This is a genomic window from Streptomyces sp. NPDC020490 (genome assembly GCF_044335305.1).
Lineage (GTDB): Bacteria > Actinomycetota > Actinomycetes > Streptomycetales > Streptomycetaceae > Streptomyces.
Map to the genome: position 1 here is coordinate 92814 of NZ_JBIRUY010000006.1, position 55889 is coordinate 148702.

Consider the following 55889-nt stretch of genomic DNA (forward strand, 5'->3'; position numbering starts at 1 on the left):
CGTCCGGCGCGGGCCCGGCCCGCCCGGCGCCGACCGGCACGGTCGCCTCCGCCGACGACCGCGTCCGCCGACGACCGGCCGTCGTGTGCCGGACAACCCACCGGTCCCGCACGTCACGACAAAGCGCCCCATGCACCCCGATCACGGTGTGGGGCAGGTCTCGTCCGTCCTGTCCCTGATGTGTGCTCCGGCCCCCCGGAGCGCGGGATGATGGGAGCATGAGGCATGCTGGTCCGCACGACGGCGAGGCGAGGGGATAGATGAGCGCGGAGTTGGGCGGCCAATCCGGCCTGCGGGGCAAACTCTCCCACTGGCTGCGCGGACGCGGCCCGAAGGACACCGCCGACGACGGCGGCCGGGAGGCCCTGCTGCTGGCCGCCGCCTCGGCGGGGCTGCCGCTCGCGCCCGCCGCGCACCCGGCGCCCGGCTACGGCTGTTCCTGCGACCGCGTCGGCTGTCCCACCCCGGCCCGGCACCCGGTGTCGTTCGCCTGGCAGACGCAGTCCACCACCGACCGCGCCCAGATCGAGCGCTGGGCCTGCCACCAGCCGCAGGCCAACTTCATCACCGCGACCGGCATGGTGCACGACGTCCTCGACGTGCCGCTGGAAGCCGGACGCGAGGCCCTCCGGCGGCTGCTCGACTCCGGCGTCGAGGTGGGCCCGGTCGCCGAGAGCGACGACGGCCGCATGCTCTTCTTCACCCTCACCCGCGGCACCCCCGAGGACGAGGACGAGTGGTGGCCCTGCGAGCTGGACTGCCACCCCGAGACGATGGACGAGCACCCCGGCCTGCGCTGGCACTGCCGCGGCTCCTACGTCCTCGTGCCGCCCGCCCGGCTCCCCGGCGACGACGGCCAGGCCGTGCACTGGGTACGCGGCCCGGAGCACCCGCTGCCCGAACCGCTGACCCTCCTGGAAACCCTCACCGACGCCTGCGCCCGCCACGCCGGCGAGGAGTCCGACCGGACGGGCGCTCCCTGGCCCCTGCGCCACTGAGCGGCAGACCCCCGGTGCGCTGACCGTCGGCGCTGACCGCCTGACCACCACCCGGACGGATCGTCCGCGTTGCGGCCCTCCCCCCGGCCGGTGACCGTGATCAAGAGGGGGCCGGTCGGCCCCCGTTCACGAGACGGGAGAGGGACATGCTCATAAAAGCGATGGCGCTCGGGACGACCGCGGCCGCCGCCGCGCTGCTGGCCGTGGCACCGCAGGCCAGTGCCGCCCCGGTCAACGGCTGCACGGTGAGCGGCCGCCATGTGACGTGCGTCGACTACGGCGGCATCAACCGGCAGCGCGGCCAGTACTGGTCCGCCTACCAGTACAACCAGAACGGCATCAAACTGAACATCTGCAACGCGTGGAACGGCTGGACCATCACCTGCATCAACTACTGAGCGGGCGCTACGAACCCTGGGCCGAGGTCAGCCCCTCCAGACGGGAGAGCACCGACACCTGCTCGCCGCCCGAGCCCCTCGCCGGGTCCACGGCCACCTCGTTGGAGACGAACTCCATCGTCAGCGACTGCTTGATCTCGCCGGTCGTCAGGGCGCGCACACTCTCGTTCGGGGTGGGGATCGAGGCGCCGGGCGCGGCGGTCTGCTTCTCGAAGCGGCGCGTCGTGAAGAACACCAGCGCGCCGCCGTCCGCGGTGCGCAGCGCCAGCGGGGCGTAGTCGCCCGAGGTCAGCGGCTGGTCGATGTACTGGGTGGCCAGGCCCGGCTTCCTGGCGGCCTTCGCGCGCTGCGCCCGCCACTGACTGGTGTGCGTGCCGGCCGCGAAGGTCTTGCCGCCGCTCTTCAGGTACGTCGCGTAGTCCTTGCTCAGGTCGGCCGGTGCGACGGTGAGTCCGGCGGAGTCCGCGGGCACCGCCTCGGCCCAGCCGTCCGCGTCCTTCTTGATCTCGGGCAGCGAGCCGGGCGCGATCAGCGTCAGGTACGCCGCCTGCCACGGCTCGTCGAGGCCGGCGCGGGTGAACACCAGCAGCCAGTGCAGGTCGCCGCCCTTGTTGCCCTGGGCCTCGGCGACGAACCAGCGTGGCCAGCCCGCCTTCTTGGGGATGGTGAACGTCGCGTCGCTCAGCTTCAGCGGGGTGTGCGCCGGATTGCCGGCGGGGTTGTTCGCATGGCCGGCCTTGAGCCGGGCGGCGTCGATGTCGCCGAGGGCGCCGGTGACATGGCCGGCGTCGAGCGAACTGTCGTACGCCTCGTCCGCCTTGTTGTACGCGGCCGTGAACTGCCGCAGCGCCCGGTCGGCTTCGGCGCGGGTGGTCGCGGGGATCACTTCGCGCTCCCCGTGCACCACCACACACCCGCTCGCCGTCAACGACAAAGCGGTCACCGAGGCCGCTATCAGTGCGCTCCGGTCAAGCCCGCGGAGCCTCGGACGGCTGCGATCCCTGCTCATCGACTGCCTTCACCTTCCCCTTCCCGGAGGCGAACCCTACCGGGGCGAAGAAGAGCGCGAGGGTCGGGACGAGGTACAGCAGCCACACCGTGACCTGGAGGACCGTCGGGTCGGGCTGGAAGTTGAACACGCCCTTGAGCAGCGTGCCGTACCAGCTGTCCGGCGGGATCGTGCCGCTGACGTCGAAGGCCAGGTTCGTCAGGCCCGGCAGCCAGCCGGCCTCCTGAAGGTCGTGGAACCCGTACGCCAGCACGCCCGCCGCCACGACGACCAGCATGCCGCCGGTCCAGGTGAAGAACTTGGCCAGGTTGATCTTCAGGGCGCCGCGGTAGAACAGCCAGCCCAGGAAGACGGCCGTGGCCAGGCCCAGGGCCACGCCGATCAGCGGGCGCGGGGTGCCGTCGCTGGCCGCGTGCACCGACGCCCACACGAACAGGGCGGTCTCCAGGCCCTCACGGCCGACGGCGAGGAAGGCCGTGGCGACCAGCGCGCCCGTGCCCATCGCCAGCGCCGCGTCCAGCCTGCCGTGCAGCTCCGCCTTCAGGTGCCGGGCGGTGCGCCGCATCCAGAACACCATCCACGTCACCAGGCCGACGGCGAGCACCGACAGCGAGCCGCCGAGCGCCTCCTGGGCCTGGAAGGTCAGTTCCTGCGAGCCGAACTCGAGCGCGCAGCCGAAGCCGAGCGCGATCGTCACCGCGACGCCGATGCCGATCCAGATCGGCCGGACGGCGTCCCGGCGGCCGGTCTTCACCAGGTAGGCGATCAGGATGCAGACGACCAGGCTGGCTTCCAGCCCCTCGCGCAGGCCGATCAGGTAGTTGGAGAACACGGCTCAGGCCTCCTTCGTGAACAGCGTGCTGCCCCACCAGTCGTCGCTGTCGCGGACGCCGGGCGGGACGGCGAAGACCGCCGAACTCACGTGCTGGGTGTACTCGTTGAGCGCGTCCGTGGCCAGGTTGCGCTGGATGCGGATGAAGCCCTCGCGGATGTCGCGCTGGTAGGCGATGAAGAACAGGCCCGCGTCCAGACGGCCCAGGCCGTCCGTGCCGTCGGTGAAGGAGTAGCCCCGGCGCAGGATCGTCGCGCCGCCGTTGGAGTCGGGGTGCGCGAGGCGGACGTGCGCGTCGGGCTTCATCGCCTTCAGGAACGGCTCGTCGCGCTCCTTCGCCTTGCCGACCGGGGCGCCCTCGCCCTTGTCGCGGCCGAAGACGTCCTCCTGCTCCTGCAGCGAGGTGCGGTCCCAGGTCTCGATGTTCATGCGGATGCGGCGGGCGACCAGGTACGAGCCGCCGGTCATCCAGCCGGGCCCGTCCTTCTCGCCGACCCAGACGAACTTCGCCAGCCGGTCCCGTTCGGTGCCGGAGATGTTGCGGGTGCCGTCCTTGAAGCCGAACAGGTTGCGCGGGGTCTGCGCGTCGGGCGTCGTCGACGACGTCTTGCCGAAGCCGAGCTGCGACCAGCGGACGGCGACCTTGCCGAAGCCGATGCGGGCCAGGTTGCGGATCGCGTGCACGGCGACCTGCGGGTCGTCGGCGCAGGCCTGGACGCACAGGTCGCCGTCGCTGCGGCTGCGGTCGAGGTTCTCGCCGGGGAACTTCGGCAGGTCGACCAGGGCCTCGGGCCGCTCGTCCGCCAGGCCGAACTTCTCGAACAGCGACGGACCGAAGCCGATCGTCAGCGTCAGCCGTGACGGCTTCAGGCCCAGCGCCTCGCCGGTGTCGTCCGGCGGCGCCTCCGCGAGCCCGCCGTAGGCGCCCTCGCCGACCGCCTGGCCGGCGGTCATCCGGCGCGCGGCCGCCGTCCACTCCTTGAGCATCCGCACGAACTCGGCGCGGTCGTCGGTCTTCACGTCGAACGCGGCGAAGTGCAGCCGGTCCTGCACCGGCGTGGCGATGCCGGCCTGGTGGGCGCCGTGGAAGGCGACGGCGGCGCCGGCCGGGTCGGTGCCGTCGGCGGAGTCGTCGGCGCGGGCCAGCGCGACCGCGCCGCCGGCCGCCGCGGCGCCGAGCGCGAGCCCGGCCCCGCCCCAGCCGATCAGCGAACGCCGGGAGGGTCGCGGGCCGGCGGCCGGCGCGGTGGTGGCTTCCTGGGTGTCCGTCATGGTCGTCCCCTACTTCACGACGGCGGCGGCGAGCGTGGACAGCGGCTCGGCGAGCGCGTTGACCGCGTCCGACAGTTCCTTGCGGTCGGCCTTGCCGACCTTGTCGTACGAGGTGAAGTCGTACGAGTCCTTGTCCGCGCGGTACTTGTCGAGCAGCGTGTTCAGCGCGGCGAACTGCTTGTCCAGCTCGGCGGTCAGCGCCTTGTCGTTGCCCTGCACGACCGGCTTGAGCAGCTCGTAGGACTTCTGGGCCCCCTCGACGTTGGCCTTGAAGTCGACCAGGTCGGTGTGCGAGTAGCGCTCCTCCTCACCGGTGACCTTGCCGGTGGCGACCTCGTCGAGCAGTTCCTTGGCGCCGTTGGCCATGGAGGTCGGGGTGATGTCGGCCTTGCCGACCCGCTCCTGCCAGTCCTTCAGGTCGGTGACCAGCTGGTCGGCGAGGGTCTTCTCCTCGGCGCCGATCTTCTTGTCCTGCCACAGGGCCTTCTCCAGCCGGTGCCAGCCCGTCCACTTCTGGCCGTCCTCCAGGCCGTCGGCGCGGACGTCGACCTTCGGGTCGATGTCGCCGAAGGACTCGGCGACCGGCTCGGTGCGCTCCCAGCCGATGCGGGAGGGGGCGTAGGCCTTCTTCGCGGCCTCGACGTCGCCGTCCTTGACCGCCTTCACGAACGTCTCGACCGCCGGCAGCGTCGCGTCGGCCTGCTCCTGCGCGTACGCGCGGTAGGCGGCGACGGCCTTGTCCAGGCGCGGGTCGCGCTTGGCGGCGGAGCCGCCGGTGACCGTGAGCTTCTGGCGCACGCCGTGGCCCTTCATGCCCGGGCGGCAGGCGATCTCGTACGATCCGGCCTTCACCTCGGCCGTCAGCGTGTACTTCGTGCCCGGCCCGATGTTCTCCTTCTCGGAGACGATCCGGTCGTCCGGGAAGACGATCTCGACTTCGGTGGCCTTGGAACCCTTGTTCTCGATCTTCAGCGTGACCTGGCCGGCCGGGACCGACTTGACGGAGGTGTCGCACTTCGAGTCGGCCGCGGTCACCTCGATCGTCCCGGCGTCGTCCGCTGTGCTCTTCTGGGTGCAGCCGGTGACGGCGGTCAGAGCCGCCGCGGTGGCGACGGCGGTGACGACGGAGAGTCTGGCGGCTCGCATGCAGGCTCCATAAGGCTGGCGGAAAATCGCGGGTCCGTCTCACCCGGGATGGTGAGGCTCACCTAACTTATCTAAGCCTTGCCTGCCTGCTACCCGTCGATGCGGTGATTCAGCTCTCATGGGCGGCCCGCGGACACGGATCCGTCACGGTGGCCAAAAGTAAACCCCAAGGAAAAGTCAAGAGAACGTCAAGGATCGTCCTTCCGGCTGCCCGGCGGCACACCCGCCCCACGGCCGCGGGCCGCGGCGTGCCCGGCGCACCGGATCACGGCCCGGTGCGCGCCGCGTCCCGGACGTGCCCCCGACCGGCGACGTGATGCTTCAATGCCCGCGTGACTGACTACGACGTGCTGCGCGTCTTCTGCGCCCCGGACGGCGGCTACGGCAACGAACTCGGCGTCGTGCGCGACGGATCGGTGCTGCCCGAGCGGGGCGACCGGCAGGACCTCGCCGGAAAGCTCGGCTTCAGCGAGACCGTGTTCGTCGACGACCCCGAGCGCGGCGTCATCGACATCTACACCCCGACCCTGCGCCTGCCCTTCGCCGGGCACCCCTGCGTCGGCGCCGCATGGCTGCTGGACGTGCCCGAACTGGTCACGCCCGCCGGGGTGGTGGGCGCCCGCCAGGACGGGGAGTTCAGCTGGATCGAGGCGCGGGCGGAGTGGGCCCCGCCGCGCACCCTGCGCCAGTACGCCACGGCCGCCGAGGTCGACGCGCTGCCCGTGCCGCCGAAGGGGGAGTGGATCTACGCCTGGGCCTGGCAGGACGAGGCCGCCGGACGGGTCCGGGCGCGCGCCTTCCCCGGCCGGGACGACGGCATCGACGAGGACGAGGCGACCGGCGCGGCGGCCCTGCTGCTGACCGACCGGCTGGGGAGGGCGCTCAACATCACGCAGGGCGCGGGCTCCCAGATCCTCACGGCCCCGCAGCCGCACGGCTGGGTGGAGATCGGCGGGCGGGTGTATCTGGAGCGCTGACGGCGCCCGTACGGGTGGTCCCGCGTGTGCGCGCGGCGGCGAGCGGTTCCCTCTGGGCGTGACCAGCCAGCCGTCGTGAGAGGAAACCCGTGCGTATCCGTTCAGCCCTGGCCGCAGTCGCCCTCGGTGCCGCCCTGACCGCCGCGGGCGCGGCCGGCGCCGCCGCCGGCGAGGAGCCGCAGCACGACCGCGGCGGCGACCACCACGCCGTCTGCAGCCCGTACTTCGGCGTGGTCCACGCCGAGACCGCCGGCATCCTCTACGGCGGCGCCGACTGCCGCGTCGGCCACTTCTGACGGACCGGCTCCGGGCCCCCTCCGCCGTCGCGGAGGGGGCCCGGCCGTTCGCCGCCCGCCCGGGCTCCCGGAAGGCGCTACGGCAGGGTGAGGATCTCCGCGCCGGTCTCGGTCACCACGAGCGTGTGCTCGAACTGCGCAGTCCGCTTGCGGTCCTTGGTGACGACCGTCCAGCCGTCGTCCCACATGTCGTACTCGTGCGTCCCCAGCGTCAGCATCGGCTCGATCGTGAACGTCATGCCCGGCTGCATCACCGTCGTCGCGTGCGGGCTGTCGTAGTGCGGGATGATCAGGCCCGAGTGGAACGACGAGTTGATCCCGTGCCCGGTGAAGTCCCGGACCACGCCGTAGCCGAAGCGCTTGGCGTACGACTCGATCACCCGGCCGATGACGTTGATCTGCCGGCCCGGCTTGACCGCCCGGATCGCGCGGTCGAGGGACTCGCGGGTCCGCTCCACCAGCAGCCGGCTCTCCTCGTCGACGTCCCCGACCAGGTACGTGGCGTTGTTGTCGCCGTGCACCCCGCCGATGTACGCCGTCACGTCGAGGTTGACGATGTCGCCGTCGCGCAGCACCGTCGAGTCCGGGATGCCGTGGCAGATCACCTCGTTGACGCTCGTGCACAGCGACTTGGGGAAGCCGCGGTAGCCCAGCGTCGAGGGGTAGGCGCCGTGGTCGCACATGTACTCGTGCGCCACCCTGTCCAGTTCGTCGGTGGTGACGCCCGGCGCGATCAGCTTCGCCGCCTCCGCCATCGCCCGCGCGGCGATCCGCCCCGCGACGCGCATCGCCTCGATCGTCTCCGGGGTCTGCACCTCCGGTCCGGTGTACGGCGTCGGCGCGGGCTTGCCGACGTACTCGGGGCGGCGGATGTTTCCGGGCACCTGACGGGTGGGAGAAAGCTCCCCTGGTACGAGCAGCGACTGGCCAGACATGCCAGCGAGTCTAACCAGCGGGCATCGGGGAACATGTCGTTGGCGAGAGGAGCGGGTCATGGCCTTGTTCAAGAAGCGGACGGTCGGCAAGCCGGGCGAGTGGTTCTACTGCCTGGAGCACAAGAAGGTCGAGGAGGGCCCGGAGTGCCCGGCCAAGGACCGCTTCGGTCCGTACGCCTCCCGGCAGGAGGCCGAGCACGCGATGGAGACCGCGCGCGAGCGCAACCTCCAGTGGGAGAACGACCCCAAGTGGCACGACGCCCCCACCGGCGGAGGCGCGACCGAGGACTGACGACCGAGCGACTGACGACCGAGCGACTGATGAACCGATGGCCTGATCAGGCCCCGGATGGCCTGATCAGGCCTCGGCCGGTGCGGCTGCCGCGCGCCGTGCGCGCAGCCGCACCGCGTGCTCGTTCGTCCGCACGTCGTACCGCATCAGGTTCGGCAGGCACAGCGCCAGCAGCCCCACCGCGCCGGCGCACAGCAGCCCGCCCGACCACACGGACGCGCGCACGCCCCACCACGCGGCGAAACCGCCCGACCGGACCTGGCCCACGGTCGGCCCGACCGAGTACGACAGCAGCTCGATCCCGGCGAGCCGGCCGCGCAGCTCGTCCGGGATCGTCTGGTTCCACATGGCGCCGCGGAAGATGCCGCTGACCATGTCGCAGGCGCCCGCCACCGCCAGGAACAGCAGCACCAGCCACACGTCGCCGACGACCCCGGCGGCCGCGATCGCCAGGCCCCACAGGGCGGCCGACAGGACCACCATGCGGCCGTGCCGGTGGACGCGCGAGGTCCAGCCGCTGGTCAGGCTCACCACCATCGATCCGGCCGGCAGAGCGGCGTACATCAGCCCCAGCGACCACTCGGCGTCCAGCTCGTCCGCGAGGAACGGCAGCACCGCGAGCGGCATCGCCAGGAACATCGCGGCGAGGTCGACGGCGTAGGTGCCGAGCAGCTCCTTGCGGCCCCACGCGTACCGGGCGCCCTCGAGGATCGCCCGCAGTGACGGCTTCGCCGCCTCGTGGGAAGGGGGCGAGGCGGCTATGCGGACGACCAGCACGACGGAGACGGCGAAGGTGACGAGGTCCGCGCCGTAGGCCCAGCCCAGGCCCGCGTACGCCACCACCACGCCGGCCAGCGCCGGGCCCGCCACCCCGCCGACCGTCCAGCGCAGCGAGTTCAGCGACACCGCGGCCGGCATGTGTTCGTGGGCGACGATCCGCGGCCACAGCGAGTCGAGCGCGGGCCGCTGCACGGCGCCCAGCGCGGACGACAGGGCGGCGACGACGTACAGCGGCCACACGGCCGGGTGCGGCAGCAGCGCGTCGACCAGCAGCACCGCGGACAGCAGGCCCTGCCCGGCCTCCGTCCAGACGATCAGCTTCCGCTTGTCCAGCGCGTCGGCGAGCGCACCGCCGTAGAGCCCGCACACGATCAGCGGCACCAGCTCGACCGCGCCGATCGCCCCCACCGCCGCCGCGGATCCGGTCAGTTCCTTCACCTGCACCGGCAGCGCGACGAACGTCAGGAAGCTCCCGAACCCCGAGATCAGCCCCGACACCCACAGCCGCCGGAAGTCGGCGGAGGCCCGCCAGGGCGCCAGGTCGGGCAGCAGGGAACGCAGGCCGGAGGGGCCCTCGGCGGCGCCGCCGGGCGAGTCGTCGGTCACGAGCGCCCATGCTGGGCCGGGCCGGCGACCGGGGGCAAACGCTTTTTCTGCACGCGGACAACGACCTGGTCATGGGGTCCCGGTGAAGCGGCCGAATCCGATGCCCGCACCCCCCCCGGGCCCACCGTCCCGCCCGGATCACCTGTCCGCGCTCCTGAACGAGGCCGGGGTCCCGACCGCCGCGGCCCGCGGCGCCGCTATCCGGCAGCGACTCCTCGAACTGCCCGCCCCCGTCGTCGCGGACGCCCTCGGCTACCACGACAAGACCACCACCCGGCTCCGCGACGAGGTCGGCGGGGCTTGGAGCCGATACGCCCCCGGCGACCACACACGATCACCCGCAGGCTGGACTCCGCAGGAAACTCAAGGCAGTTCAACCGGGCAACGGAGTGGCAGGCCAGGGTGCGACCCGACCTGCCACTGCCTCACGAAGCCGTCGGTGTCTGCTCGTGGCTGCCATAGGGCCGCGTGATGATCTCCATGCCGTGCCCGGCCGGATCCATGAAGTACAGGCCGCGCCCACCGTGGTGGTGGTTGATCTCGCCAGGCTGCTTCAGATGCGGATCGGCGTAGTACGTGATCCCGGCCTGCTGGATCCGCGCGAAGGCCGCGTCGAACTCCTCGTCGGAGACGAGGAACGCGTAGTGCTGCATGACGATCGACTCCGCCGGAACGGCAGCGAAGTCCAGGGTGACCCCGTTGCCGGTGGCCACGGGAATGAACGGGCCCCACTCGGTCCCGACCTCAAGCCCCAGGACGCGCGCCAGGAACTCGGCCGACTCCCGGTTGTCCCGGGCATGGACGATGGTGTGATTCAACTCGACTGACATGTGTGGAATGCCTCCGTAAGGCACCTCACGGCACCTCCATGTCTCACCCAGCCGGTGACCGACACGCGATGCGTGCGCGTGATCTTAAGCAGCACCGCCCACGCCGTCGAGGCATCTTCCGAGGAGGTAGACCTTTTCGGCCACGGAGCGTCACCCCATCCCCAGGCCAGGTCGAGAACTGGCGACAGTCCAATAGCGAGCCCACCAGTACCAGGGGCCTACCAGGGCGTCGGCGGCGGAGCCGTCAGCTGGTCGGCCAGCCGGGCCAGCCGGTCCCGGAAGCGCCGCCGGCCCCGCGGCGCGGGCAGCGAGTTGTCCCCGGCCGCCGCGCTCACCAGGTGCTGCACGGTGTCCAGGTCCAGCTCCGAGCCCTCCGGCACGGCCAGCGACTCGTGCGCCATCGCCACGAGTTCCCCCTCGCCGGGGCCGAGGGCCAGCACCGTCGCGCCGGCCCGCCGCGCGTCGTGCACCCGTTCCAGCAGCAGGGCACCGGGCCCGCCCGGCGACACCACCAGCAGCGTCTCGCCCCGCCGCACCGCGGCCAGCCGCCCCGGCCCGACCGCCAGGTGCGCGGGGTCGGACGCGCGCGCGTCGTGCCGGACCAGCGTCGGCGCCAGTTCCGGCGTCCCCGACCACGCGGCCTCGTCCACCAGATGGGCGGTCAGGTGCCACGGCTCGTACTCCGGCGTGCCCACCAGCAGCAGCCCGCCCCCGTGCGAGACCACCGACCCGCGCAGCGACCCCGCGAACCGTCTGGTGGCCCCCAGCCACTCGGTCCCGGCGAGCACTTCACGGAGCAAGGCGACACGTACGGCGTCCATGTGACCGCATGGTGCACCAACCGCGCACTCCTGGCCCGCCATTCACCCGCGATTCGCCCGCCCTGGGGACAGCGCCGGGACCGTCCGCGCCTCCGCCGGCAGCGACCGGACCCGGCGCCCCGGCCGCACGGCCGACGGGCCGCCGGCCGCCTGCTCCGACCCGCCCCGCGCCGACGCGCACACCGCCGGACTGTGGTACGAGACCGGTGACTTCGGCGCGTACCGGCACATCGTCCCGCGGCGGGTGCCCGTGACGCGGCTCACCCGACCGCCCCGGGCCGCCCGGCCGGCCGTACAGTCGGCCCATGACCTCTACCGACAGTGCTGCACAGACTCCCGCGAAGGCTCCCGCCAAGGACCCGTGGGACCTGCCCGACGTCTCCGGGCTGGTCGTCGGCGTCCTCGGCGGAACGGGGCCGCAGGGCAAGGGCCTCGCCTACCGGCTCGCCCGAGCGGGCCAGAAGGTGATCATCGGCTCGCGCGCCGCGGAACGCGCCCGCGCCGCCGCCGACGAACTCGGGCACGGCATCGAGGGCGCCGACAACGCCGACTGCGCGCGCCGCAGCGACATCGTGATCGTCGCGGTGCCCTGGGAGGGCCACGGCGCGACGCTGCAGGCCCTGCGCGAGGAACTCGCGGGCAAGCTGGTCGTCGACTGCGTCAACCCGCTGGGCTTCGACAAGAAGGGCGCCTACGCGCTCAAGCCGGAGGAGGGCAGCGCCGCCGAACAGGCCGCCGCGCTGCTGCCCGACTCGCGGGTCACCGCCGCCTTCCACCACCTGTCGGCGGTGCTGCTGCAGGACCCGGAGGTCGACGCGATCGACACCGACGTGATGGTGCTGGGCGAGGAGCGCGCCGACGTGGAGGCGGTCCAGGCGCTGGCGGGCCGCATCCCCGGCATGCGCGGCATCTTCGCGGGCCGGCTGCGCAACGCCCACCAGGTGGAGTCGCTGGTCGCGAACCTGATCTCCGTCAACCGCCGCTACAAGGCGCACGCGGGACTCCGGGTCACGGACGTGTGAGGCATGGGGGACACTGGTGGCACCAGCAGTGCCGCAGTGTCCCCCTCCAGGAGCCCACCGCCATGCCCTCCCCGTCCCCCGCCGGCCCGGCCCGGCGTCTCGCCCTCTTCGCCCTCGCCGTGTGCGTCCTGGCCGTCGCCGCCGCGGTGATGTCCTTCGTGCGCGGCAGCTGGCTGGGGATCGTGTGGATCCTGCTCGCCGGACTGTCGTCCAACATGGGCTGGTACTACCTGCGCCGGAGCAGGATGGCCCAGGCCCAGGCCCAGCAGCGGTAGCGGGGCCGTCACCGGCCGGAGGTCGGCGTGGCAGTTCGGCCGGCTCACGGCCAGAAGTGGTAGAGGTCCCAGCCCTGGCCCGAGTCGAAGTCGCTGACGCCGAGGCCGCGCAGCACGGCGTCGACCAGGTCGAAGAACACCGCGTTGACCGAGGGCACCCACAGCAGCGCGAACACGAACAGCAGCCCGAACGGCGCGAAGGGCTCCACCTGGCGCTTGACCTTGTACGACAGCCAGGGCTCGAGCACCCCGTAGCCGTCCAGGCCCGGCACCGGCAGGAAGTTCAGGATCGCGGCGGTGACCTGGAGCAGGGCCAGGAACGCGAGCGCGAAGCGGAAGTCCCGCGGCACGCCGTCCAGCGCGTCCAGCCAGAACGGGGCCGTGCACACCGCCGCGAACAGCACGTTCGTCAGCGGCCCCGCCGCCGAGACCAGACTGTGCCGCCAGCGCCCCGGGATCCGGCCGCGCTCGATGAACACGGCACCGCCGGGCAGCCCGATCCCGCCCATGATCACGAACAGCACCGGCAGCACCACGCTCAGCAGGGCGTTCGCGTACTTCAACGGGTTCAGCGACAGGTACCCCTTGGCACCGACGGTGATGTCGCCGCCGTGCAGGGCGGTGCGCGCGTGCGCGTACTCGTGCAGGCACAGCGACACCACCCAGGCCGCCGTCACGAACAGGAACACGGCCACGCCCGGCTCCTCGGCGAACCCCGTCCAGGTGGCCCATCCCGCGACCGCGGTGACGGCCAGGATCCCGAGGAAGACGGGACTGATCCTCTGATCGCTGCGGCGGGTGGTGGCGGTGGTCATGGGGCTCCCGACTTTCGTGCGCACGCTGGGACTGCCCGACCGTACCGGGCCTGTGAGGACAACGTCTCACGGGCGGGCCCGGGTTCCGCGGGCGGCCTCGGAGAAGGCGTGCGGGGCGACAGGACGCGGCATCCGCCGACGAGTTGAGTACGGTTTCCGGGTGTGACGGGGAGGGCCGACCGGGCCCGTCCCCCCGCTGCGCCGGTGACCGAACCCGTGACCGGCCCCGACGGCACCGCAGATTCCGGAGACTATGGACCCCGTGCGCTACGGCATCCTCGGCACCACCCAGGCGCTCCGCCCCGACGGCACCGCCGTCCCGGTCGGCGGGACGCGGCTGCGCGCGCTGCTGACCGTGCTGGCCCTCCGGGCCGGCCGTACCGTGCCCGTGGCCGTGCTGGTCGACGAGGTGTGGGACGGCGACCCGCCCGCCGACGCGCCGGGCGCGCTGCAGGCGCTGGTGGGGCGGCTGCGCCGGACCGTCGGCGCGGGCGCGGTCGCCTCGGCGGACGGCGGCTACCGTCTCGTCGCCGCCCCCGACGACGTCGACCTGCACCGTTTCGAGCGGCTGACCGGCGAGGGGGTCCGGGCCCTGGGCGACGGCGACCCCGCGAAGGCGGCCGTCGTCCTCGACGACGCCCTCGCCCTGTGGCGCGGCCCCGTCCTCGCCGACCTGCCCGGCCGCACCGCCGAGACGGCCCGCTGGGAGGCCCGGCGCCTGGACGCGCTGCGCGCCCGGCACACCGCCGCCCTCGCCCTCGGCCACGCGCAGCAGTCCCTGCCCGAGCTGACCGCCCTGTGCGACGGCCACCCCCTGGACGAGCCCCTGCAGGCGCTGCGCCTGCGCGCCCTGCGCGACGCGGGCCGCACCGCGGAGGCACTGGCCGCCTACGAGGACGTACGACACCTCCTGGCGGACCGCCTCGGCGCCGACCCGGGCCCGGAACTACGTTCCCTGCACGCGGAGTTGCTGCGCCCGGACGACGGGTACGGCGACCGCGTGGCGCCTGGCCGGGCGCGTCCCGCGGCGGGCTCCGCGTCGGCCGTCGCCCCCGCCTCTTCGCCCGCGGGCGGCGGCGACGCTGCGTCCGGTGGCCGCCCGCCGTCCGGCAGCCGCCTGCCGGGCGGACCGGCACGCCCCGCGCGGGCCGCCGCCCCCGCGTCTCCGCCGCCGTCCGGCGGCGACATGGCGCCCGGCGGCCGCGCGTCGCGCGGCGACCGGGCGGTGTCCGGCTCGGCGGGTGCTGCGGGTGCTGCGGGGGGCTCCGCGTGGGCTGCTTCCGCAGGCTCTCCGACCCTGGTCGGTGACGACGTGGCGTCCGGTGGCCGTGCGCCGGGTGGTGATGAGACGGTGACCGGCTCGGCGGGTCCTGCGGTGGGTGGCGCGCGTCCCCTGACGGGCCCCGCGTGGGCGGCCGGCCCCGGCTCTCCGACCCCGGGCTGCGACGACGTGGCGTCCGGCGGCCGCGCGCCGGGCGGCGATCGTGCGGCCGTCGGCCCCGCGCGTCCCCCGGCGGGCCCCGCGCGGGCCGCCGTTCCCTCCGCTCCCGCCGGCCCCGCCGACCCCGCCTCCCCGCCCCCCGGCAACCTCCGCGCCCGCCTCACCTCCTTCGTCGGCCGGGAGGCCGACATCGATGCGATCCGGGGGGACCTGTCCGCGGCCCGGCTGGTGACCCTGCTCGGTGCCGGCGGCGCCGGGAAGACGCGCCTGTCGCAGGAGGCCGCCGAGACCGTAGGGGATGTGGCCCCGGACGGGGTGTGGCTGGCCGAACTGGCGCCCGTCGACGACCCCGACGCCGTGCCGGAGGCCGTGCTCACCGCCCTCGGCGCCCGCGAGACCGTGCTGTACGGCGCCGGAGCGGAGGCGATGCGGGCCGGGGCGGAGCGCCACGACGACCCCGTCGAGCGGCTCGTCGAGCACTGCGGCCGGCGGCGCATGCTGATCGTCCTCGACAACTGCGAGCACGTCGTCGACGCCGCCGCCCGGCTCGTCGAGGACCTGCTGGAGCGCTGCCCGGGACTGACGGTGCTGGCCACGAGCCGGGAACCGCTCGGCGTGCCGGGGGAGTTGCTGCGGCCGGTGGAACCGCTGCCGGAGCCGGTCGCGCTGCGGCTGCTCGCCGAGCGCGGGGCCGCCGCCCGGCCCGGCTTCCGCGTCGACGACGACCCCGACGCCTGCGCCGAGATCTGCCGGCGCCTCGACGGACTCCCGCTCGCCATCGAGCTCGCGGCCGCCCGGCTGCGCATGCTGACGCCACGTCAGATCGCCGACCGGCTCGACGACCGCTTCCGGCTGCTGACCTCCGGCAGCCGTACCGTGCTGCCCCGCCAGCAGACCCTGCGCGCCGTCGTCGACTGGTCGTGGGACCTGCTCGACGCGGACGAACGGGACGTGCTCGGCCGCCTGTCGGTGTTCGCGGGCGGCTGCGACCTCACCGCCGCCGAGGCGGTGTGCGGGCCGGCCGCCCTGGAGGCGCTCGGCTCGCTGGTCGACAAGTCCCTCGTCGTGGCCGCCCCTTCGGGCGAGGGCGAGATGCGCTACCGGCTGCTGGAGACCGTCGCCGAGTACGCGGGCGAGCGGCTCCAGGAGTCGGGCCGCCGCGCGGAGACGGAGCGCGCCCACCTGACGTACTACCGCGAACTCGCCCGCCGCACCGACCCGTTGCTGCGCGGCCCCGGCCAGCTCGCCGCCATCGGCCTGCTGGAGCGTGAGTACGAGAACCTGCGCACCGCCCTGCGCCACGCCGTCACCGAGCGCGCCGAGCAGGAGGCCCTGTGCCTGGTCCTGTCGCTGGCCTGGTACTGGCAGATGCGCGACCTGCGCATCGAGGGCCGCAACTGGTCCCGCGAGGTGCAGTCGCTCGGCCCGGACCCGTTCGCCGAGCCGGTCCGCCGGGCCGCCCCCGTGTGGCAGCGCTGCACCGACGCCCCGCCGCCCTGGACCGGCGAGGTCCTCGCGGAGGCCTGGCGCGGGGTGCACCTGATCCACCTCGCCTACATGGACACCGAACTGGACGCCTGGCAGACCCCCGAGGCCCAGGCGAAACTGCGCGCCGTCGCCGGAGCCTACGAGCCCGGACTCCCGCAGACCTGCCGCGCCCCCGGCGCCCTGTGGGTCTTCGCCATCATGCTCTCCGGCGACATGGAACGGCTGCGCGAGGTCATGGACGCCACCGTCCGCACCTGCCGCGCCACGCCCGGCTACGACTGGGAGCTCGCCGTGAGCCTGCAACTGCGCGCCAACCTGCTCGCCAACCGCGTCGACTTCGCGGGCGACGCGGCCCGCGACGCCGACGAGGCGCTGGAGATCTACCGCCGCATCGGAGACCTGTGGGGCACCGCCGAGGCACTGTCCGCGCGGGCCGAGGCCCATGAGCGCAGAGGCGACTGGGACCGGACCGCCGCCGACTACGAGGCCGCGATCGAGCAGGCCGAACGGCTCGGCGCCCGCGCCCAGGTGGCGGTGCTCAACGCCCGTCTCGGCGGCGCGCTGCTGGGCGCGGGCCAGGCCGAGCGCGGCGAGCGGCTGCTGCGGGAGGTGATCGCCCGGCAGGACGGCTCGGGCAACGAGGCGATGCCGGCCGCCCGGCTGTTCCTCGCGGGGCGGCTCGCCATGACCGGCCGGATTCCGGAGGCCCGCGAGCAACTGCGGCTGCTGCGCGAGCAGTTCCGGATCGCCCACTTCATCGTCTTCGACGCGTTCATCCTCGGCACCGAGGCCTGGGTGGACGCCGTCGACGGCCGTTACGAGGACTGTCTGGACAAGGCGCGGGCGGCGCTGGAACGGGCCGCCGACCCGCTGTCGGAGACCATCGCCCCCACTCTCAGGTCGGGCTTCCTGACCGTCGCGGCGGCGGCCCTGGCCCGCGTCGACGGCGGCGGCCGCGCCCGGGACGCCGCCCGCTGCATCGGCGCCGCCGACGCTCTGCTGCCGTCCGCCCACGTGCCGTCGTTCATGGAGCGCGAGGCCCGCGCGCTGGCCGTGGCGCGCACCCGGGACGCGCTCGGCGAGGAGGCGTACGACGCCGCGTACGCGGAGGGCGGCGGCCTCTCCGCTCAGGAGGCCGCCGCCCTGGTGTGACGCGCACCGGCCGGCGCGCGTCAGGCCTTGGTGCGGAACTTGCGGACGGCGACCGGCGCCATCACCGCCGTGATGGCCACCGACCAGCCGAGGGTCACCCACACGTCGTGCGCCACCGGGCCGCCGGTCATCAGCCCGCGCGCCGCGTCGGCGAGCGAGGACAGCGGGTTGTAGTCGGTGAAGGTCTCCAGCCAGCCGGGCATCGACGCGGTCGGCGCGAAGATCGACGAGCCGAACTGCAGCGGGAACAGCACCAGGAAGCCCATCGCCTGCACGGACTGCGCGCTCTTCATGACCACGCCCAGGGTGAGGAACACCCACATGATCGACGAGGCGAACACCGCGGACAGGCCCACGGTCGCCAGCAGGCCCGCCCAGTGGTCGATGTCGAACCCGACGGCGACGGCGACGATCATCAGCACGGTCGTCGCGAACAGCATCCGCGCCAGTTCCACCGAGATCTTCGCGAACAGCACCGAGCCGCGCCCGATGGGCAGGGACCGGAAGCGGTCCATGACACCGCTGTGGAAGTCCTGGTTGAAGCCGGTGCCGACGCCCTGGGCCAGTGTCATGCTCGTCATCGCCAGCATGCCGGGGATGACGTACTGCACGTACCCGTCCTGTCCGCCGCCGAGGGCCTGCCCGATCGAGCCGCCGAAGACGTAGACGAACAGCAGGGTGAAGACGACCGGCATCAGCAGGGCGTCGAACATCGACTCCGGGTCCTGCCGGATCCACAGCAGGTTGCGGCGGATCAGGGCGCCGGTGTGGCGCAGGTGGCCGCGCAGCGGAATGCGGGCGTCGGTCGCGGTGGGGGTGGCGGTCGTGGTCGCGGTGGCGGTTGCGGTGCTCATACGGCGACCTCCTCACGGGTGTCGGCGGGCACGGCGTCCTGCGGGGCACTGGCGCGGTGGCCGGTGAGGGACAGGAACACCTCGTCCAGGCTGGGCAGTTCGGTGGTGATGGAGGAGAGGGTGAGGCCGCGCGCGGTGACGGCCTGGACGACGGCGGTGAGCTGCTCGTCGCTGAGGACCGGCACCAGCACGGCTCCGGCCTCGGTGTCCACGGTCGTCGTGGCGAGCCCGGTGATGCCGAGGCCGTCCAGCGCGTCGGCGAGCGGCCGCAGTTGCCGCGGGTCGGCGGGCGCGACCCGCAGGGCGCGCCCGCCCACCCTGGTCTTCAGCTCGTCGATGCGGCCGCCGGCGATCACCTTGCCGCGGTCCACGACGGTCAGCTCGCCGGCGAGCTGCTCCGCCTCCTCCATGTACTGCGTGGTCAGCAGGACCGTCACGCCGTCCCCGACCATGGCCTTGACCTCGTCCCATACCTCGTTGCGGGTGCGCGGGTCGAGCCCGGTGGTCGGCTCGTCGAGGAACAGCACCTCGGGCCGCCCGATCATCGACGCGGCGAGGTCGAGCCGCCGCCGCATGCCGCCGGAGTAGGTCCGCACCGGCCGCCGGGCGGCGTCGGTGAGCGAGAACCGCTCCAGCAGTTCGTCGGCGCGTGCCCGGGCCTGCCTGCGGGGCAGGTCGAGCAGCCGCCCGATCATGTAGAGGTTCTCCCAGCCGGGGATCTTCTCGTCGACGGAGGCGTACTGCCCGGTCAGCCCTATCACCCGGCGCAGCTGCCGGGGCTGGCGCACCACGTCGTGGCCGGCCACGGTCGCCCGGCCGGCGTCGGGGGCGAGCAGGGTGGACAGGATCCGCACCAGGGTGGTCTTGCCGGCGCCGTTCGGCCCGAGCACGCCCATCACGGTGCCCTCACGCACGTCCAGGTCGACGCCGTCCAGCGCCTTGGTCTCGCCGTAGTGCTTGACCAGCCCCCGCACGGTGACGGCCAGACCGCCGCGGGTTTCCTTGTCGATTCGCGTCATGCCGAGAACGCTCCCAGCCCCGGCCGACACCCCACCGACACGCTCCCACCACCACCGACAGCCCCCCGACACGCCACCGACATCCGGCCGACAGACCGCCCCGCCGCCCGCCCGCCCCGCCGCCAGCCCGCCCGGCCTCGCGCCGGTCGGTAGCCCGCCCCGCCGCCAGCCCGCCCGGCCTCGCGCCGGTCGGTAGCCCGCCCCGCCTCGGCCGCCGGGGCCGCCCGTACACCACTGGGCGACCGTGGGTGGCCCTTCGGCAGGTCGTCCCGGACCGTCTCCGTCGGTAGACCGCCCGGTCACCCGCCGCCAGAACCGCCCGGCCGCCCGCCCGGCGACCGGCCGCCCGCCCGATACCCCAGCGCCCGCCCGACACCCCGGCACCGCTCCCGGCGACAGCCCGAAGGCGTCGGGAACGGCGACAGCCCGCCGACGGGGGAAGATCGGCGGGCTGTCTTGGTGCCGCAATGGCTCAGTGCACGGAGTGCCCCGTGCCGCGGTGGCTCAGTGCACGGAGTGCTCCTCCGCGGGGAACACGCCGCCGGTGACGTCCTCGGCGAAGTGCTTCACGGCGTCGGTCATGACCGTGCGCAGGTCCGCGTACTTCTTGACGAACTTCGGCACCCGGCCGGAGGTCAGCCCCAGCATGTCCGTCCAGACCAGCACCTGCGCGTCGGTGTCCGGACCGGCGCCGATGCCGACCGTCGGAATGTGCAGCACCCGGGTCACCTCGGCCGCCAGCTCCGCCGGCACCAGCTCCAGCACCACCGCGAACGCGCCCGCGTCCTGCACGGCCTTCGCGTCCCGCAGCAGCTGCTGGGCGGCCTCCTCGCCGCGGCCCTGCACCCGGTAGCCCATGGCGTTGACGGACTGCGGGGTCAGGCCGATGTGCGCCATGACCGGGATGCCCGACTCCACCAGCAGGCGGATCTGCTCGTGGGAGCGCTCGCCGCCCTCCAGCTTCACGGCGCCGACGCCCGCCTCCTTCACCATCCGGGTCGCCGAGCGCAGCGCCTGCACCGGGCCCTCCTGGTAGGAGCCGAAGGGCAGGTCGCCCACGATCAGGGAGCGCCGCGTGCCGCGCACCACCGCGGCCGACAGCATGGTCATCTCGTCGAGGGTGACGGGCACGGTCGTGTCGTACCCGAGGTGGCAGTTGCCCGCGGAGTCGCCCACCAGGATCACCGGGATCCCGGCCTCGTCGAAGACGGAGGCGGTCATGGCGTCGTACGCGGTGAGCATCGGCCACTTCTCGCCGCGCTCCTTGGCGAGCGCGATGTCGCGGACGGTGATGCGGCGCGTGCCCTTGCCCCCGTACAGCGCCCTGCTCCCGTCGGAGGGCCCGTTCTGCACGGTCCGGGCAGCCGAAAGCTGCGTCATTGCAACGGCTCCTTCAGTCATCTCGAGGCGCCCTGCCGGCGTCCCCGGATCCCCTCCATGGTGGCACCTCGCGACAGGCAGGACCAGAGGGGGATCCGTCACGTGAGGACCCACGTAAGGACTGGGCAAAACATTTACGATACGGCACGGTCTCGTATCGGAATGCGCCTAGGCTGGACGTCATGACCACTCCACCCGTTGCGGCCGGCCGCATACCGGAAGCGGTGCACCGGCGCCGCTGGGCGATCCTCGGCGTGCTGATGCTGAGCCTGCTGATCGTCGTGCTCGACAACTCGATCCTGAACGTCGCCATCAAGACGATCTCGACGCCGGCCCCCACCGGACTGGGCGCCACGCAGAGCGAGCTGGAGTGGGCGATCAACGCCTACACCCTCGTCTTCGCCGGACTGCTGTTCACCGCCGGGCTCCTCGGCGACCGGCTGGGACGCAAGAAGGTCCTGCTCGGCGGTCTCGCGGTGTTCGGCATCGGCTCCGCCCTGGCCGCCGAGTCCGGCTCGCCGGCGCAGCTGATCCTCTTCCGCGCCCTGATGGGCCTGGGCGCCGCGTTCGTCATGCCGGCCACCCTCGCCGTCCTGATGAACGTCTTCGAGCGGGAGGAGCAGCCCAAGGCCATCGGCATCTGGGCCGGCGGCGTGGGCCTGGCCATCGCCATCGGCCCGATCACCGGCGGTCTGCTCCTGGACCACTTCTGGTGGGGCTCCGTCTTCCTCATCAACGTGCCGATCGTGCTCCTGGCGCTCGCGCTGATGCTGTGGCTGGTACCCGACTCCCGCGACCCGAAGCCCGGCCGCGTCGACCCGGTCGGCGTCGTGCTGTCCGTCGTTGGCCTGGTCCTGCTCGTCTACGGCATCATCAAGGGCGGCCAGCTCGCCGACTTCACCGACCCCGCGGTGCTGGCGACCATCGCCGCCGGCCTGCTCGTACTGGCCGGCTTCGTGTGGTACGAGAAGCGCAGCGACCACCCGTCCCTCGACGTCACGTACTTCAGGAACCGGGTCTTCTCGGCCGCGATCGGCGCCATCGCGCTGGTCTTCTTCGCGCTGATGGGCGTGACCTTCTTCTCGGTGTTCTACATGCAGAGCGTGCGCGGCTACACGCCGCTGAAGTCCGGCGTGCTGATGCTGCCGCTGGCCGCCGCTCAGATGATCTTCGCGCCGCGCGCCCGGCTGCTCGTCGACCGCTTCGGCAACAGGGCCACGACCACCGCCGGCATGATCGTCATCGTGGCGACCCTGGCCGCGTTCGCCTCCTTCCAGGCGGACACCCCGATCTGGGTGCTGGAGGTCGTCTTCTTCCTCATGGGCACCGGCATGGCGCACATCATGACCCCCGTCAGCGTCGTCATCATGCAGGCCCTGCCGCGCGAGAAGGCCGGCTCCGCCTCCGCCCTGAGCAACACCTTCCGCCAGGTCGGCGGCGCGCTCGGCATCGCGGTCCTGGGCTCGGCGCTGTCCACGGCCTACCGCAACGGCATCGAGGACAAGCTGGGCGCGCTCCCCGCCGGCCTGCGGGACACCGCCGGAGAGTCCATCGAGGCCACGCTCGGCGTCGCCGCCAAGCTCGGCCCGCAGGGCAGGGCGCTGGTCACGCCCGCCAACGACGCGTTCCTGCACGCGATGCACGTGACCGCGCTGTGGGGAGCGGGTGTGGCGGCCGTCGGCGTGGTCGTCGTGGCGCTCTTCCTGCCGGGCAGGCAGCCGGCCGGTCAGGAGAACGAGGCGGAGCAGGAGTTGGTGACGGCGACGGAATGACACCTTCCGCCCTTCCGGGTACGACGACATCGCCGCCGGGCATGCTCGACGTACCCGCGCAGGACGACCGGACGACCGGACGACCCGCGACCGGACGCCCAGCCGCCCGGACGGCCGAACGCAGCCGCCCAGCCGCCCGGACGGCCGAACGCCCGGACGGCCGAACGCCCGGACGGCCGGTCCGCGATGACGAGAGGACGCAGTGAAGTGAGCCTGGCCGACAGCCCAGCCGCGCCCGAGGTGCCCGTGCGGGGACGCCCCCGCAGCGAGGCGGTCGAGCGTGCGATCGTCGAGGGCGTGATGAAGCTCCTGGAGGAGGGTGTGCCGCTGGCCGAGCTCTCCATCGAGCGCATCGCCCGCACCGCCGGGGTCGGCAAGGCCACCATCTACCGCCGCTGGAGCGGCAAGGAGGCCCTCTTCGTCGACGTCGTCCGCACCGCCGAGCCCCCGGACCCGCTGCTGCCGGGCACCTCGATGCGCGACGACCTGGTGGCGCTGCTGGAACAGCAGCGCCGGCGCGGCCTGATGACCCGGTCGTCGGTGCTGCTGCACAACGTCTACGCCCAGATGAAGTCCAGCCCGAAGATCTGGGCCGCGTACCACGGTTCGGTCATCGAGCCGCGGCGCAGGCTCCAGGTGGAGATCCTGCGCCGCGGGCAGGCCGGCGGCGAGCTGCGCGCGGACGTCGACGTCGAGCTGCTGAGCGACCTGTTCGTCGGCCCGATGCTGCTGCGCACCGTCATGCGCCCGGACGCCGATCTGCCCGAGGGCCTGTCCGAGCAGATCGTGGACTCGCTCCTGGAAGGGCTACGGCCCGTCAGTTCGCCTGCCGCGTAGGCCGTCTGTGCGCGTTTCGTCACAGAGCGCGCTTTCCCGCGCGGTCCGCGGAACCCCCGCGACCGGTTGCGTCGTCCCAGTGCCCGTACGGCCGCCGAGGGGCGGCGAGAACGGAGCCGATCATCCCCTAGGGTCTTAGGGCACGGGGGGACGTACGGTGTGCACGGCAGGCAGTGAGGCGACGGTATGGCGCAGCAGGCGTACATGACGGAAACGGAGAACGGAGGCCCGGGTCCCGGGCGCCGGGGAGCCACGTTCCGGCGCCTGCTCGGCCGACTGGTCGCCGGCTGGCGCGGGGATCCCAGAATCTGGCGGCGAGGCATCGTCCTCGCCGCGCTCGCGGTGATCCTGGCGCTGGTGATGCTGCTGCACGCGCGGATCCCGAACGCCATCGGCAACACCGGCAGCCTCACCGAGACGTTCCTGCCCTGGCTGGGCCTGTTCGTCCCGGTGCTGCTGCTGCTCGCCCTGGTGCGCAGGTCGGCCACCGCGCTGATCGCGCTGCTGGTGCCGGCGGTCGTCTGGCTGAACGTCTTCGGCGGCCTGCTCACCGACAAGACCGGCGGCGGCGGCGACCTCACCGTCGCCACGCACAACGTCAACGCCGACAACCCCGACCCGTCGGCCACCGCCCACGACGTGGCCGCCTCCGGCGCGGACGTGGTGGCGCTGGAGGAGCTCAGGGCCTCGGCGGTGCCCGTCTACGCGAAGGCGCTGGCCTCGACGTACCCGTACCACTCGGTGCAGGGGACGGTCGGGCTGTGGAGCAAGTACCGGATCGCCGGCGTGAAGCCGGTCGACATCAAGCTGGGCTGGACCCGTGCGATGCGCGCCACGGTCACGACCCCCGAGGGGCCGATCGCGGTGTACGTCGCCCACCTGCCGTCGGTGCGGGTGAAGGTGGAGGCCGGGTTCACCGCGCGGCAGCGGGACAAGAGCGCGGACGCGCTGGGCGAGGCCATCGCCGACGAGAAGCTGCCCCGGAAGATCCTGCTCGGCGACCTCAACGGCACCATGAACGACCGTGCCCTGAAGGCCGTCACCTCCCAGATGCGTTCCACGCAGGGCGCGGCGGGCAGCGGCTTCGGGTTCAGCTGGCCGGCCACGTTCCCGATGGCGAGGATCGACCAGATCATGGTGCAGGGCATCGAGCCGGTGACGTCCTGGACGCTGCCGAGGACCGCGAGCGACCACCTGCCGGTGGCGGCCCGGGTGAGGCTCGACACCGGCTCGTAACCCGCCGGAACAGCGCCCGGGGAGATTTTGTTCCGCCAGTGAACATAAACTGGTCCGGAACCAAGCTCTCCCCTGGAAAGGCACGGCACCTCCATGCCCCTGGCCCTGCTCGCCCTGGCCGTCGGCGCCTTCGGCATCGGCACCACCGAATTCGTGATGATGGGCCTGCTGCCCGACGTCGCCGACGACCTGGGCGTGTCCGTCCCCGGCGCCGGGCACCTGGTGTCGGCCTACGCGCTCGGCGTCGTCGTCGGCGCCCCGCTGCTCGCCGCCGGCACCGCGCGCCTGTCCCGCCGCACGGTCCTGATCGGGCTGATGGCGCTGTTCGTGGCGGGCAACGCGCTGTCCGTCCTCGCACCCGGCTACGACTGGCTGCTGGCCGCCCGGTTCCTGAGCGGACTGCCGCACGGCGCCTTCTTCGGCGTGGGCGCGGTCGTCGCCACCACCCTGGTCGCGCCGGAGCGCAAGGCCCGCTCCGTGTCGCTGATGTTCCTCGGCCTGACGGTCGCGAACGTCGTCGGCGTGCCGGTCGCCACGCTCATGGGGCAGCACCTGGGCTGGCGGGCGACGTTCCTCGGCGTCAGCGCGATCGGCCTGGCGGCGATAGCGGCCCTGGCGGCGCTCGTCCCGCACGACCGCGTCACCGCCGCCGCGACGGGCCTGCGCGGCGAACTGGCCGCCCTGCGCTCCCTCCCCGTCTGGCTGGCCCTCAGCACCACGGTGGCCGGCTTCGGCGCCCTCTTCGCCGCGTACAGCTACATCACGCCGATGCTCACGGACGCCGCCGGGTACGCCGACGCGAGCGTCACCCTGCTGCTGGCCCTGTTCGGCGTCGGCGCGACGGCGGGCAACCTGCTGGGCGGCAGGCTGGCCGACCGCTCGATGCGCGGCACTCTCTTCGGCGGCCTGACCGCGCTGGCGGCGGTGCTGCTCCTCTTCCCGGTGCTGATGCGCGCCGAGTGGAGCGCGGCGGCCGCGGTGACCCTGCTCGGCCTGGCGGCGTTCGTCACGGGCTCCCCGCTCCAGCTGATGGTGATGGAGAAGGCGGCGGCCGGCCCCTCCCTGGCCTCCTCCGCCAACCAGGCCGCCTTCAACCTGGCCAACGCCGGCGGCGCCTGGATCGGCGGCCTGGCCCTCGCGTCCGGCTCCGGCCCGACCTCCCCGGCACTGGCGGGCGCGGCGCTGGCCGTGCTCGGTCTGGGTGTGGCGGGCGCGGCGTACGCGGTGGACCGGCGCCGGGAGGTCGTCCGGGTGGGCCGCGTGGTCGCCGCGCACGTCCCGGACGAGCCGGCGATGTCGCACCACTGACTGGACTCCGCCTTTTGAACCGCTGACCGGCAGGCCGCGGACAGCCACCCGGTCAGCCAACCTGTGGTCAACCGGCCGCAGACCAACGGGTATCGGAGCCGCGCGCACCCCGGAGAGCAGCAGCCTTTACCCAGCCTCATTTTGTCCCATAGGTGCCTGTTGAGTACCCGGCGCGTGATGATGTGATCGCGTCCATGAAGAGGATCACGACACTCGCTGCCGCCACGGTGTTCGCCGCTTCGCTGATGTCTGGGACTGCTGGTGCTGCTCCGATGCCCGCGCAGCCGCACCCGTGGGACAAGCGTGTCAAGTGCCAGACAGACGATCCGGAGGGCAGGCACATCGTCACTCGCTACGGGAACTCGGAGTTGGGTTGGCACCACTTCACCGGTCGTCACAACATCAAGAAGTGCTCCACCCTGTATGCGGCCCTGAACGGGCGTGTGGACCGGGACGACCACCACGGACACCTGGAGTACGACGGGGTCGTATTCGAGACGGGTGTCCCGAGGCCGCGGCAGGTGAAGTTCACGGTGGTCGTGCAGTACACGCGTAAGACCACGGACGGTCGCTATGATGCCGGACGCGGTCAGAAGATCGGCGTCATCACGGCGTACTGCCACAACCAACCGGGGAACAAGTGTCCGGCATGGGCCAAGATGTGAATTCTCCCGAACCGGACATCGAGCAGACGGCCACGGGTCGTCTGCTCGATGTTGTGCGGTCCTTCGTCACCACGCACGTGTCGTGGAAGCCGCTTTTCATCGGAGCGGTCATCACGGGCGACGACCGCATGCGCCTATATTTCCGTTCACCTGAGCGGGACCGCACATACGGTGTGGACGTGCTCATCAGCCACACGGGCCCTGGCCTGCTCGGCTCTCTTGTTTCCCCGGCGTTCCTTGCGAACGAACACCTGCATCAGCCTTCCGGCGATCCGCACTGCGATGTGATCGTGGATCTCACCGACTACTGACGCAAGGGGGTAAAGGCCCCCAACCCTCGGTCGGTGCCGATTTCCGGGCCGGCCGGGGCTGGATCGATCCGGCTGAAATGAATACAGGCCAGGGCCCCTCGGCCTCCGACCGGATGCCAGGTGCGAGGCCCCCAACTCCCACGGTTGCCGCAGCGGTTCAGTTTCTGAGTGCACACCAGACCGTCTTGCGGTCCGGGCCCTGGTCCACGCCCCACCGTCGGCCAGCGGGTCGAGCAGCGACATGCCCCGTCCGGACTCCTCCGACGCCGTGACGGACAGCAGGACGGGCAACGCGCGGTCGGGGTCGTTCACCTCGATACGCGTGTGACCGCACTCGGGCGCGCCGGTGACGTGAACGGTCACCGGGGTGCTCTCGCCGCCGTGGTCGATCACGTTCGTGAGTAACTCCGTCGCGTCCAGGCGGACTTCGAAGGCGAGGGCGCGGAGGTGGTGGCCCTGTTCGGCGTCGGCGCGACCGCCTTCAACCTGGCCAACGCCGCGGCGGGTCACCGTCTTCCGGCGGATCCGTCTTGATCGGTAACAGAGCTCCGGAGATGGCCAGTTATGGGCGGTTCCCCGTGCAGAATCGCTCTGCTGTCGAAACGACACAGACCATGCACACCGATCACGGGGGAGACACCATGAATGCCACTGCCTGCAGAAACGGCAGGAGCCGCAGCACTTGGAGGGCCTGCGCCCTGGGTGCGGCGGCGGTCGCCGCGCTGCTGACGACCACGGCGTGCCAGTCCGGTGGCGGCGATACCGCGGCCGAATCCAAGTCCTCGGCCCAGCCCAGCGCGACGAGTTCGGCGACGGCGACCGCGACGGCGACGCCGCCCGGCGACAGCGGCGGCGAAAGCGAGGAGAGCGGGGACGCCGGCGCCACGAGCGCGTCCGGCTTCCCTCTCTGCACCCTGGAGGACTTGTCGATCTCGGCCACGAACTACGACGCGAAGGGTGACCCGGTTCGTCACATCCTCCTCGTCGCCACCAACACGGGCGACAACAAGTGCGACGTCCAGAACGCCCCCGAGGTCACGCTCGGCGACGCCAAGAGCCCGGCACCGGTCCTGGAGGGTGTCGCGTCCGAGGAGCCCTTCAGCCTCGCTCCCGGCGAGAAGGCGTACGCCGGTCTGCTCGCCACCGGCGGCAACATGGACACCTACGACGTGAAGTCCATGACCCTCACCCTCGGCAGCCCCGGCGGCGAGACCAAGGCCGAGGACCCGGTCAACGTGTCCATGCCCGTCGCGTCGTTCCCGGCCGACGACGGCCAGCGCGTCACGAACTGGGCCGCCACCGAGGGCCTCGCCATGCGCCCCGTCACCAGCCGGTCCTGACGGACCTTCACCCCGCCACCCGGCCGCGCCGTCGACGCGTGGACCGACGGCCCGGCTCTCGCCTCCGGCCTCTGCCCGGCCCCTCCGGCCGGAGCGGCGCGCAGGGCCGGGGGATGTGGCCTAACCCGTGATGTGGAACGGGGTGTCGGCGTGATTCTGGCTGTCCAGACCGTTGGCCTCGAACGACTGCGGCAGATCCGAGTCGGCGCTGTCGTCCGGAACCTTGACCTGTGCGGCGAAGCCGCCGTCGGATCCGGCCGTGACGTCGCGGAGATCGAGCGTCATGCCGTACGTCCCGTCGAAGGTGATGCGCACCTGTTCTCCGGCGGCGAAGCCGGAGCCCGTAATGGTGATGACAGCCCCCGCGGCGGCCGAGTCGGGGCCGGCGACGATGCGGGCGGCCGTCGCGGACGGCTCCGGCGCCGATGACGTCGCGGGAAGGCTCTGCACGGGCGGTGAGGCGGCCGGAGGCGCGGTGGGCGAGGCCGCGGCGGGCTGCTGCGAGGCCGTGACCGCGGCAGCGGGGGAGGACTCCTTCGGGGTGCCACCACCCGCGAGCCCGGCCGCGATCACCGCGGCCACGACAGTGGCCGCCCCGGTGATGACCGCCGCGATGACACCGCGGATCCTCCAACAGATCGTGTGCGGGCAACAGCCGATCACCCTACACAGAGCGCTGTCCCACGGCCTCCGCTTTCCCGGCCGCTGCGCGGCGGCTCCGCACCGTCGGCGACTTCCCGGGAGATAGCGTTCTCTTCATGATGCGCGCCTGGCTCCTTCCGATCCTGCTCGTGCTGTCCGGCTCAGGCGTTGCGGTCGTGCAGGCCGTGGAGGGGAGCAGCCCTGGCGCTGTCGTAGTACCGCTCCTGCTGATCGCGCTGCTCGCGGTCCTGAACTCGCCGCTGATGTTCCCGAGGTCGATCGGGGCCGTGGAAGCGGAACGCCGCAGTGCGGCCGACGGCCGGCCGGTCGTCTACTGGCGGCCGGGCTGCGTGTATTGTCTGCGCCTGCGCGCTCGGCTGGGCCGCCGCGCCCGCCGGGCGCACTGGGTCGACATCTGGCGTGACCCGGCCGGAGCCGCGGTGGTGCGGGAGATCAACAAGGGCGACGAGACCGTCCCCACCGTCGTCGTGGCCGGCCGGCCGCACATCAACCCCGACCCCGCGTGGGTGCGCGATCAGCTCGCGCGTTCTGGGCAAGGAGGTGCGTGATGTCCGTACTGCTGCTGAACGACGACGACGTGCGGAGTCGTCTCGTCTCGACGCCCGGACCGCCGTACGTGCCGTGCGGGACGCTCTCGTCGCTGCGCACCACGGCACGCTCCAGGCACCGCCGCGGGTCCACGCCGACCTCGGGGACGGCCACCTGGTGTTCACGGCGGGACATTTGCGGGCGCAGGGACTGTTCGGCTTCCGCGCCTACGACACCCTGGTCGGAGCGGAGCAACTGGTGGCCGTGTGGGGCTCCGACGACGGCCGGCTCCGGGCCCTGGTGCACGGCGACGAGCTGGGCCCCCGGCGAACCGGCGCCATCGGCGCGGTAGCGGTGGACGCGGCGGCGAATCCCGGACCGATCCGGCTCGGGCTGGTGGGCGCGGGTACGCAGGCCTGGACACAGTTGTGGGCCATCTCCGCGGTGCGGCAGGTGCGGGAGGCCACGGTGGTGGCCCGCAGGCCGGAACGCTCGGCAGCGTTCGCTCGTCGGGCCGCCGAGGAACTCGGGGTCGGCGTAAGGGCGGTGCCCGTGGTGGAGGACGCCGTGCGCGATCACGACGTCGTGGTCGTCGCCACGTCCAGCACGGAGCCTGTGCTGGACGCCGACTGGATCGCGCCGGGGACACACGTCACGACGCTCGGCCCCAAGACGGTCTCGCGCCACGAAGTGCCCGCGGACCTGGCGGACCGGGCCGACGTGCTCCTCACGGACTCCCTCGCCCAGGCGGCCGGCTACGGCGAACCCCACCTCTTCCCCGTCGACCGGCTGACCGGCCTGGGCGCCGTCCTGGCCGGCGCGGCGGCCGGCCGGACCGGCCCCGACCAGATCACCGTCTTCTGCTCCGTCGGTCTGGCCGGCACGGAGGTCGCCGTCGCGGCCGCGCTGTGCGAGCCGACGCCGCGCGGGCGGCCACGGCACGGTGCCTCTTGAGGCAAAACCGATGACGCAGTCGACTGCGTGCCGGGCCCTGCGATCCTCGGTGTCGGGCTTGGACCGGCCGCCGCGAGAACCGGGCTTCTCGCGACAGGAGGGCTCATCCGATTCACTCGTAACGCAGGCGCAGTGACTCCCGTTCGGCCTCCTCGATCTGGTCGACGGTCAGGCCCGGCAGGTTCAGCTGGGCCAGCGTCACCTCGGCGCTGGTCGGCTGGGCCTCAGCGGGCACCCACCGCTCTGGTTGCCAGGCGTCGGCGCGCATCAGCGACTTCGGACAGTGTGGATAGACCTGCTCGGCCTGCACCACAATCGCCGTGACCGGCGGTTTTCCAACGGGCGTGAGTCGGGCGAGCAGTTCCGGGCGCGCCGAGACGCAGGCGCGGCCATTGACGCGCAGTGTGGTCGGGCGGCCGGGAATGAGGAAGAGCAGTCCGACGCGTCCGGTCTGCAACACGTTGTGCATGGTGTCGAGCCGCTTGTTACCGGTCGCGTCGGGGATGGCCAAGGTCTGCTCGTCGAGCACCGAGACGAACCCGGCGGGGCCGCCACGCGGCGTCACGTCCGCCCGACCCCCGACGTCCGCGCTGCCGATGAACACCAGCGAAGAACAGCCGATCAGAGCCCGGGTCTCCTCGGTCAGGCGGTCGGTCTCCTTGCGGAGCGAGTTCGGGTTCGGCTGCGGGTAGAGCTCGCGCAGCTGGTCCGGGCTGGTGAGGGCGTCAGCCTGGAGGGATTCGAAGAGCGAGCCGGCGACCCCAGTGTCGATCACCGTGCGGACGACCCCAGAAGACGACCGAGGCATTGCGCGGGTCAGCGGGTGATCTCACCTGCGTCGACCGATCGCTGGTCCTTGGCGCAATCGGAGGAACGCGGCCGTGCACTGCCAGCCCGTACCGAGGCGGATCTCGTCGGCAGACACCCGTCAGCGACAGTACGGCGCCCGCCTCGGCCCGCGTCTGTGCCGGGCGGCGGTGATCGTGCCGGACTGCGGACTGCGGACTGCGGACGGCGGACGGCGGACGGCGACCGGAAAAGTCTGGTAGTGCCCGGTGACAGTGCAGCCGCCTCAGTGGCTGGTGGTCGTGTCGCCGGCCCAGTGCGCCAGTCCAGTGCGCCGGCCGTCGCTCACAGGCCTGCTCAATCCGCATGCTCGCCAAGCCCCCGGTTTGTCCAACTCGCTTGTTTCGGCGCCCGATCGGCCACTTGTTCGGTGACGACATCGGCTGCCCCGGGCTCCCGGCAGCCGTCTCCTTGCCGGCCGTGCGTCACGCGGCTCAGTTCGCACCAAACCGTCTTGCGGTCCGGGCCCTGGTCCACGCCCCATCTGTCGGCCAGCGCGTCGAGCAGCGCCATGCCTCGCCCGGACTCCTCCGATGCCGTGACGGACAGCAGGACGGGCAACGCGCGCGGGTCGGGGTCGGTCACCTCGATGCGGGTGCCGCCGTGCTCGGGCGCGCATGTGACACGGACGGTCACCCGGGGTGCCCTCGCCGATGTGATCGATTACGTTCGTGAGTAACTCCGTGACGCAGAGCCGGACTTCGAAGTCGAGAGCGCGGAGGTGGTGGCGCAGTTCGGGCACGGCCTTGGGGGTGGCGAGCAGGCTGAGTTCGAAGGTCATCGATCGGCCGCCGTCCTGCGGAGGGCGGTGGCGAGCGCGTGGGCCGTGGCGGTGTTGCAGTTCCCGAGCGCGACGAGACCGGCGGGCGGGGAGTACGTGCCCGCGAAGCTCGGCAGATCCGCGCGGAGGGACGGCAGCGTGATGCCGTGCAGGGCGAGGGCGGTGCGCAGGTTCTCGACGCAGACGGTGACGTCGTAGGGCGTGGGGGAGTGGTCGGGCATGGGGGGTGACAACCTTCTGAGCGGTGTGTGACGAACACCTCACAGAATGTCGCCGAGCCCGCCGGCGTGGAAGGCGATTCGCGTCCGCGACGCGAACGGCGGAAGCGGCACGGTGAGTTACGGCGGTGAGCACATGGTCCGACGCAAGGACATCGACGGTTCGATCAGCGTCCCCGACTTCTACGGCAAGGAGTTGCGGTGGAAGCGGGAGGCGGCGGGACTGTCGCTGGAAGCGTTCCTCGAGGGCAGCTTCTACGGCAAGACGTACCTGAGCGACATCGAGCACGGCAAGCGGCGGATGCCGGTCGATCTGGCGCGGCATGCGGATCGGGTACTCGGGACGGACGGCTACTTCGAGCGCGGACGGTCCGCCGTCCCAGGGCGGCGGACCGTCGTGCGGTGTGCGGATCAGCCGTAGTTCTGCAGCCAGACCTCGGTGGTGTGGCTCTTGCCGGAGAGCTGGATCGAGGCGCGGTAGATGCCGTGCACCGCCGCGTTGTTGATGCGGGTGTGGATCGTGCCGCCGAGGCAGAGCCACTTCCTCGACGTGCTCACGGTGTACCAGAACCCGAACCGGTAGCGCTGGATGGAGACGCGGCCCTTGGTCCCGTCACCGCCGTTCCAGCACCGCCAGGCGACCTGGAGGACCTTCGCCCTGGACACGACCGGTGCGGTGACCCAGTGCTTCCGGTTCTTCTTGGCGTGGTAGAGGTTGAACCACCGCGCGGACGTCATCGACTCGCGGTCGGCCGACGTCCCGGCCGAGACCCCGGCCGACGTCCCGGTGACGGACAGTGCCGCGGGCGTGGCCGGCGTGGTCGTGGACGCCGTGCTGACGGTGGCGGCCCGCGCCGGTACGGGCGCCGCCGAGGCCGGCGTGCCGACGGCGAGGCCCGCGCCGAGGGCCGCGGTCGCCAGGGCGACGACGACGCTGTTGCGCATGCCCCTGATCGCGGTCCCCCTCGTGTCCGGCGCCGCCGCTCGCTCGCGGGTCTCCTCCGCGCTGGAACTCACCGGCCGCGTGGCTTGGATGTTCATCGAGTCCTCCGTTCGGAACCTGTTCGCCGGCCGCGGTGTCGGGCCGACAACGACGAGTTCAGCGCCGGTCAGGGTTGTTCAGCAGGCCCCTTCCGCCACAGTGAACAAAGCGGTGGGGCGAGAAGGAGGTCCCCTGGAGGGGCTTGTCCGGCGGTTGTGGAAGGAGTGGCGGGGCTCCTAGCGTGGGGCGGGGGCGGGAGGACTCCCGTCCGACGGGGGCACGGCGGCGAGTGCCGCGAGGGCCGGGGGCACGGGGGGAATCGGGCCTGTGGGGCGTCAAGAACGACCGGTGGATCCGAACGCCGGGCCGGTGCAGCGGTTCGCGTACGAGTTACGGAAGCTGCGGCAGGAGGCGGGCGGGATCACCTATCGGGAGATGGCCCGGCGGGCCCACTACTCGGTGACCGCCCTCTCCCAGGCCGCCGCCGGTGAGCAACTGCCGTCGCTCGCGGTCACCCTGGCGTACGCGCGGGCCTGTGGAGGCGCGGCCGAGGAGTGGGAACGGCGGTGGCGGGAGGCGGACGAGGAATCCGCCGTACGGGAGCGGACGGACGGCGAGGCACGGTCGCCGTACCAGGGGCTGGCCCGGTTCGAGCCGGACGACCACGAACGGTTCTTCGGACGGGACGAACTGGTCGGCCGATTACTGCGGTTGACGGCCGACCGGCGGTTCTCGGCGGTCTTCGGGCCGTCCGGCAGCGGGAAGTCGTCGCTGCTGCGGGCCGGGCTCGTTCCGGCGCTCCGCCGGCCGGGGCGGGACGGGAGCAGGATCGCGGCCGTACGGATCCTCACCCCGGGGCGGCAGCCCGCGCGGGTGCACGCCCCGGTGCTGCGGCCGGCCGGCGGGGGAGCGGGCGGGGACACCGTCGTCGTCGTGGACCAGTTCGAGGAGGTCTTCACCCTCTGCCAGGACCCCGCGGAGCGCACCGCGTTCATCGACGAGCTGCTCGCCGCCCGCGCCCCGGACAGCGGACTGCGGGTCGTCATCGCCGTACGAGCCGACTTCTACGGCCGCTGCGCCGAACACCGCGCCCTCGCCGACACGTTGTCCGAGGCCGGGCTGCTGGTCGGTCCGATGAGCCCCGCCGAACTGCGCGAGGCGGTCGTGCGGCCCGCGCAAACGGCCGGGCTGATCGTCGAGCGCGAACTGACCGCGCGGCTGGTGCGCGAGGTGGCCGACGAGCCGGGCGGGCTGCCGCTGCTGTCGCACGTGCTGCACGAGACCTGGCGCCGGCGCCGGGGACGGGCGCTGACCGTGCGGGCGTACGAGGCCGCCGGCGGTGTCCACGGCGCCATCGCCCAGAGCGCGGAGGACGCCTACGCCCGGCTCGGCCCCGAGGACGCCGAACTCGCCCGGCTCGTCCTGCTGCGGCTGATCACCCCCGGCGAGGGCGCGGCGGACACCCGCCGGCCGGTGGACCGCGACGAACTCGACTTCGCCGGCCCGGGCGGCTCCGCGGACCTCCGCCGGGTACTGGACCAGCTGGCCCGCGCCCGGCTGATCACCCTCGGCCACGACACCGTCGACCTCGCCCACGAGGCGCTGATCACCGCGTGGCCGCGGCTGTCCGGCTGGATCGACGGCGAGCGGGAACGGCTGCGCGTGCACCGGCGGCTGAGCGAGGCGGCACGTACCTGGGACGAACTCGGCCGCGACCCGGGCGCCCTGTACCGCGGCACCCGGCTCCGCGCGGCGCGGGAACAGCTCACCGAGACCGCGCTCACCTCGCTGGAGCGGGCCTTCCTGACCGCGAGCCGGGCCGCGCGGCGGGGCGAACGCCGCCGACGGCGAGGGGTCGTCGGCAGCCTCTCGGTCCTGGTCGTCCTCGCCCTGGTCGCCGGAGCGGTCGCCTGGCAGCAGAACCGGGCCGGCGACCGCCGCCGGGTGGAGGCCGAGGCCCGCCGTATCGCGGCGGTCGCCGACAGCATGCGGTTCTCCGACCCCGTCACCGCGATGCGGCTCAGCGTGGCCGGGTGGCGGCTGGCCGACACGACGGAGACCCGGTCGGCGCTGATCGGGGCCATGACGCAGCGCGAGGAGGACGTGTTCCCGGTGCCGGGCGCCGATCAGGGCCCCGACGACCTGTCCGGCAACGAGGTGCGCCGGCTGACCTCGGACGGCCGGCAGGTGGTGTCCGTCACGGCGGACCGGGTCAGGACCTGGGACCTGCGCACCCACCGCCTCACGCGCTCCGTGCCGGGCCCCGGACGCCTGATGGACGGCGGCGCCTCGGTCGCCGTCAGCCCGGACGGCCGGACCCTCGCGGTGGCGACGGACGAGGCGGTCAAGCTCTGGGACGTCCGGGCCGCCCGGGTGACGGGGACCCTGGCCGCACCGGCGGTGCTGGAGGCGCCGTACTTCAGCCGCGACGGACGCACCCTGGTGGTGCAGGACCTCCCCTTCGACACGAACCCGTCCGTCCAGGTCTGGGACCTGCGCGGCCACCGCAGGCTCCTGCGGATCAGGGAGGGCGACGACGAAAGCCTCCAGTCCTTCGCGCTCGGCCCCGACGGCCGGACGCTCGCCCTGTGCACGGACCGGCGCGGCCTGGAGGTGTGGGACGTCGGACACCGGCGGAAGTCCGCCGGGTCCTGGACGGCGCGGGTGAGACCCGGCCACTGCGGTGAGGGCGTGCTCGCCGTCTCGCCGGACGGCCGGACCCTCGCGCTCACCGGCGACCACGGAATCCGCCGGTGGGACCTGCGCACCGGGCGCGCGCTGCCCGCCCTGGAGTCCGACCCGGTGAGCGACGCGCGGTTCAGCGCGCACGGTGACTTCGTCCTGGCCATGAGCGGCAGGGCGCTGCTGCTGTGGCGGTCGGCGAGCCCCGGCACGCCCGTGCTCACGCAGCGGCTGCCGGCCGGGGAGGCCGGGGACATCGCCTTCGACGGTCCGACGGGAACGGTGCGTTACCTCAACGAGCTGGGGACCGTGGTCCGGTCGCTGAGCCTGGGACGGTCGACGACCGGCCGGTGGGACCAGGAGAAGCCGGCCCGCTGGGCACGGCTCTCCGCCGACGGCCGGGTGCTGGCCCGCTTCCGCACGGTGCGCGGCGTGCCCCGGCTGGAGGCCGTGGACACCCGCAGCGGGCGGGTCCTCCTCGCCCCCGAGACGGACATGTGCCCCGAGGAGACTCCCGAGTCGTTCTGCTCCGACCTCGCCGCGATCAGCCCCGACGGCCGGTACGTCGCCTACGGCCGGGGCGGGGAGCCGGACGGAGGGGGCGTGGAGGCGAGCGGACCGGGCGTGGGGGCGGACGGGCCGGGCGTGGGGGCGGACGGGCCGGGCGTGGGGGCGGACGGGTCGGACGTGGGGGCGGACGGGCGGGACGGCGGCCCGGACGAGGCGACGGTCACCGTGTGGGACGTCCGCCGCCGTCGTACCTACGCCACCGTCAGGATCCGCCCCGCGGACGGGGGGAACGCCCTCGCCGGGCTGGCACTGGACTCCCACGCCCGCACCCTGGTGGTGTACCGGGCCACGGACCCGGTGTCCGCCGAGGTCTGGGACCTCAGACGGCGCGAGCGGGTGCGCTCCGTGCACGGCAGCCGCATGACCGGCGTCACCGAGGGCAGCTCCACCGGCGTCGACCCGGTGCTGAACTCCGCCGGTGACCGGCTGGTCACCTCGGAGGGCGTGGTGGCCGAACTGCGGGCGCGGGGACGGGTCGAGCCGCGCCTCCTCGGCGAGGGCGCCAACAAGGCCGCGGCGTTCAGCCCCGACGGCGGGCTGCTGGCCTCGGGGGACGCCCTGGGCCGCGTCACCGTCTGGAACGGCACGCTCCGCAAGCGCCTCGGCGTGCTGGACACCAACGCGTCGGAGACCGAGGCGGACACGGTCGGCGCGGTGTCCGCGCTGGCCTTCTCCCACGACGGCGGCACCCTGGCGGTCGCCGGGGAGGCCGGCACCGTACAGCTCTGGGACGTCGCCTCCCTGCGGCTCCTGGGCTCCGCGCTGCCGGCCCCCGGCGACCGGCCGCTCGCCCTCGCCTTCGCCCCCGACGACTCGGCCCTGTACGCGGCCGGCGAGCACACACCGGTCCAGCGGTACGACCTGAACCCCGGTCACCTGGCCGCGGCCGTCTGCGGGCGCACGGGCTCCGGCCTCTCCGGGCCCGACTGGAAGGCCTACCTCCCGAACCTCCCCTACCGGCACACCTGTTGAGCCGGGTACGCCGGCCGCCGGCCTGGACGAAACCGGCGGCCCGGCCCCCCTCCGTCGACGCGCTCAGGCCGCAGGGTCGTCAGGGTCGTCAGGGGCAGCAGGGTCGTCGAACCGGGCCAGGTCCCGCAGCCAGGCGCGCGCGTTGCCGTCCGACGGGGCGCGCCAGTCGCCGCGCGGGGAGAGCGAGCCGCCCGCCGAGACCTTCGGCCCGTTCGGCATGGCCGAGCGCTTGAACTGGGCGAACGCGAAGAAGCGGCGGCAGAACACCTCCAGCCAGCGCCGGATCTCCGCGAGGTCGTAGGCCACCCGCTTGGCCTCCGGGAAGTTCGGCGGCCAGGCGCCGGCCTCCGGGTCGTGCCAGGCGTGCCAGGCCAGGAAGGCGATCTTCGACGGCCGGAAGCCGTAGCGCAGCACGTGGAAGAGCGTGAAGTCGTGCAGCGCGTACGGGCCGATCTTCGACTCCGTCGACTGCATCTCCTCGCCGGGGACCAGCTCCGGGCTGATCTCGGTGTCGAGGATCGCGGCGAGCGTGTCGCCGGTCTCCTCGCCGAACTGGCCGCTGCTGATGACCCACCGGATGAGGTGCTGGATCAGCGTCTTCGGCACCCCGCCGTTGACGTTGTAGTGGCTCATCTGGTCGCCCACGCCGTACGTGGACCAGCCGAGCGCCAGCTCCGACAGGTCACCGGTGCCGAGGACGATGCCGTCGCGCTGGTTGGCGAGCCGGAACAGGTAGTCGGTGCGCAGTCCGGCCTGCACGTTCTCGAAGGTGACGTCGTACACCGGCTCGCCGGAGGCGAACGGGTGGCCCATCTCCTTCAGCATCAGCCGTGCCGTCGGCGTGATGTCCAGCTCGGCCGCGGTCACGCCGAGCGAGTTCATCAGCTTGTGGGCGTTGTCCTTGGTGTGGTCGCTGGTGGCGAAACCGGGCAGGGTGAACGCCAGGATGTCGCTGCGCGGGCGGCCCGCGCGGTCCATGGCGCGGGCGGCGACGATCAGCGCGTGCGTGGAGTCGAGGCCGCCGGACACCCCGATGACCACCTTCGGCCCGCCGATCGCGGCCAGCCGCTGCTGGAGGCCCGCGACCTGGATGTTGTACGCCTCGTAGCAGTCCAGGGCGAGACGGTCGGGGTCGGCCGGCACGAACGGGAACCGCTCCACCCGCCGCCGCAGCCCGAGGTCGGTGAGCGGCGGTTCGAGCGTGAACGTCACGGTGCGGAAGTCGCCGGTGCGCGCGCTGTGCGTGCGCCGGTTGTCGTCGAAGGTGCCCATCCGCTGCCGCTCCTGCCGCAGCAGGTCGAGGTCGACGTCGGCGACGGCGTGCTGGTCGGCGAGCGGGAAGCGGTCCGACTCGTCGAGCAGCACCCCGTTCTCGTAGATCATGGCCTGCCCGTCCCAGGACAGGTCGGTGGTCGACTCGCCCAGGCCGGCCGCCGCGTAGACGTACGCGGCGAGGCAGCGGGAGGACGCCGAACGGCACAGCAGCCTGCGGTCCTCGGCCCGCCCGACCGTGATGGGGCTGCCGGAGAGGTTGGCCAGGACGGTCGCGCCGGCCAGCGCGGCCTCCGCGCTCGGCGGCACCGGCACCCACATGTCCTCGCAGACCTCGGCGTGCAGCACCAGCCCGGGCACGTCCGCCGCCTCGAAGAGCAGGTCCACCCCGAACGGCACGGCCTCGCCGCCGACCCGGATCGTCCCGCCGCGCTCGTCGTCGCCCCCGGCGAGCTGCCGGCGCTCGTAGAACTCGCGGTAGTTCGGCGGGTACGACTTCGGCACGACACCGAGGATCCGCCCGCGGTGCACGACCACGGCGCAGTTGTAGATCCGGTTGCGGTGCCGCAGCGGGGCGCCGACGACCAGCACCGGCAGCAGCTCGGCCGACCCGGCCACCACGCTCGCGAGGGCCGCCTCGACGCCGTCCAGCAGCGCGTCCTGGAGCAGCAGGTCCTCGATCGAGTAGCCGCACAGCACCATCTCCGGGAAGACCGCGACGGCGACCCCCTCCTCGGCACACCGGCGCGCCTGCCGCAGCACCGCCTCGGCGTTGGCGGGCGGATCGGCGATCACGGTGTGGCCCGTGCAGGCGGCGACCCGCGCGAAGCCGTGCTGATAGATCGACCAGAAGTTCAACGGAGACGGAGACACGCGCCCAGTGTAATCGTCAGACCGACGCGATAGCGGTGCGGCCCCGGCTCGATGGTCACTCAGCGAGGGTGAGTGAACGCAGTTCGGCGTCCAGCACGCGGATCAACTCACCGACCCGTCCGCCGCCACCGGGCGCCGCCGGGAAGCGTCTGAGCACGTCGACGACGACCGGCGTCGCACGGCGCACCGTCCGCCCGAGGCTTTCGGCACCGACGCTCCGGTCGTCGCCCGCGGCGAGTTCGGCCGCTCTGGCCGCGTGGGCGGCGGCCCCGAGAATGTGCTTGACCTGGGTGGCCTTGGCCAGCGGGTGCAGGTAGGCGGCGCCCGCCGCGGACATCGCCGCCCACGCCGCCTCGCGGGCAGCCGCGCTGTCCGCGTCCTTGGCCGCTTTGAGGGCCGCAAACGCCGTGTCGCGCAGAGCTTTCCCGCGTTCGCCACCCCGAGCGAACTCCCACGCGGCACCGACAGCGTCCCGTGGGCGCGAGTCGCCCGGCTGATCGGCCTCGAACAACGCGAGCACCACCTCCGCACACGCCGCGGCGAACGCGGTGACCTCACGAAGGTCCTGCTTGCTCAAGGCGATCTCGTCCGTGCCCCCGGTCATGGCCTCATCTTCCACGATCGCGCCGGACGGCCGCATCGCACCGGATCGCGGAAGGCGCGGCGGCGCGCCGTCCCATAGCCCCGGACGCACGTCGGCCTTCACGACCACGACGGGTCGTGAAGGCCGACGTCAGGATCGGCCCCGGGATTCACCGACAGCGTCGGGAACCGTCGGGGGCGGGCCTCAGTGGCGGCGGTAGGACTCGACGTAGCCGTTCGCGGGGGTGCCCACGCCGGTGACGTCGTCGTAGCCCTTCACCGCGGACAGCGAGCTGTCCTTGCCGAGGCTGCGGACCGAGGTGATCAGGCCGTCCGCCGCGTCGTAGCCGTTGGCGAAGTCGACGCGGGCCACCGCCAGGCCGGAGCCCGTCGGGTCGTCGGTCACGTCGTGGTACGCCTTCGAGCCGTACTTGGCGTAGATCGCCGGGTTGGCGAAGCCGATCGCCTTGCCGCCGCGGGCCTCCTGGGCGAGCGCCTGGACGGCCGCGATGACCGGAGCGGCGAGCGAGGTGCCGCCGATGCGGTACTCGCTGTACTGCTCGGTCCCGTCCGGGAAGGTCTGCGTCTGGCCGACCTTGAAACCGGTGTTCGGGTCGCCGACCGCCGCGATGTCCGGGACGACGCGGTTGCCGTCGGCGCTGTTGGCCTTGGCGAGCGCGTCCGGCACGACGCCCTTCTGGTAGTAGGGCTCGGCGACCGTCCTGCTGGTGCCGCCGCCCGCACCCGAGGTGAACGCGCCGGGGAAGTTCACCCAGCTCGCGCCGTCGTCCGACAGCACGGCCTTCTCGGTGCCCCAGCCGGTCTCCCACAGGTACCTGTTGTCCTTGCCGACGGCCAGCGAGGTGCCGCCGACCGCCGTCACCCACGCCGAGTTGGCCGGGGTGTCGACCTGCTTCACACCGGTGTTGTCGACCTCGTCGCCGTTGTCGCCGGAGGAGAAGTAGAAGCCGATGCCCTCGACCGCGCCGAACTGGAAGACCTGGTCGTAGGCCGCGGCGAGGTCCGGCGTCTGGTTGGCCTCGATGTCGCCCCAGGAGTTGGAGACGATGTCGGCCAGGTGGTTGTCGACGATCTTGCCGAGCGAGTCGAGCAGGTCGTCGTCGTAGCAGGACGCGGCGCCCACGTACGTGATCTGCGCGCCCGGCGCGACCGCGTGCACGGCCTCGACGTCGAGGGTCTCCTCGCCGTACCAGCCGGCCGCGCCGCACTCCTGGGTCTTGGTGTACTTGTTGGGCAGCACCTGCTTCAACTGCCCGGTGGTGTACGCCGCGTCGCCGTGCTTGTTCGCGTAGGTGGCCGCGTCGTAGGCGATGGTCGGCGAGGCGTAGGCGTCGGTGATGGCGACGCGCACGCCCTTGCCCGTGCGGCTGCCCGCGCCGTAGGCGGCGCGCAGCTGCTTGCCGGTGTAGCCCTTGACGGCGTACGGGATCTTCTGGCCGTACGCCTCCGGCAGACCGGTGGCGATGTTCGAGCCGTAGTACGACGAGAACGGCCCCGAGTTCTTGAACACCGCATCCGGCGGGGGCAGTTGGTCGTCGTGGGTGGCCTTGTGCGGGGCGTTGTCCAGGCCGGTGACCGTCAGGACGGCGCCCTTCAGGCTCTCCGGCACCGAGGCCGTCTTCGCGGGCGCGCGGTAGGTCTTGGAGCCCTTGGCGTAGTCGTGCAGCTGGGTGCCGAAGGCCTTCTCGACGGCGGCGACGTCACCGGTGACGGTGACGTAGTGCCGCGTGACGCCGGTGACCTTCAGACCCGCGGACCTCAGCCACGACTTGACCGCGGCCACCTGGGCCTTGGTCGCGCCGAAGCGGGCCTGCGCCTTACGGGCGCTCAGGTAGTGGCCGTACGCCGCCGAGTTCGGGTCGGAGACGGCCTTCGCGTAGGCGGCGAGGCCGGAGGCGTCCCGGCCCGCCAGGTAGACCCGGGCGGTGACCCGGGCGCCGTCGGAGGTGGCGCCCTTGTCGGCCTTGGCCGTGGCCCACGCGGGCTTGGTGCCCGTGAGCGCGTCCCGGCCCGGGTGGTCCGCGGCGTGCGCCGCGGGTATGCCGAGCGCCAGCGCGCCGGCGAGCATCGGCAGTGTCGCTGCCAGGCTCACTCCGGCACGCATCTTGGCGCGGTTTGATCTCATAGAACCCCCTGCGATGCGGTTCTTCGCACGTGTGGTCGGTCGCCGTGTGATCCGCGTAGAACCGGGCCGCGGCGGAGGCGCGGAAATGGATCAAACGGTAGGGGTCACTCTTTCGATGAACCGTTCATGCCAGGGGAATGCGCAGACCAAGAAGAGCCCAAGAGACGCGATTTATGGGTGATTTGAGGCGCTTCGCCCGCTGGCGCGGTGGCCCGGTTCGCTGTCGGGCGGAGGAGGACGGCCACGAGCACGGCCGCGGCGGCCATGGCCGCGCCGCCGCAGCGCAGTGCCAGATGGAGCCCGTCGACGAAGGCGGTGTCCACGGCGGCCTGCACGGACGCGGGCAGGGCCCGGGTTCCGTCTGCTCCCGTGCCGACGGCCGAGGTCGCGATGGTGTGCCGGGTCTCGGGGGCAACGTCCAGCCGATCGAGCGATCCGCTCAATGTGGCGGCCAGGCGGCTGCTGAGGACGGCTCCCAGGGCGGCGACGCCGACGACGCCGCCGAGCTCGCGCAGCATGTTCAGGGTCGCGGAGGCCATGCCGGCCTGGGCGAGCGGGACGCGCTTCATGACCATGACGGACACCGGCGTGAAGCTCATCCCCATGCCGATGCCCATGGCGAGCAGCACCCACAGATATTCGAGGTAGCGGGCGTGCTGACCGTAGAACGAGAGGCCGCCGAGAGCCGTCGCGCACAACACCAGGCCGGTCACCAGGGGAATCCGGGGGCCCAGGCGCGCGGTGAGGGCGGCGGACAGCGGCGCGGCGACGGCGATCATCGCGGTCATGGGCAGCCCTGCCAGGCCCGCGCCCGACGGCGCCCAGCCCATCACGTCCTGCATGAGCAACGGCAGGAAGAACGAGGCGCCGAACATGCCGAAGCTGATCATGAATCCGCTCACCGCGGCTCCGCTGAGCGCCGGGTCCCGGAAGAAGCGCAGGTCCAACATGGGTTCGGGGGTGCGGAGTTCGACCGCGACGAAGACCGACAGGGCTGCTGCCGCCACCGCCGCGAGGGTCAGGACACGGACGTCGGTCCAGCCGCGGGCCGGCCCTTCGACGAGGGCGTAGACCAGCGCGCCGAAGCCGAGCACCGACAGCGACTGGCCCGGAAGGTCCACCCGCCTGGCCCGGCCCGCGAACTCCGGGAGCACCCGGGCGGCGAGCAGCAGCCCCGCCACTCCGATCGGAACGTTGACCCAGAACACACTGGCCCAGCCGAACGCGTCCACCAGCGGCCCGCCCAGGACCGGACCGATCGTCAGGCCCAGGGCGGAGACACCGGACCAGAGCCCGACCGCCCGGGCCCGCTCCCTTTCGTCGGTGAAGACGTGCCGCAGGATCGACAGGCTGCCCGGCGTGAGCAGTGCCGCGCCGAGTCCTTGCAGCATCCGCGCGGCGATCAGCAGGCCGATCGACCCGGACAGTGCCGCCGCCGCGGATCCTGCCGTGAACAGCGCCAGTCCGGTGAGGAAGACCCGTCTGCGGCCGTACCGGTCGCCGAGTGTGCCGCCGGTGAGCAGGAGGGCGGCGTAGACCAGGCTGTACCCCTCGACCACCCACTGGAGTCCGCTGACGCCGGCGTGCAGCTGCTGCCCGATGCGGGGCAGGGCGTTGTTGACGATGACGTTGTCGAGCATCGCCATGAACATCGTGGCGCACAGGACGGCCAGCACGAGCCTCTTGCGCCGGGAGGTCAACTCCTCCATCACATTCCCTAACGGTGTTAGTCGGTACCTGGAGCCGACAGCGTGCCCCTAACGGTGTTAGATTGCAAACCGGCTCTTTCGACGGAGGGTGGCCGGTGGTACGAGACAGCGGTGCGGCCGAGGGCGCCGCGCAGCCGGGACTGACCCGCCAGTCGCTCCTCGCGGCGGCCCTGCGAGTGCTGGAACGTGAGGGCGTCGGCGGGCTGTCGATGCGCAAGGTCGCCGCCGAACTGGGAGTGAAGGCAGCCTCCCTGTACTGGCACGTCCGCAACAAGGAACAGCTGCTGGACCTGCTCGCCGACGAACTCATGGCCGATGCCGAGCCGCCGCCCAGGCAGGGCGACTGGCGGGAGCAGCTCCGTGAGTACTCGCTGCGCTACCGGCGCCACCTGCTCGGCAAACGCGACTCCGCCAAGGTCGTCGCGGGGCGGCTCGCACTGGGCCAGAACCTGCTGCGTCTCATGGAGGACCAGTTGGACCGGCTGCGTGAAGCCGGATTCTCCGACGCCGACGCCGCCCTGGCCAACTACCTTCTCGGCGCCTTCGTCCAGGGCTTCGTGCTCCAGGAGCAGTCACCCATCTCCGCGTCCGAGACCGAGGGCGCCAGCCGTTCCGAGGTCGCCCGGGCGGCGGCCGACCGACTGCGCGGACTGCCGGAGACGACGTTCCCGAACCTCGTCGCCCTGGCCGGCGACCTCACCACCCCGTCCATGGACGACCGCTTCGCCTTCGGCCTCGAACGTCTCCTCGACGGCCTGGCAACCCTGCGCACCGAGAACCCCGCACATCCGGACAACTGAACCCGCTGCGGTGGCAGGCAGCATGGGGCCCCACGCTGCCTACGGCCCGGGCTTCGCGCGGCTACGGCCCGGGCGTCGCGCCGCTACGGCCCGGGCGTCGTGCCGCTACGGCCTGGGCTTCGCGCCCCGTTCCTTGAGCATGTCCGCCATGAGGGCGATCTCCGACTCCTGCGCCTCGACCATGCCCTGGGCCAGCCGCTTCTCCACGCCGACCGTGCACTTGGCCGCGCAGCCCTCGGCCATGTGGACGCCGCCCTTGTGATGGTCCGTCATCAACTGGAGGTAGAAGACCTCCGCCTGCCTGCCGCTGAGCGTGCCGAGCTTCTTCATCTCGGTGTCGGTGGCCATGCCCGGCATCAGCGCGCCGTCGCCGGAGCCGGAGGTCATGTCACCCATGCCCATCCAGGTCATCGGCGCGTCGGCCGACACCTTCGGCAGCCCCCACAGGTCCAGCCAGCCCAGCAGCATGCCGCGCTGGTTGGCCTGCGTCTGCGCGATGTCGTAGGCGAGCCGCCGCACCTCCGTGTCCTTGGTGCGGTCGCGCACGATGTACGACATCTCCACGGCCTGCTGGTGATGGACCGCCATGTCCCGCGCGAAACCGGCGTCCGCGGAGTCGGCGGCCGGCACCTTGCCGCCGCCGTCGTCCTCCGCGGCCGCGTAGGTGATCGCACCGGCCGCGACGAGCGCCGCCGCGGCGGCGCCCGCGATCCAGCCGACGAGCCTCACTTCATCCTCCCGCCGGTGCACGAGGCACCCGGCTCGGGCGTCTGCTTGCCCTGCACATAGGTGGCGAAGAACTTGTCCACCGCCGGGTCGTCGGCGCTCTTGACGGTGAGCTGGTGGCCCCACGCCGACAGCATCAGCGGCGCCGCCTGCTTCGCGTACGGACTCATCAGGGTGTACGGCGTCTTCTTCACCTTCGCCGCGAGCGCGGCGACGTCGCTCTTGGCCGCCTTGTCGGTGTACGTCACCCACACCGCGCCGTGCTCCAGCGAGTGCACGGCGTTCACGTCCTGCACCGGCTCGGTGTAGACGTTGCCGTTGCAGTTGAGCCACACCGGATTGTGGTTGCCGCCCACCGGGGGATGCATGGGGTAGGCCACCGACGTGCCGACGTGCGTCCGGGAGAGCTTGCCCGACCAGGTGCGCACACCGTCCTTGCCGGTCACGAAGTGACCGGAGTCGCCCGAGCCCTTCGCGTCGGACGACGCCCCGCCGGAGTCGTCCGACTGCGACCGGACGACGAAGACCCCGCCGACGACGAGACCGGCCACGGCCACCACACTGGCCGCGACGACGAGTATCCGGTTTCGCCGCTCGCGAGCCTGTTCCGCGCGCCGCATCTCCTCTATGCGCGCCTTGCGTGCCGCGCTGGTGGTCTTCGAGCCCATGGGGTGTGTCCTTCTGGGGAACTGGGGAAAGGGGACCGGTCCGGTCCGCTGATCGTAATGGCGCGCACCGGGCGGCAGACCGAAGGCGCCGGGGAAAGACCGGATCGATACGGGGCCGAGCAGGTCGCCGGAAAAGTTGTATCGCGGATGCGTATTACCTACTCTGCTGGCATGCGGCTGTTGCGATCCACCGACCTGGCTCTGCGTGTGCTCATGCAGCTGGCCGTGGCGGACGCCGCCGCGATCCCCACCACCCGGGACGTCGCGTCCGCGGTGTCGGCTCCGTACACGCACGTCGCGAAGGTCGTGGCCGAATTGCAGCGCATGGGCCTGGTCGACGCCCGCCGCGGCCGGGGCGGCGGGCTCGCGCTCACCGAGAAGGGCCGCACGGCGTCCGTGGGGGGTGTGACGCGCGCCTTCGAGGGCGTCACCGAGGTCGTCGAGTGCGAGGGCGTCACGCCCTGCCCGCTGAGCTCCGACTGCCGGCTGCGCGGCGCGCTGAAGCGGGCCCAGGAGGCGTTCTTCGCCTCGCTGGACCCGCTCACCATCGCGGACATGGTCGCCGCCCCCGCCGGCTCGATGCTGCTGCAGATCGGCAGGGTGGCTCCGTGAACCGCCGAACGTCTCCGTTACTCCTGGCCCTCCTGCGCCAGCCACAGGTCCGGTCCGAACACCTCGTAGTGGATGTCGGCCGGCGCCACGCCCTTCTCGATCAGCTGCGTCCGCACCCTGCGCATGAAGGGCAGCGGGCCGCACAGGTACGCGCGCGTGCCGGCGGGCACGTCCACGTCCGCGAGGTCGACCAGGCCGGTGCGGCCGGACTCGCCGGCGTCCGCCTCGTACCAGAAGTGGACCGACGCCTCCGCGAGCTTGCTCGTGTAGGCGACGTGGTCGGCGCGCAGGGCGTGCGCGGCGGGGGAGCGGTCGCCGTGCACGACGGTGACCGGGGCGCGGTGGCCGGTCTCCGCGAGCTGGGCCAGCATCGCGACGATCGGGGTCACGCCGATGCCGGCGGACGCCAGCAGCAGCGGCGTGTCCGCGGCGTCGTCCAGGACGAGGTCGCCGTAGGGGGCGGACAGCTCCAGGACGCTGCCCGCACGCGCGTGCGTGTGGAGGTGGTGGGAGACCTCGCCGTCGGGCGCCGAGCCGTCCCCGTTCACCCGCTTGACGCTGATCTGCCGCTCCGTCGAGCCGGGCGCCCCGGTGAGGCTGTACTGGCGTATCTGGCGGGCGCCGTCCGGCAGCTCGACGCGTACCGAGACGTACTGGCCCGCCCGGAAGCCGGGCACCGGACCGCCGTCCACCGGGCGCAGCCGGAAGGTGACGACGTCGTCGGTCTCGGTCGCGCGCTCGACGACCTCCCACTGCCGCCAGCCGGGGTCGCCGGCCTCCTCGTACAGCCGCTTCTCGATCGCGACCAGCGCGTTCGCCATCAGCCAGTAGACCTCGTCCCAGGCGGCGGCCACCTCGGGCGTGACGGCCTCGCCGAGCACGCCGGCGATGGCGGCGAACAGGTGCTCGTGGACGATCGCGTACTGGTCCGGCGTGACGCCGAGCGAGGCATGCTTGTGGGCGATGCGGGACAGCATCGCGTCCGGCCGGTGGTCCGGGTGGTCCAGCAGGTGCGTCGCGAAGGCGGCGATGGAACCGGCCAGTGCCTGGCGCTGGGTGCCGGCCGCCTGGTTGCCGCGGTTGAAGAGGTCGCGCAGCAGTTCGGGCCGGGCGGCGAACATGCCGGCGTAGAAGCGCTCGGTGATCTCGTCCAGGTGCGCGCCCACGGCGGGGAGGGTGGCGCGGACGGTGGCGGCGGACTGTTCGGACAGCATGGTGGCTCCTCGGGTCTCAACTGATCGATCACGCTAGTAAAACTTGCATTTGAGATGCAAATTAAGCGGACGTGGCGTCGCTCACGCACGCGCACATCCGGCCATTACGGATGTCGGCGCGAACAGGCAAGATGGGCGGTGGGCGTCGCGGATGGGCGTCGGCCCGTCACCGCCGTACACCTGCCGGACGCGAGGCGTTCAGGCCGGGGTCGGACGGCCGATCATGTGCGGCAACGCGCATGAAATGCTGTTGTGGTGGGATGCTCAGGTGCCCGACCGCCTCCCGTGGCGGGGAGACGAACGGCCTGACCAGCAAGGATGGGGAAGCGGAAGATGGACAAGCAGCAGGAGTTCGTGCTCCGGACGTTGGAGGAGCGCGACATCCGGTTCGTACGCCTGTGGTTCACGGACGTGCTGGGCTTCCTGAAGTCCGTGGCCGTGGCCCCCGCCGAGCTGGAGCAGGCGTTCGACGAGGGCATCGGCTTCGACGGCTCGGCGATCGAGGGCTTCGCCCGGGTCTACGAGTCCGACATGATCGCCAAGCCGGACCCGTCGACCTTCCAGATCCTGCCCTGGCGCGCCGAGGCCCCCGGCACCGCCCGCATGTTCTGCGACATCCTGATGCCGGACGGCTCGCCGTCCTTCGCGGACCCGCGCTACGTCCTCAAGCGCGCCCTGGCCCGCACCTCCGACCTGGGCTTCACCTTCTACACCCACCCGGAGATCGAGTTCTTCCTGCTGAAGGACAAGCCGGTGGACGGCTCCCGCCCGACCCCGGCCGACAACTCCGGCTACTTCGACCACACCCCGCAGAACATCGGCATGGACTTCCGCCGCCAGGCGATCACCATGCTGGAGTCGATGGGCATCTCGGTGGAGTTCTCCCACCACGAGGGCGCCCCCGGCCAGCAGGAGATCGACCTGCGCTACGCCGACGCGCTCTCCACGGCGGACAACCTCATGACGTTCCGCCTGGTGATGAAGCAGGTGGCGCTGGAGCAGGGCGTGCAGGCGACGTTCATGCCGAAGCCGTTCTCCGAGCACCCCGGCTCCGGCATGCACACGCACCTCTCCCTCTTCGAGGGCGACCGCAACGCCTTCTACGAGTCGGGCGCCGAGTACCAGCTCTCCAAGGTCGGCCGCTCCTTCATCGCGGGCCTGCTGCGGCACGCGGCGGAGACCTCCGCGGTCACCAACCAGTGGGTGAACTCCTACAAGCGCATCTGGGGCGGCTCCGAACGCACCGCCGGCGCCGGCGGAGAGGCCCCCTCCTACATCTGCTGGGGCCACAACAACCGCTCCGCCCTGGTCCGGGTGCCGATGTACAAGCCCGGCAAGACCGGCTCCGCCCGCGTGGAGGTCCGCTCCCTGGACTCCGGCGCCAACCCCTACCTGGCGTACGCCGTCCTGCTCGCCGCCGGCCTGAAGGGCATCGAGGAGGGCTACGAGCTCCCGCCGGGCGCCGAGGACGACGTCTGGGCCCTCTCCGACGCCGAACGCCGCGCGATGGGCATCGAGCCCCTCCCGCAGAACCTCGGCGAGGCCCTCTCCCTGATGGAACGCAGCGACCTGGTCGCCGAGACGCTGGGCGAGCACGTCTTCGACTTCTTCCTCCGCAACAAGCGCCAGGAATGGGAGGCGTACCGCTCCGAGGTCACGGCCTTCGAACTGAAGAACCTGCTGCCGGTGCTGTAGGCGCAGGTCAGGCGGGTTCCCGGCGGGGCCGACGGTCACAGACCGCCGGCCCCGCCGCGTCACTACCGCGGAGCAGGTGGCAGAAGGAGTCCCGGAGCGAGGTCACATCGTTCGCTGCGGAAGAATCCGCCGATGCCGCAGGCATCGACCCACGTCTCCAGGCGTTCACGATCAAGGGGAAGCTTCACACCGACTTCGAGAAGAAGACCGGCTGGCGCTACTCGATCACGGCCACGAACATCCTGCGGCACATGTGGGGCATCGCTGGCTCGCATCAGATCCGCGGCCTGCTGTGCGGTGAGCTCCGCGTCCACCGGCATGACCTGCACGCCCTTGCCGCTCGCCGACGCTGCCGACGTGACGGGGAACATCTCGGACGCCGGCCGGGGCAGGACCAGCGCCGTCGGTTCCGGTTCACGGCCGTGTGCGGCGGTGGCCATCGTGGTCCCCCCTGTCGAGTCGCCTGTCCGCCGGCGAGCTTCGTGAGGTCCGCGCTTCGCTACGGGTAGGCCGGGGAAACCGCCGCCGTGCTGATGCGCCGGGGCTTGCCCGTGCCGTCCGCCGGGACTTCGTACAGGTCGGCTCCGTAGTCGCCCGGGAGGGCGTAGACGAGGGTGTCGGTGCTCTGCCAGAGGGCCTGGTCGTCGACGCTGCGGGGTTCTGCCAGCGGGGTTTCGCGCATCGTGCGCAGGTTGAGGACGTACAGGCGCCACGGGGCGTCCTTCGGCAGGCCCGGGACCCGCTTCTTGAAGGCGACGCGGGTGCCGTCGGGGGAGAGGGACGGGCATTCGACGTTCGCGCGCAGGGTGGTGACCGTGCGGGTGCGCAGGTCGCCGCGGACCAGGTAGGTGCGCCCCTTCGTCGCCAGCGTCGCGTAGAACGTGCGGTCGTCCGCGGCGAAGGTCACGCCCCAGAAGTTCACGTCCGACGAGCGGTAGGGGTGCCCGTCCCTCACGATCCGGAACGCCTCCAGCGACGGGATCAGCTTCCCCGTGCGCACGTCCACGATCGCCGCCCGCGTCGAGAAATCCGTCCCCGCGTACGAGTCGCCGCCGACGAACGCGGTCCACGTGGCCAGGTGGCCGGTCGGCGAGACCCGGGCCCGGGAGGGGATGCCGGGAACGTCGTAACGGGCCCTCACCCGCAGACGCGCGTCCAGTACGAGGGCCCGGTAGGTGTCCGAGACCGCGCCGTGCACCGCCTGCAGGCACACGCCCGTGCCCGCGGCGACGTGCAGGCGCAGGCACTTGACGCCCGAGGCGAGCCGGGGGCCGGCCGGGTCCGAGGCCGCGACCGTGGTCAGCTCGTCGCGGTGCGGACCCCAGGCCATGTTGCGGAAGACCAGCCGGCCCGGCGCGGTCAGGACGACCTTCCCGGAGGTCACCCGCGGCCCGCCCGGCCGGGCCCGGTCCCGGCGCTCCGCGCGCGCCGACGCGTGCAGCACGGACGCCACCGCGACCGCCGCCAGCACCACCACGGCCGACAGCAGGACGACGACGCGGTTGCGAGCGGTCATGACGCACAGCCCTTCCTCAGCACGGTCACGGACACGGCCGCGCACACCGCCAGCGCCGCCGTCGACGCCAGCAGCGCCGCACGGTCGCCCCACAGCGTCCAGGCCGCGCCGAAGCCCAGCGAGCACGCGAACCGGGCGAGCGCCTGCCCGGTCTGCACGACCGCCAGCCCCGACGAGCGCAACTCCTCCGGAACCCCGTCCGACGCCGCCGCCATCAGCACGCCGTCGGTCGCGGCGTAGAAACCGCCGAGCAGCGCCAGGACGGCGTACGGCATCGCGGCGCCGTGCCACGACGTGAGCAGCAGCCCGTACGCCAGCAGCAGCGCCCCGTGCCCGGCCAGGAACACCCGCCACCGCCCCGCCCGGTCCGCCAGCCGCCCCAGCACCACCGCCAGCAGCAGGAACGCGGCGGCCGTCCCCAGCGGCAGCAGCGCGAACCACCGGTCGGCGACCCCCGTACGGCGTTGCAACAGCAGGTAGACGAACGAGTCGCTGACCGTCGCCAGACCCAGCAGCACCGCGCACATCGTCAGCCGCCGCAACTCGCGCCGCCGCAGCAGCCCCACCGCCGCCCGCAGCGTGGGCCGCTCGGACACCTGCCCCGACCGCGCCCCGCCCGGCACGAACAGCACCAGCACCAGCACACCCACCGCGGCGACGCAGAAGCTCACCGTGAAGACGGCGTCGTAGCCGTCCACCGTGGCCCGCAGGATCCAGAAGGCCGCCAGCGGGCCCAGCAGCGCGCCCGCCGTGTCCATGGCCCGGTGCACGCCGAAGGCCCGCCCCAGCGTCTCCGGCGTGGACGACAACGAGATCAGGGCGTCGCGCGGGGCGGTGCGCAGCCCCTTGCCGGTGCGGTCGGCGGCCAGCACCAGCCTGATCGGCGTCAGCGAGTGCGCCACCAGCAGCAGCGGCTTGCACACGGCCGAGATGCCGTACCCAAGACCGGCCACCCACTTGTGCCGGCCCCCGCCCCGGTCGGCCAGGTGGCCCCCGGCCAGCCGGACGAGCGCCGAGAAGCCGTTGTAGACGCCGTCCAGCAGCCCGAAGCCCAGCGGCGACAGACCCAGCCCCGCCACCAGGTACAGCGGCAGCACCGCCGTCACCATCTCCGACGACACATCGGTGATCAGGCTGACCGTGCCGAGCGCGAGGACCGTGGGGGCGACCGCGACGCGCCGCCCGGCCGAGGGCCGGACGGCGCCGTCCGCGGACGCCGGAGTCGCGCGGCTGTCCGCTACGTACATGTCAGGACGCCCAGATGCCCGTGATGTCCTTGGCGGAGGCCGCGTTGCCCGCATGGCTGCTCAGCCCCTGCGAGTCCTCCAGCGTGCGCAGCAGGTCGTAGTGGTTGTACGTCGTGGAGGTCGACGATCCCGCGGCCACCGGCTGCCCGTACAGCACCGTCGGGATGCGGTTGCCGCTGAGCCGGTTGTCCTCGTCGAAGGTGACGACCAGGAGGCTGTTGTGCGTCTTGGCCCAGGTCGCGTAGGCGCCGAGATTGTTCTTCAGCCAGGTGTCACCGGTCGACACCGAGCAGTCGTGCATGTCGCTGCACAGGTTGGGGATCACGTACGACACGTCCGGCAGCGTCGAGTAGTCGGCCGGGAACTGCGCCAGCGTCTTGGCACTCGACGTCGGCACGTTGCTGAAGCCGAACCACGGGTTGTGCTTCTGCGCGTAGTTCCCGCTGCTGCACGTGGTCGAGCCCTGGCTCGGCAGCGACTCGTTGTAACTGGCCCAGGTGCCGCCCGCGGCGATCACCTCGGAGGCCAGGTTGGCGGCCGACGAGAAGCCCGGCGTGACGCAGCTGTCGTCCGTGACGCCCTGGGTGGAGCCCGAGAACATCGCGTAGTAGTTGGGCTGGCTCGGGTGCGTCTCGGCGTACGCCTGGGTGAGGTTGGCGCCGCCGGACTTCAGCGAGTTGATGTACGGGGCGCTGGAGGAGCCGATCACCTGGCTGTAGGCGTGGTTCTCGAAGACCACGACCACGACGTGGTCCGGGGCCGGCACGCCGGTCGCGGCGGACGACGAGCCGCCGAGACCGGCCCACACACCGGCGGCCGCCGCGGTGAGGCCGAACGACGCGAGCGCGGCACGGCTGCGTCGGAACACGAAACTGCCGGACACATCTACCTCCCGGAGGGGGACAGGACTGGCGGTGCCCAGAAAGCATGCACACGTCAAAAGCTTCCCACTCCACACTCACCCACCCCACCGGATGAAGTCCACGTGAACTACTGAAGCGCCCCCCGAACAACCCCGCCACCCGCACCGGTGAAGCCGTAGCGCCACCGGCGGGAGGCACGTACGGGCCGTCGCGCGACCCGCGCCCGCGCACGGCGGGAAGGGGACGGGACGGGGGTGTCCGCCCGCAGCGGTTGGCGCGTCAACGCCCGTACCTCTCGAACCCCCGATTCCGCGCCGTTCCGAGGACGGACACCCCCGTCCCGGCCCCGACCCACACGCCACCGCCCGCGCTACGCGCACCCCCCGAAACCCGCGCAGGCCGCCGCAGGCACAACCCACCCGCAGCCGCAGGCACAACGCACCCGCAGCCGCAGGCACAACGCACTCGCCGCCGCAGGCAGTTAGGCTCAACGCGTACCGCCGTGTTCCGACAGGAGGCCGAGGATGACCGCGCCGGGGCGCAGAAGCAGCACCTTCATACGGCTCCTGCGGCACGGCTTCACCGACCCCTCGGCCGCCGAGCGCCTCCTGGACAGCCCGGAACTCACCGCCGTACGCGACGACCCGATCCTGCTGGACGCGCTCGGCGCCACCGCCGACCCCGACCTGGCCCTGCACGGCCTGGTCCGCCTCCTCGAAGCCCAGCCCGGCCCCGCCCCCACCGCCCGCCGCGAACTGCTCGACACGCTGACCTCGGCCAAGCCCTTCCGGGACCGCCTCCTCGGCGTGCTCGGCGCGTCCGCCGCCCTCGCCGACCACCTCGCCCGCCACCCCCGCGACTGGGAGGCGCTCGTCACGTACGAGCCGCGCGACCTGCACCCCGGCGTGCCGGAGTTCGAGCGGGGCCTGGCCGGCGCCACCGACCCGGTCGCACTCCGCGTCGCCTACCGCCGCTGCCTGCTGTCCATCGCCGCCCGCGACGTCTGCGGCACCGTCGACGTCGCCCAGACCGCCGCCGAACTCGCCGACCTCGCCACCGCCACCCTGCGCGCCGCCCTGGCCGTGGCCTGCGCCGCCGCGCCCGACGACGCCGCGCTGTGCCGGCTCGCGGTGATCGCGATGGGCAAGTGCGGCGGTCACGAACTGAACTACGTCTCCGACGTGGACGTCATCTTCGTCGGCCAGCCCGCCGACTCCGCCGATCCCGCCGACGTCGCCGACGAGGGCAAGGCGATCCGCGCCGCCACCCGCCTCGCCTCGCACATGATGCGGATCTGCTCGGAGACGACCGTCGAGGGCTCGATCTGGCCGGTCGACGCCAACCTGCGCCCCGAAGGCCGCAACGGTCCCCTCGTCCGCACCCTCAGCAGCCACGTCGCCTACTACCAGCGCTGGGCCAAGACCTGGGAGTTCCAGGCCCTGCTCAAGGCCCGCCCGGTCGCCGGCGACCTCGCGCTGGGCGAGGAGTACATCGCCGCGCTCGACCCCCTGGTGTGGCAGGCGGCGGAGCGCGAGAACTTCGTGGCGGACGTGCAGAAGATGCGCCGCCGGGTCGTCGAGAACATCCCCGCCACGGAGATCGACCGGGAGCTGAAGCTCGGCCCGGGCGGCCTGCGGGACGTCGAGTTCGCCGTCCAGCTGCTGCAGCTGGTGCACGGCCGGACCGACGCCGCGCTGCGCAGCGGCACCACGCTGGACGCGCTGCAGGCGCTGGCGAGGGGCGGGTACGTGGGCCGCGCCGACGCCGTCCAGCTCGAGGACGCCTACCGCTTCCTGCGCTCCATGGAGCACCGTATCCAGCTGTACCGGCTACGGCGCACGCACCTCGTGCCCGTGGAGGAGGCCGACCGGCGCCGCCTCGGCCGCTCCCTCGGCCTGCGCATCGACCCGGCCGCCGAGCTCGACCGCGAGTGGCGGCGGCACACCGGCGCCGTACGCCGCCTGCACGAGAAGCTGTTCTACCGCCCGCTGCTCGACGCGGTAGCCCAGCTCGCCCCCGGCGAGGCGCGGCTGAGCCCGGAGGCGGCCCGCGAGCGGCTGGTCGCGCTCGGCTACGCGGACCCGGCGGCGGCCCTGCGCCACCTGGAGGCCCTGGCGTCCGGCGTGAGCCGCAAGGCGGCCATCCAGCGCACCCTGCTGCCCGTGCTGCTCGGCTGGTTCGCGGACTCCGCCGACCCGGACGCCGGACTGCTGAACTTCCGCAAGGTGTCGGACGCGCTGGGCAAGACGCCGTGGTACCTGCGGCTGCTGCGCGACGAGGGCGCCGCCGCGGAGAACCTCGCGCGGGTGCTGTCGGCCGGGCGGCTCGCCCCCGACCTGCTGATGCGCGCCCCGGAGGCGGTGGCGCTGCTCGGCGACGGCGACGCCGGCGGCTTGAATCCGCGCGGGCGCGCGCAGCTGGAGCAGGAGATCCTGGCCGCCGTCGGCCGCGCCGGAACCGCCGAGCAGGGGGTCAACGCGGCCCGCGGTGTCCGGCGCCGGGAGCTGTTCCGCACGGCCGCCGCGGACATCGTCGGCTCCTACGGCACCGAGGCCCAGCCGGCCGAGGCCGACCAGGGCGCGCTGGTGGACCGGGTCGGCGCCGCGGTGTCCGACCTGACGGCCGCGACGATCGCGGGCACCTTGCGCGCGGTGGTCAGGGAC

General features: G+C 72.6%; 50 protein-coding genes and 2 pseudogenes (1 of these 52 only partly in view). 23 read left to right on the forward strand and 29 right to left on the reverse strand.

Going from position 1 to position 55889, the window contains the following annotated elements:
• Positions 1-260: 260 nt before the first annotated feature.
• Both ACH4ZX_RS09165 and ACH4ZX_RS09170 read left to right on the forward strand, forming a co-directional pair.
• Positions 261-998: a bifunctional DNA primase/polymerase gene (locus ACH4ZX_RS09165; protein WP_398269859.1), complete on the forward strand. Its 738-nt coding sequence runs from the start codon at positions 261-263 to the stop codon at positions 996-998.
• Positions 999-1144: 146 nt separating this feature from the next.
• Entirely contained in the window at positions 1145-1396 is a 252-nt protein-coding gene (locus ACH4ZX_RS09170; RefSeq protein WP_398269862.1) for a hypothetical protein, read from the forward strand.
• 7 nt (positions 1397-1403) lie between these two features.
• On the opposite strand, the gene ACH4ZX_RS09175 is transcribed toward ACH4ZX_RS09170, so the two are convergent.
• From ACH4ZX_RS09175 to efeO, 4 genes are read right to left on the reverse strand one after another with little or no spacing between them, the layout of a single operon-like run.
• The gene (locus ACH4ZX_RS09175) at positions 1404-2405 is read right to left on the reverse strand and encodes a hypothetical protein (RefSeq protein ID WP_398269864.1); all 1002 of its coding nucleotides are present in this window, start codon (positions 2403-2405) and stop codon (positions 1404-1406) included.
• Positions 2365-3237 carry an iron uptake transporter permease EfeU gene (gene efeU / locus ACH4ZX_RS09180; protein WP_360758084.1) on the reverse strand — a complete coding sequence of 291 codons (873 nt, stop codon included), beginning with the start codon at positions 3235-3237 and terminating at the stop codon, positions 2365-2367. The genes ACH4ZX_RS09175 and efeU overlap by 41 nt, the downstream gene beginning before the upstream one ends.
• Positions 3238-3240: 3 nt before the next feature.
• Positions 3241-4509 carry an iron uptake transporter deferrochelatase/peroxidase subunit gene (gene efeB / locus ACH4ZX_RS09185; RefSeq protein WP_398269867.1) on the reverse strand — a complete coding sequence of 423 codons (1269 nt, stop codon included), beginning with the start codon at positions 4507-4509 and terminating at the stop codon, positions 3241-3243.
• 9 nt (positions 4510-4518) lie between these two features.
• A complete protein-coding gene (gene efeO, locus ACH4ZX_RS09190) occupies positions 4519-5655 on the reverse strand; it encodes an iron uptake system protein EfeO (RefSeq protein WP_398269870.1) in 1137 nt (378 codons plus the stop codon).
• Positions 5656-5987: 332 nt separating this feature from the next.
• Between efeO and ACH4ZX_RS09195 the strand changes: the two genes are divergently transcribed.
• Together ACH4ZX_RS09195 and ACH4ZX_RS09200 are read left to right on the forward strand one after the other, a co-directional pair.
• Positions 5988-6632, forward strand: a complete 645-nt coding sequence (locus ACH4ZX_RS09195; protein ID WP_360758076.1) for a PhzF family phenazine biosynthesis protein — start codon at positions 5988-5990, stop codon at positions 6630-6632.
• Positions 6633-6721: 89 nt separating this feature from the next.
• Positions 6722-6928, forward strand: a complete 207-nt coding sequence (locus ACH4ZX_RS09200; protein ID WP_398269874.1) for a hypothetical protein — start codon at positions 6722-6724, stop codon at positions 6926-6928.
• A 77-nt stretch (positions 6929-7005) separates the two neighbouring features.
• On the opposite strand, the gene map is transcribed toward ACH4ZX_RS09200, so the two are convergent.
• Positions 7006-7863: a type I methionyl aminopeptidase gene (gene map / locus ACH4ZX_RS09205; RefSeq protein WP_398269877.1), complete on the reverse strand. Its 858-nt coding sequence runs from the start codon at positions 7861-7863 to the stop codon at positions 7006-7008.
• 58 nt (positions 7864-7921) lie between these two features.
• Here map and ACH4ZX_RS09210 point away from each other — a divergent pair, with 58 nt between their 5' ends.
• On the forward strand, positions 7922-8155 hold the full coding sequence (locus ACH4ZX_RS09210; protein WP_360758071.1) for a hypothetical protein: 234 nt from the start codon (positions 7922-7924) through the stop codon (positions 8153-8155).
• 66 nt (positions 8156-8221) lie between these two features.
• On the opposite strand, the gene ACH4ZX_RS09215 is transcribed toward ACH4ZX_RS09210, so the two are convergent.
• The 3 genes from ACH4ZX_RS09215 to ACH4ZX_RS09225 form a co-directional block, all read right to left on the reverse strand.
• The gene (locus tag ACH4ZX_RS09215) at positions 8222-9541 is read right to left on the reverse strand and encodes an MFS transporter (protein WP_398269881.1); all 1320 of its coding nucleotides are present in this window, start codon (positions 9539-9541) and stop codon (positions 8222-8224) included.
• Positions 9542-9966: 425 nt separating this feature from the next.
• Positions 9967-10371, reverse strand: coding sequence for a VOC family protein (locus ACH4ZX_RS09220; RefSeq protein WP_398269884.1), 405 nt, complete (start codon positions 10369-10371; stop codon positions 9967-9969).
• Positions 10372-10589: 218 nt separating this feature from the next.
• Positions 10590-11192, reverse strand: a complete 603-nt coding sequence (locus ACH4ZX_RS09225) for a hypothetical protein (protein WP_398269887.1) — start codon at positions 11190-11192, stop codon at positions 10590-10592.
• A gap of 305 nt (positions 11193-11497) precedes the next feature.
• On the opposite strand from ACH4ZX_RS09225, the gene npdG reads away from it, so the two are divergent.
• Positions 11498-12214 (forward strand): NADPH-dependent F420 reductase, encoded by a 717-nt coding sequence (gene npdG, locus ACH4ZX_RS09230; protein WP_360758047.1) that lies wholly within the window; start codon positions 11498-11500, stop codon positions 12212-12214.
• 62 nt (positions 12215-12276) lie between these two features.
• Positions 12277-12489, forward strand: coding sequence for a hypothetical protein (locus ACH4ZX_RS09235; RefSeq protein ID WP_398269890.1), 213 nt, complete (start codon positions 12277-12279; stop codon positions 12487-12489).
• Positions 12490-12533: 44 nt separating this feature from the next.
• On the opposite strand, the gene ACH4ZX_RS09240 is transcribed toward ACH4ZX_RS09235, so the two are convergent.
• Positions 12534-13304: a site-2 protease family protein gene (locus ACH4ZX_RS09240; protein WP_398269893.1), complete on the reverse strand. Its 771-nt coding sequence runs from the start codon at positions 13302-13304 to the stop codon at positions 12534-12536.
• 253 nt (positions 13305-13557) lie between these two features.
• Here ACH4ZX_RS09240 and ACH4ZX_RS09245 point away from each other — a divergent pair, with 253 nt between their 5' ends.
• Positions 13558-17385 (forward strand): AfsR/SARP family transcriptional regulator, encoded by a 3828-nt coding sequence (locus tag ACH4ZX_RS09245; RefSeq protein ID WP_398269896.1) that lies wholly within the window; start codon positions 13558-13560, stop codon positions 17383-17385.
• Between the two features lie 20 nt (positions 17386-17405).
• Here ACH4ZX_RS09245 and ACH4ZX_RS09250 read toward each other — a convergent pair whose 3' ends face one another.
• From ACH4ZX_RS09250 to panB, 3 genes are all read right to left on the reverse strand, one after another.
• Complete coding sequence (locus ACH4ZX_RS09250) at positions 17406-18239, reverse strand: ABC transporter permease (RefSeq protein WP_398269899.1); 834 nt, start codon at positions 18237-18239, stop codon at positions 17406-17408.
• Complete coding sequence (locus tag ACH4ZX_RS09255) at positions 18236-19258, reverse strand: ATP-binding cassette domain-containing protein (RefSeq protein WP_398269902.1); 1023 nt, start codon at positions 19256-19258, stop codon at positions 18236-18238. Before ACH4ZX_RS09255 ends, ACH4ZX_RS09250 begins: the two co-directional genes overlap by 4 nt.
• Positions 19259-19762: 504 nt before the next feature.
• The gene (gene panB / locus ACH4ZX_RS09260; RefSeq protein WP_398269905.1) at positions 19763-20638 is read right to left on the reverse strand and encodes a 3-methyl-2-oxobutanoate hydroxymethyltransferase; all 876 of its coding nucleotides are present in this window, start codon (positions 20636-20638) and stop codon (positions 19763-19765) included.
• Positions 20639-20820: 182 nt separating this feature from the next.
• Here panB and ACH4ZX_RS09265 point away from each other — a divergent pair, with 182 nt between their 5' ends.
• The 6 genes from ACH4ZX_RS09265 (at position 20821) to ACH4ZX_RS09290 (ending at position 26767) form a co-directional block, all read left to right on the forward strand.
• The gene (locus ACH4ZX_RS09265; RefSeq protein WP_398269908.1) at positions 20821-22410 is read left to right on the forward strand and encodes an MFS transporter; all 1590 of its coding nucleotides are present in this window, start codon (positions 20821-20823) and stop codon (positions 22408-22410) included.
• 207 nt (positions 22411-22617) lie between these two features.
• On the forward strand, positions 22618-23247 hold the full coding sequence (locus ACH4ZX_RS09270) for a TetR/AcrR family transcriptional regulator (RefSeq protein ID WP_398269911.1): 630 nt from the start codon (positions 22618-22620) through the stop codon (positions 23245-23247).
• A gap of 186 nt (positions 23248-23433) precedes the next feature.
• Complete coding sequence (locus tag ACH4ZX_RS09275; RefSeq protein WP_398269914.1) at positions 23434-24483, forward strand: endonuclease/exonuclease/phosphatase family protein; 1050 nt, start codon at positions 23434-23436, stop codon at positions 24481-24483.
• Positions 24484-24576: 93 nt separating this feature from the next.
• Positions 24577-25791 carry an MFS transporter gene (locus ACH4ZX_RS09280; RefSeq protein ID WP_398269917.1) on the forward strand — a complete coding sequence of 405 codons (1215 nt, stop codon included), beginning with the start codon at positions 24577-24579 and terminating at the stop codon, positions 25789-25791.
• Between the two features lie 194 nt (positions 25792-25985).
• Positions 25986-26456, forward strand: coding sequence for a hypothetical protein (locus ACH4ZX_RS09285; protein WP_398269920.1), 471 nt, complete (start codon positions 25986-25988; stop codon positions 26454-26456).
• The gene (locus tag ACH4ZX_RS09290; protein WP_398269923.1) at positions 26441-26767 is read left to right on the forward strand and encodes a hypothetical protein; all 327 of its coding nucleotides are present in this window, start codon (positions 26441-26443) and stop codon (positions 26765-26767) included. The genes ACH4ZX_RS09285 and ACH4ZX_RS09290 overlap by 16 nt, the downstream gene beginning before the upstream one ends.
• A 625-nt stretch (positions 26768-27392) precedes the next feature.
• Here the strand turns inward: ACH4ZX_RS09290 and ACH4ZX_RS09295 are convergent.
• On the reverse strand, positions 27393-27707 hold the full coding sequence (locus ACH4ZX_RS09295; RefSeq protein ID WP_398269925.1) for a hypothetical protein: 315 nt from the start codon (positions 27705-27707) through the stop codon (positions 27393-27395).
• On the opposite strand from ACH4ZX_RS09295, the gene ACH4ZX_RS09300 reads away from it, so the two are divergent.
• Complete coding sequence (locus ACH4ZX_RS09300) at positions 27691-28107, forward strand: DUF4232 domain-containing protein (protein ID WP_398269927.1); 417 nt, start codon at positions 27691-27693, stop codon at positions 28105-28107. The two genes, ACH4ZX_RS09295 and ACH4ZX_RS09300, sit on opposite strands and share 17 nt — an antisense overlap.
• A 120-nt stretch (positions 28108-28227) precedes the next feature.
• Here ACH4ZX_RS09300 and ACH4ZX_RS09305 read toward each other — a convergent pair whose 3' ends face one another.
• A complete protein-coding gene (locus ACH4ZX_RS09305; RefSeq protein WP_398269929.1) occupies positions 28228-28689 on the reverse strand; it encodes a hypothetical protein in 462 nt (153 codons plus the stop codon).
• A 176-nt stretch (positions 28690-28865) separates the two neighbouring features.
• Between ACH4ZX_RS09305 and ACH4ZX_RS09310 the strand changes: the two genes are divergently transcribed.
• Together ACH4ZX_RS09310 and ACH4ZX_RS09315 are read left to right on the forward strand one after the other, a co-directional pair.
• Positions 28866-29318, forward strand: a complete 453-nt coding sequence (locus ACH4ZX_RS09310) for a glutaredoxin domain-containing protein (RefSeq protein WP_398269931.1) — start codon at positions 28866-28868, stop codon at positions 29316-29318.
• Positions 29319-29391: 73 nt separating this feature from the next.
• Entirely contained in the window at positions 29392-30252 is an 861-nt protein-coding gene (locus tag ACH4ZX_RS09315) for an ornithine cyclodeaminase family protein (protein ID WP_398269933.1), read from the forward strand.
• 112 nt (positions 30253-30364) lie between these two features.
• On the opposite strand, the gene ACH4ZX_RS09320 is transcribed toward ACH4ZX_RS09315, so the two are convergent.
• The 3 genes and pseudogenes from ACH4ZX_RS09320 to ACH4ZX_RS09330 all read right to left on the reverse strand — a co-directional run bounded on the left by ACH4ZX_RS09320 (position 30365) and on the right by ACH4ZX_RS09330 (position 32100).
• Positions 30365-31024, reverse strand: a complete 660-nt coding sequence (locus ACH4ZX_RS09320) for an MSMEG_1061 family FMN-dependent PPOX-type flavoprotein (protein WP_398270199.1) — start codon at positions 31022-31024, stop codon at positions 30365-30367.
• A gap of 506 nt (positions 31025-31530) precedes the next feature.
• Positions 31531-31879: pseudogene (locus ACH4ZX_RS09325) on the reverse strand (ATP-binding protein); the annotation flags it as partial.
• Positions 31876-32100 carry a hypothetical protein gene (locus tag ACH4ZX_RS09330; RefSeq protein ID WP_398269935.1) on the reverse strand — a complete coding sequence of 75 codons (225 nt, stop codon included), beginning with the start codon at positions 32098-32100 and terminating at the stop codon, positions 31876-31878. The gene ACH4ZX_RS09330 and the pseudogene ACH4ZX_RS09325, both read right to left, overlap by 4 nt.
• Before the next feature lie 133 nt (positions 32101-32233).
• Here ACH4ZX_RS09330 and ACH4ZX_RS09335 point away from each other — a divergent pair.
• Positions 32234-32461: pseudogene (locus ACH4ZX_RS09335) on the forward strand (helix-turn-helix domain-containing protein); the annotation flags it as partial.
• A gap of 47 nt (positions 32462-32508) precedes the next feature.
• Here the strand turns inward: ACH4ZX_RS09335 and ACH4ZX_RS09340 are convergent.
• Complete coding sequence (locus ACH4ZX_RS09340) at positions 32509-33138, reverse strand: hypothetical protein (protein ID WP_398269938.1); 630 nt, start codon at positions 33136-33138, stop codon at positions 32509-32511.
• Between the two features lie 289 nt (positions 33139-33427).
• Between ACH4ZX_RS09340 and ACH4ZX_RS09345 the strand changes: the two genes are divergently transcribed.
• Positions 33428-37303: a helix-turn-helix domain-containing protein gene (locus ACH4ZX_RS09345; protein WP_398269941.1), complete on the forward strand. Its 3876-nt coding sequence runs from the start codon at positions 33428-33430 to the stop codon at positions 37301-37303.
• A 63-nt stretch (positions 37304-37366) separates the two neighbouring features.
• On the opposite strand, the gene ACH4ZX_RS09350 is transcribed toward ACH4ZX_RS09345, so the two are convergent.
• The 4 genes from ACH4ZX_RS09350 to ACH4ZX_RS09365 all read right to left on the reverse strand — a co-directional run bounded on the left by ACH4ZX_RS09350 (position 37367) and on the right by ACH4ZX_RS09365 (position 43885).
• Positions 37367-39433 carry an NAD(+) synthase gene (locus ACH4ZX_RS09350; RefSeq protein ID WP_398270202.1) on the reverse strand — a complete coding sequence of 689 codons (2067 nt, stop codon included), beginning with the start codon at positions 39431-39433 and terminating at the stop codon, positions 37367-37369.
• Between the two features lie 70 nt (positions 39434-39503).
• On the reverse strand, positions 39504-40052 hold the full coding sequence (locus ACH4ZX_RS09355) for a putative immunity protein (protein WP_398270205.1): 549 nt from the start codon (positions 40050-40052) through the stop codon (positions 39504-39506).
• A 183-nt stretch (positions 40053-40235) separates the two neighbouring features.
• Positions 40236-42176 (reverse strand): protease pro-enzyme activation domain-containing protein, encoded by a 1941-nt coding sequence (locus tag ACH4ZX_RS09360; protein ID WP_398269944.1) that lies wholly within the window; start codon positions 42174-42176, stop codon positions 40236-40238.
• Positions 42177-42280: 104 nt separating this feature from the next.
• Positions 42281-43885, reverse strand: a complete 1605-nt coding sequence (locus ACH4ZX_RS09365) for an MFS transporter (RefSeq protein ID WP_398269947.1) — start codon at positions 43883-43885, stop codon at positions 42281-42283.
• A gap of 95 nt (positions 43886-43980) precedes the next feature.
• Between ACH4ZX_RS09365 and ACH4ZX_RS09370 the strand changes: the two genes are divergently transcribed.
• On the forward strand, positions 43981-44685 hold the full coding sequence (locus ACH4ZX_RS09370) for a TetR/AcrR family transcriptional regulator C-terminal domain-containing protein (protein ID WP_398269950.1): 705 nt from the start codon (positions 43981-43983) through the stop codon (positions 44683-44685).
• Between the two features lie 105 nt (positions 44686-44790).
• On the opposite strand, the gene ACH4ZX_RS09375 is transcribed toward ACH4ZX_RS09370, so the two are convergent.
• Both ACH4ZX_RS09375 and ACH4ZX_RS09380 read right to left on the reverse strand, forming a co-directional pair.
• Positions 44791-45414, reverse strand: a complete 624-nt coding sequence (locus ACH4ZX_RS09375; RefSeq protein ID WP_398269953.1) for a DUF305 domain-containing protein — start codon at positions 45412-45414, stop codon at positions 44791-44793.
• Positions 45411-46079, reverse strand: a complete 669-nt coding sequence (locus ACH4ZX_RS09380; RefSeq protein WP_398269956.1) for a DUF3105 domain-containing protein — start codon at positions 46077-46079, stop codon at positions 45411-45413. The genes ACH4ZX_RS09375 and ACH4ZX_RS09380 overlap by 4 nt, the downstream gene beginning before the upstream one ends.
• A 171-nt stretch (positions 46080-46250) precedes the next feature.
• On the opposite strand from ACH4ZX_RS09380, the gene ACH4ZX_RS09385 reads away from it, so the two are divergent.
• Positions 46251-46691, forward strand: coding sequence for an RrF2 family transcriptional regulator (locus ACH4ZX_RS09385; protein WP_398269959.1), 441 nt, complete (start codon positions 46251-46253; stop codon positions 46689-46691).
• A 17-nt stretch (positions 46692-46708) separates the two neighbouring features.
• Here the strand turns inward: ACH4ZX_RS09385 and ACH4ZX_RS09390 are convergent, their stop codons facing one another.
• A complete protein-coding gene (locus tag ACH4ZX_RS09390) occupies positions 46709-47905 on the reverse strand; it encodes a globin domain-containing protein (protein ID WP_398269962.1) in 1197 nt (398 codons plus the stop codon).
• A gap of 333 nt (positions 47906-48238) precedes the next feature.
• Between ACH4ZX_RS09390 and glnA the strand changes: the two genes are divergently transcribed.
• Positions 48239-49600 (forward strand): type I glutamate--ammonia ligase, encoded by a 1362-nt coding sequence (gene glnA / locus ACH4ZX_RS09395; RefSeq protein WP_324784541.1) that lies wholly within the window; start codon positions 48239-48241, stop codon positions 49598-49600.
• Between the two features lie 62 nt (positions 49601-49662).
• Here the strand turns inward: glnA and ACH4ZX_RS09400 are convergent, their stop codons facing one another.
• Genes ACH4ZX_RS09400 through ACH4ZX_RS09415 form a run of 4 tightly spaced genes read right to left on the reverse strand, consistent with a single transcriptional unit; the run spans position 49663 to position 53246 of the window.
• A complete protein-coding gene (locus ACH4ZX_RS09400) occupies positions 49663-50040 on the reverse strand; it encodes a hypothetical protein (protein WP_398269966.1) in 378 nt (125 codons plus the stop codon).
• Between the two features lie 59 nt (positions 50041-50099).
• On the reverse strand, positions 50100-51116 hold the full coding sequence (locus tag ACH4ZX_RS09405; RefSeq protein ID WP_398269969.1) for a TolB family protein: 1017 nt from the start codon (positions 51114-51116) through the stop codon (positions 50100-50102).
• Positions 51113-52363 carry an MFS transporter gene (locus ACH4ZX_RS09410; RefSeq protein ID WP_398269972.1) on the reverse strand — a complete coding sequence of 417 codons (1251 nt, stop codon included), beginning with the start codon at positions 52361-52363 and terminating at the stop codon, positions 51113-51115. Before ACH4ZX_RS09410 ends, ACH4ZX_RS09405 begins: the two co-directional genes overlap by 4 nt.
• A 1-nt stretch (position 52364) precedes the next feature.
• Positions 52365-53246 (reverse strand): alkaline phosphatase family protein, encoded by an 882-nt coding sequence (locus ACH4ZX_RS09415; RefSeq protein WP_398269975.1) that lies wholly within the window; start codon positions 53244-53246, stop codon positions 52365-52367.
• 504 nt (positions 53247-53750) lie between these two features.
• On the opposite strand from ACH4ZX_RS09415, the gene ACH4ZX_RS09420 reads away from it, so the two are divergent.
• Positions 53751-55889 carry the 5' portion of a bifunctional [glutamine synthetase] adenylyltransferase/[glutamine synthetase]-adenylyl-L-tyrosine phosphorylase gene (locus tag ACH4ZX_RS09420; RefSeq protein ID WP_398269978.1) on the forward strand. Its footprint extends 882 nt past the window's final position, so only the first 2139 of its 3021 coding nucleotides appear in the window; it begins with the start codon at positions 53751-53753; its stop codon lies beyond the right edge, outside the window.

Bases quoted from the DNA above. Each gene is read 5' to 3' on its own strand.
- ACH4ZX_RS09165 (WP_398269859.1), top strand. From the start codon at position 261: ATGAGCGCGGAGTTGGGCGGCCAATCCGGCCTGCGGGGCAAACTCTCC.
- ACH4ZX_RS09170 (WP_398269862.1), top strand. From the start codon at position 1,145: ATGCTCATAAAAGCGATGGCGCTCGGGACGACCGCGGCCGCCGCCGCG.
- ACH4ZX_RS09175 (WP_398269864.1), bottom strand. From the start codon at position 2,405: ATGAGCAGGGATCGCAGCCGTCCGAGGCTCCGCGGGCTTGACCGGAGC.
- efeB (WP_398269867.1), bottom strand. From the start codon at position 4,509: ATGACGGACACCCAGGAAGCCACCACCGCGCCGGCCGCCGGCCCGCGA.
- efeO (WP_398269870.1), bottom strand. From the start codon at position 5,655: ATGCGAGCCGCCAGACTCTCCGTCGTCACCGCCGTCGCCACCGCGGCG.
- map (WP_398269877.1), bottom strand. From the start codon at position 7,863: ATGTCTGGCCAGTCGCTGCTCGTACCAGGGGAGCTTTCTCCCACCCGT.
- ACH4ZX_RS09210 (WP_360758071.1), top strand. From the start codon at position 7,922: ATGGCCTTGTTCAAGAAGCGGACGGTCGGCAAGCCGGGCGAGTGGTTC.
- ACH4ZX_RS09220 (WP_398269884.1), bottom strand. From the start codon at position 10,371: ATGTCAGTCGAGTTGAATCACACCATCGTCCATGCCCGGGACAACCGG.
- ACH4ZX_RS09225 (WP_398269887.1), bottom strand. From the start codon at position 11,192: ATGGACGCCGTACGTGTCGCCTTGCTCCGTGAAGTGCTCGCCGGGACC.
- npdG (WP_360758047.1), top strand. From the start codon at position 11,498: ATGACCTCTACCGACAGTGCTGCACAGACTCCCGCGAAGGCTCCCGCC.
- ACH4ZX_RS09235 (WP_398269890.1), top strand. From the start codon at position 12,277: ATGCCCTCCCCGTCCCCCGCCGGCCCGGCCCGGCGTCTCGCCCTCTTC.
- ACH4ZX_RS09240 (WP_398269893.1), bottom strand. From the start codon at position 13,304: ATGACCACCGCCACCACCCGCCGCAGCGATCAGAGGATCAGTCCCGTC.
- ACH4ZX_RS09245 (WP_398269896.1), top strand. From the start codon at position 13,558: ATGGACCCCGTGCGCTACGGCATCCTCGGCACCACCCAGGCGCTCCGC.
- ACH4ZX_RS09250 (WP_398269899.1), bottom strand. From the start codon at position 18,239: ATGAGCACCGCAACCGCCACCGCGACCACGACCGCCACCCCCACCGCG.
- ACH4ZX_RS09255 (WP_398269902.1), bottom strand. From the start codon at position 19,258: ATGACGCGAATCGACAAGGAAACCCGCGGCGGTCTGGCCGTCACCGTG.
- panB (WP_398269905.1), bottom strand. From the start codon at position 20,638: ATGACGCAGCTTTCGGCTGCCCGGACCGTGCAGAACGGGCCCTCCGAC.
- ACH4ZX_RS09265 (WP_398269908.1), top strand. From the start codon at position 20,821: ATGACCACTCCACCCGTTGCGGCCGGCCGCATACCGGAAGCGGTGCAC.
- ACH4ZX_RS09275 (WP_398269914.1), top strand. From the start codon at position 23,434: ATGGCGCAGCAGGCGTACATGACGGAAACGGAGAACGGAGGCCCGGGT.
- ACH4ZX_RS09280 (WP_398269917.1), top strand. From the start codon at position 24,577: ATGCCCCTGGCCCTGCTCGCCCTGGCCGTCGGCGCCTTCGGCATCGGC.
- ACH4ZX_RS09285 (WP_398269920.1), top strand. From the start codon at position 25,986: ATGAAGAGGATCACGACACTCGCTGCCGCCACGGTGTTCGCCGCTTCG.
- ACH4ZX_RS09290 (WP_398269923.1), top strand. From the start codon at position 26,441: ATGGGCCAAGATGTGAATTCTCCCGAACCGGACATCGAGCAGACGGCC.
- ACH4ZX_RS09310 (WP_398269931.1), top strand. From the start codon at position 28,866: ATGATGCGCGCCTGGCTCCTTCCGATCCTGCTCGTGCTGTCCGGCTCA.
- ACH4ZX_RS09330 (WP_398269935.1), bottom strand. From the start codon at position 32,100: ATGCCCGACCACTCCCCCACGCCCTACGACGTCACCGTCTGCGTCGAG.
- ACH4ZX_RS09340 (WP_398269938.1), bottom strand. From the start codon at position 33,138: ATGAACATCCAAGCCACGCGGCCGGTGAGTTCCAGCGCGGAGGAGACC.
- ACH4ZX_RS09355 (WP_398270205.1), bottom strand. From the start codon at position 40,052: ATGACCGGGGGCACGGACGAGATCGCCTTGAGCAAGCAGGACCTTCGT.
- ACH4ZX_RS09360 (WP_398269944.1), bottom strand. From the start codon at position 42,176: ATGAGATCAAACCGCGCCAAGATGCGTGCCGGAGTGAGCCTGGCAGCG.
- ACH4ZX_RS09365 (WP_398269947.1), bottom strand. From the start codon at position 43,885: ATGGAGGAGTTGACCTCCCGGCGCAAGAGGCTCGTGCTGGCCGTCCTG.
- ACH4ZX_RS09380 (WP_398269956.1), bottom strand. From the start codon at position 46,079: ATGGGCTCGAAGACCACCAGCGCGGCACGCAAGGCGCGCATAGAGGAG.
- ACH4ZX_RS09385 (WP_398269959.1), top strand. From the start codon at position 46,251: ATGCGGCTGTTGCGATCCACCGACCTGGCTCTGCGTGTGCTCATGCAG.
- ACH4ZX_RS09390 (WP_398269962.1), bottom strand. From the start codon at position 47,905: ATGCTGTCCGAACAGTCCGCCGCCACCGTCCGCGCCACCCTCCCCGCC.
- glnA (WP_324784541.1), top strand. From the start codon at position 48,239: ATGGACAAGCAGCAGGAGTTCGTGCTCCGGACGTTGGAGGAGCGCGAC.
- ACH4ZX_RS09400 (WP_398269966.1), bottom strand. From the start codon at position 50,040: ATGGCCACCGCCGCACACGGCCGTGAACCGGAACCGACGGCGCTGGTC.
- ACH4ZX_RS09405 (WP_398269969.1), bottom strand. From the start codon at position 51,116: ATGACCGCTCGCAACCGCGTCGTCGTCCTGCTGTCGGCCGTGGTGGTG.
- ACH4ZX_RS09410 (WP_398269972.1), bottom strand. From the start codon at position 52,363: ATGTACGTAGCGGACAGCCGCGCGACTCCGGCGTCCGCGGACGGCGCC.